The organism is Desulforapulum autotrophicum HRM2 (assembly GCF_000020365.1).
GTDB classification, from domain to species: Bacteria; Desulfobacterota; Desulfobacteria; order Desulfobacterales; family Desulfobacteraceae; genus Desulforapulum; species Desulforapulum autotrophicum.
The window spans coordinates 2,652,040-2,709,710 of sequence record NC_012108.1 but is presented as its reverse complement, the minus strand read 5'-3'; the positions used below and the strand labels follow the sequence as shown (position 1 = coordinate 2,709,710).

The 57,671-nt window shown below is 51.2% G+C and carries 40 protein-coding genes (2 of these 40 only partly in view); 16 read left to right on the top strand and 24 right to left on the bottom strand.

Annotated features, from left to right (window positions below; all coding sequences use genetic code 11):
* A protein-coding gene (locus tag HRM2_RS11770; protein ID WP_015904232.1) for a CDP-archaeol synthase crosses the window boundary here: on the top strand, window positions 1–754 show its 3' portion. Its footprint begins 644 nt before the window's first position; only the last 754 of its 1,398 coding nucleotides appear in the window; its start codon lies beyond the left edge, outside the window; it ends in the stop codon at window positions 752–754.
* A gap of 81 nt (window positions 755–835) precedes the next feature.
* The gene (locus HRM2_RS25205; protein ID WP_015904231.1) at window positions 836–1,366 is read left to right on the top strand and encodes a hypothetical protein; all 531 of its coding nucleotides are present in this window, start codon (window positions 836–838) and stop codon (window positions 1,364–1,366) included.
* A 4-nt stretch (window positions 1,367–1,370) separates the two neighbouring features.
* Here the strand turns inward: HRM2_RS25205 and HRM2_RS11760 are convergent, their stop codons facing one another.
* The 13 genes from HRM2_RS11760 to HRM2_RS11700 all read right to left on the bottom strand — a co-directional run bounded on the left by HRM2_RS11760 (window position 1,371) and on the right by HRM2_RS11700 (window position 20,386).
* The gene (locus HRM2_RS11760) at window positions 1,371–3,944 is read right to left on the bottom strand and encodes an ABC transporter permease (RefSeq protein WP_015904230.1); all 2,574 of its coding nucleotides are present in this window, start codon (window positions 3,942–3,944) and stop codon (window positions 1,371–1,373) included.
* Entirely contained in the window at window positions 3,944–4,603 is a 660-nt protein-coding gene (locus HRM2_RS11755; RefSeq protein ID WP_015904229.1) for an ABC transporter ATP-binding protein, read from the bottom strand. Before HRM2_RS11755 ends, HRM2_RS11760 begins: the two co-directional genes overlap by 1 nt.
* The gene (locus HRM2_RS11750; protein WP_015904228.1) at window positions 4,603–5,226 is read right to left on the bottom strand and encodes an arylesterase; all 624 of its coding nucleotides are present in this window, start codon (window positions 5,224–5,226) and stop codon (window positions 4,603–4,605) included. Before HRM2_RS11750 ends, HRM2_RS11755 begins: the two co-directional genes overlap by 1 nt.
* A gap of 16 nt (window positions 5,227–5,242) precedes the next feature.
* Window positions 5,243–6,298 (bottom strand): AAA family ATPase, encoded by a 1,056-nt coding sequence (locus tag HRM2_RS11745; RefSeq protein ID WP_015904227.1) that lies wholly within the window; start codon window positions 6,296–6,298, stop codon window positions 5,243–5,245.
* A gap of 13 nt (window positions 6,299–6,311) precedes the next feature.
* Entirely contained in the window at window positions 6,312–6,755 is a 444-nt protein-coding gene (locus HRM2_RS11740) for a PilZ domain-containing protein (protein ID WP_015904226.1), read from the bottom strand.
* A gap of 111 nt (window positions 6,756–6,866) precedes the next feature.
* Window positions 6,867–8,900 carry an alpha-amylase family glycosyl hydrolase gene (locus HRM2_RS11735; RefSeq protein WP_015904225.1) on the bottom strand — a complete coding sequence of 678 codons (2,034 nt, stop codon included), beginning with the start codon at window positions 8,898–8,900 and terminating at the stop codon, window positions 6,867–6,869.
* Window positions 8,866–10,374, bottom strand: coding sequence for a glycogen synthase (locus HRM2_RS11730; RefSeq protein WP_015904224.1), 1,509 nt, complete (start codon window positions 10,372–10,374; stop codon window positions 8,866–8,868). The genes HRM2_RS11735 and HRM2_RS11730 overlap by 35 nt, the downstream gene beginning before the upstream one ends.
* Before the next feature lie 90 nt (window positions 10,375–10,464).
* Window positions 10,465–13,020, bottom strand: coding sequence for an alpha-glucan family phosphorylase (gene glgP / locus HRM2_RS11725; RefSeq protein ID WP_015904223.1), 2,556 nt, complete (start codon window positions 13,018–13,020; stop codon window positions 10,465–10,467).
* A gap of 2 nt (window positions 13,021–13,022) precedes the next feature.
* A complete protein-coding gene (locus tag HRM2_RS11720) occupies window positions 13,023–17,327 on the bottom strand; it encodes an amylo-alpha-1,6-glucosidase (protein ID WP_015904222.1) in 4,305 nt (1,434 codons plus the stop codon).
* Between the two features lie 24 nt (window positions 17,328–17,351).
* Window positions 17,352–18,539, bottom strand: a complete 1,188-nt coding sequence (rocD, locus tag HRM2_RS11715) for an ornithine--oxo-acid transaminase (protein WP_015904221.1) — start codon at window positions 18,537–18,539, stop codon at window positions 17,352–17,354.
* Between the two features lie 170 nt (window positions 18,540–18,709).
* Window positions 18,710–19,444: an SIR2 family NAD-dependent protein deacylase gene (locus HRM2_RS11710; protein WP_015904220.1), complete on the bottom strand. Its 735-nt coding sequence runs from the start codon at window positions 19,442–19,444 to the stop codon at window positions 18,710–18,712.
* An 18-nt stretch (window positions 19,445–19,462) separates the two neighbouring features.
* Window positions 19,463–20,152 carry a HesA/MoeB/ThiF family protein gene (locus tag HRM2_RS11705; protein WP_015904219.1) on the bottom strand — a complete coding sequence of 230 codons (690 nt, stop codon included), beginning with the start codon at window positions 20,150–20,152 and terminating at the stop codon, window positions 19,463–19,465.
* A gap of 3 nt (window positions 20,153–20,155) precedes the next feature.
* The gene (locus HRM2_RS11700) at window positions 20,156–20,386 is read right to left on the bottom strand and encodes a MoaD/ThiS family protein (protein WP_015904218.1); all 231 of its coding nucleotides are present in this window, start codon (window positions 20,384–20,386) and stop codon (window positions 20,156–20,158) included.
* Window positions 20,387–20,489: 103 nt separating this feature from the next.
* On the opposite strand from HRM2_RS11700, the gene HRM2_RS11695 reads away from it, so the two are divergent.
* The 7 genes from HRM2_RS11695 (at window position 20,490) to efpL (ending at window position 31,210) form a co-directional block, all read left to right on the top strand.
* The gene (locus tag HRM2_RS11695) at window positions 20,490–21,023 is read left to right on the top strand and encodes a hypothetical protein (RefSeq protein WP_015904217.1); all 534 of its coding nucleotides are present in this window, start codon (window positions 20,490–20,492) and stop codon (window positions 21,021–21,023) included.
* Window positions 21,020–21,739, top strand: a complete 720-nt coding sequence (locus tag HRM2_RS11690; RefSeq protein ID WP_015904216.1) for a rhomboid family intramembrane serine protease — start codon at window positions 21,020–21,022, stop codon at window positions 21,737–21,739. Before HRM2_RS11695 ends, HRM2_RS11690 begins: the two co-directional genes overlap by 4 nt.
* Window positions 21,740–21,815: 76 nt before the next feature.
* Window positions 21,816–22,763 carry a DMT family transporter gene (locus HRM2_RS11685; RefSeq protein ID WP_015904215.1) on the top strand — a complete coding sequence of 316 codons (948 nt, stop codon included), beginning with the start codon at window positions 21,816–21,818 and terminating at the stop codon, window positions 22,761–22,763.
* A 259-nt stretch (window positions 22,764–23,022) separates the two neighbouring features.
* A complete protein-coding gene (locus tag HRM2_RS11675) occupies window positions 23,023–28,617 on the top strand; it encodes a beta-ketoacyl synthase N-terminal-like domain-containing protein (RefSeq protein ID WP_015904214.1) in 5,595 nt (1,864 codons plus the stop codon).
* Between the two features lie 7 nt (window positions 28,618–28,624).
* Window positions 28,625–29,677, top strand: a complete 1,053-nt coding sequence (locus tag HRM2_RS11670) for a 3-oxoacyl-ACP synthase III (RefSeq protein WP_015904213.1) — start codon at window positions 28,625–28,627, stop codon at window positions 29,675–29,677.
* Window positions 29,671–30,636, top strand: a complete 966-nt coding sequence (locus tag HRM2_RS11665; protein WP_015904212.1) for an alpha/beta fold hydrolase — start codon at window positions 29,671–29,673, stop codon at window positions 30,634–30,636. Before HRM2_RS11670 ends, HRM2_RS11665 begins: the two co-directional genes overlap by 7 nt.
* Window positions 30,637–30,643: 7 nt before the next feature.
* Complete coding sequence (efpL, locus tag HRM2_RS11660) at window positions 30,644–31,210, top strand: elongation factor P-like protein EfpL (RefSeq protein ID WP_015904211.1); 567 nt, start codon at window positions 30,644–30,646, stop codon at window positions 31,208–31,210.
* A 169-nt stretch (window positions 31,211–31,379) separates the two neighbouring features.
* Here efpL and HRM2_RS27640 read toward each other — a convergent pair whose 3' ends face one another.
* Window positions 31,380–31,580 carry a hypothetical protein gene (locus HRM2_RS27640; protein WP_015904210.1) on the bottom strand — a complete coding sequence of 67 codons (201 nt, stop codon included), beginning with the start codon at window positions 31,578–31,580 and terminating at the stop codon, window positions 31,380–31,382.
* A 284-nt stretch (window positions 31,581–31,864) separates the two neighbouring features.
* Window positions 31,865–32,065 carry a cold-shock protein gene (locus HRM2_RS11650; protein ID WP_015904209.1) on the bottom strand — a complete coding sequence of 67 codons (201 nt, stop codon included), beginning with the start codon at window positions 32,063–32,065 and terminating at the stop codon, window positions 31,865–31,867.
* A gap of 233 nt (window positions 32,066–32,298) precedes the next feature.
* On the opposite strand from HRM2_RS11650, the gene recD2 reads away from it, so the two are divergent.
* Window positions 32,299–34,779 carry an SF1B family DNA helicase RecD2 gene (gene recD2, locus HRM2_RS11645; protein WP_015904208.1) on the top strand — a complete coding sequence of 827 codons (2,481 nt, stop codon included), beginning with the start codon at window positions 32,299–32,301 and terminating at the stop codon, window positions 34,777–34,779.
* 168 nt (window positions 34,780–34,947) lie between these two features.
* Here recD2 and HRM2_RS11640 read toward each other — a convergent pair whose 3' ends face one another.
* From HRM2_RS11640 to HRM2_RS11630, 3 genes are read right to left on the bottom strand one after another with little or no spacing between them, the layout of a single operon-like run.
* Window positions 34,948–37,335, bottom strand: coding sequence for a Lon protease family protein (locus tag HRM2_RS11640; protein WP_015904207.1), 2,388 nt, complete (start codon window positions 37,333–37,335; stop codon window positions 34,948–34,950).
* A gap of 12 nt (window positions 37,336–37,347) precedes the next feature.
* Complete coding sequence (locus tag HRM2_RS11635; protein ID WP_015904206.1) at window positions 37,348–38,157, bottom strand: hypothetical protein; 810 nt, start codon at window positions 38,155–38,157, stop codon at window positions 37,348–37,350.
* Window positions 38,158–38,189: 32 nt separating this feature from the next.
* Window positions 38,190–38,675: an RNA methyltransferase gene (locus HRM2_RS11630; RefSeq protein WP_015904205.1), complete on the bottom strand. Its 486-nt coding sequence runs from the start codon at window positions 38,673–38,675 to the stop codon at window positions 38,190–38,192.
* A gap of 357 nt (window positions 38,676–39,032) precedes the next feature.
* Here HRM2_RS11630 and HRM2_RS11625 point away from each other — a divergent pair, with 357 nt between their 5' ends.
* Entirely contained in the window at window positions 39,033–39,710 is a 678-nt protein-coding gene (locus HRM2_RS11625) for an LOG family protein (RefSeq protein ID WP_041273908.1), read from the top strand.
* A complete protein-coding gene (locus HRM2_RS11620; RefSeq protein ID WP_015904203.1) occupies window positions 39,707–40,789 on the top strand; it encodes a DNA-methyltransferase in 1,083 nt (360 codons plus the stop codon). Before HRM2_RS11625 ends, HRM2_RS11620 begins: the two co-directional genes overlap by 4 nt.
* 32 nt (window positions 40,790–40,821) lie before the next feature.
* Here the strand turns inward: HRM2_RS11620 and HRM2_RS11615 are convergent, their stop codons facing one another.
* Both HRM2_RS11615 and HRM2_RS11610 read right to left on the bottom strand, forming a co-directional pair.
* Window positions 40,822–44,730, bottom strand: a complete 3,909-nt coding sequence (locus HRM2_RS11615; protein ID WP_015904202.1) for a class I adenylate cyclase — start codon at window positions 44,728–44,730, stop codon at window positions 40,822–40,824.
* Entirely contained in the window at window positions 44,727–45,020 is a 294-nt protein-coding gene (locus HRM2_RS11610; RefSeq protein ID WP_041273225.1) for a hypothetical protein, read from the bottom strand. Before HRM2_RS11610 ends, HRM2_RS11615 begins: the two co-directional genes overlap by 4 nt.
* Before the next feature lie 154 nt (window positions 45,021–45,174).
* Between HRM2_RS11610 and parE the strand changes: the two genes are divergently transcribed.
* Genes parE through mltF form a run of 3 tightly spaced genes read left to right on the top strand, consistent with a single transcriptional unit; the run spans window position 45,175 to window position 50,783 of the window.
* Window positions 45,175–47,130: a DNA topoisomerase IV subunit B gene (parE, locus tag HRM2_RS11605; protein ID WP_015904200.1), complete on the top strand. Its 1,956-nt coding sequence runs from the start codon at window positions 45,175–45,177 to the stop codon at window positions 47,128–47,130.
* On the top strand, window positions 47,131–49,392 hold the full coding sequence (gene parC, locus HRM2_RS11600) for a DNA topoisomerase IV subunit A (RefSeq protein ID WP_015904199.1): 2,262 nt from the start codon (window positions 47,131–47,133) through the stop codon (window positions 49,390–49,392).
* Between the two features lie 56 nt (window positions 49,393–49,448).
* Window positions 49,449–50,783, top strand: a complete 1,335-nt coding sequence (gene mltF, locus HRM2_RS11595) for a membrane-bound lytic murein transglycosylase MltF (RefSeq protein ID WP_015904198.1) — start codon at window positions 49,449–49,451, stop codon at window positions 50,781–50,783.
* Here mltF and HRM2_RS11590 read toward each other — a convergent pair.
* The 3 genes from HRM2_RS11590 to uvrB are packed head-to-tail and all read right to left on the bottom strand — an operon-like array spanning window position 50,749 to window position 55,441.
* Window positions 50,749–51,621, bottom strand: coding sequence for an HAD family hydrolase (locus tag HRM2_RS11590; RefSeq protein ID WP_015904197.1), 873 nt, complete (start codon window positions 51,619–51,621; stop codon window positions 50,749–50,751). The two genes, mltF and HRM2_RS11590, sit on opposite strands and share 35 nt — an antisense overlap.
* Before the next feature lie 3 nt (window positions 51,622–51,624).
* The gene (gene uvrC, locus HRM2_RS11585; protein WP_015904196.1) at window positions 51,625–53,445 is read right to left on the bottom strand and encodes an excinuclease ABC subunit UvrC; all 1,821 of its coding nucleotides are present in this window, start codon (window positions 53,443–53,445) and stop codon (window positions 51,625–51,627) included.
* Between the two features lie 4 nt (window positions 53,446–53,449).
* Window positions 53,450–55,441 carry an excinuclease ABC subunit UvrB gene (gene uvrB / locus HRM2_RS11580; RefSeq protein WP_015904195.1) on the bottom strand — a complete coding sequence of 664 codons (1,992 nt, stop codon included), beginning with the start codon at window positions 55,439–55,441 and terminating at the stop codon, window positions 53,450–53,452.
* A gap of 122 nt (window positions 55,442–55,563) precedes the next feature.
* Between uvrB and HRM2_RS11575 the strand changes: the two genes are divergently transcribed.
* Window positions 55,564–57,234 carry a glutamine--tRNA ligase/YqeY domain fusion protein gene (locus tag HRM2_RS11575; RefSeq protein WP_015904194.1) on the top strand — a complete coding sequence of 557 codons (1,671 nt, stop codon included), beginning with the start codon at window positions 55,564–55,566 and terminating at the stop codon, window positions 57,232–57,234.
* 93 nt (window positions 57,235–57,327) lie between these two features.
* On the opposite strand, the gene cysS is transcribed toward HRM2_RS11575, so the two are convergent.
* On the bottom strand, window positions 57,328–57,671 hold the 3' end of the coding sequence (gene cysS / locus HRM2_RS11570) for a cysteine--tRNA ligase (RefSeq protein ID WP_015904193.1). The gene runs 1,090 nt beyond the window's last position; the window shows 344 of its 1,434 coding nt (coding positions 1,091–1,434); its start codon lies off the right edge, out of view; it ends in the stop codon at window positions 57,328–57,330.

Below are 57,671 nucleotides of genomic sequence, written 5' to 3'. Positions count from 1 at the left end.
AGTGAAAAATGCCTTGAACATCCGGGTCACAAGCCTGGGCTTTTCATTTAAAAACCTTCCTGAAGCCTTTGAGTGTTACAAGATTTTATTCATCAGTGATCTTCACATTGACGGCCTTGACGGCCTTGACCGGCAGCTCATTAAAATTGTAAGCAGGCAAAAGGTGGATCTTTGCCTCCTTGGCGGGGATTACCGCATGGAAATGTACGGTCCCTATGGAGCGGTTAAAAAGAAACTGGTGGCGCTGGTTCAAGAGATCAATGCAACGGACGGCATATTTGGGATTCTTGGCAATCATGACTGCATCGAGATCGCTCCAGATCTTGAAGACGCCAGGATCTGCATGCTCATCAATGAATCCATGGTGATCGAAAAAAACGGCCAGAACATTTTTTTGTGCGGCGTGGACGATCCCCATTACTACCAGTGCCACGACCTTGACACGACCATGAAGGATGTCCCTGGGGATGCCTTTTCCATCCTGCTTGCCCATTCCCCTGAAATCATTAACGGCCTTGGGGATCACCCTGTTGATCTTTGCCTGTGTGGCCATACCCATGGCGGCCAGGTGTGTCTTCCTGTTTTTGGTCCGGTGTTCAGCCACTGCCCGGTTCCAAGGCAGTTTATTTCCGGGAGATGGCGGTATGGCAACACCCATGGATATACCTCCTGCGGAGCCGGTTCGTCAGGGGTTCCTGTTCGGTACAACTGCCCGCCTGAGGTGGTGATACTAACCCTTACCCGAAAATTATAAGTTGCTTCCGGGCTTCAGTATTTATCCACTTTATCCGAAATATGATGTAGCGGCAAATAAACCATGGGATGGGGATTGATCATGAAACTCTACAACACCACCAGCGTTTTTCAGAAACAATTATTTACCATAAATCAGGGCATCACCTCCAAAACTATTTCCACGGACTATGCCGGCCGAACTTCTGCAAAAAAACAGGGAATGATTTCATTTGAAATAATTGAAACAACACGCCTGACCACAATGAACCAGGCTACCCTTGCCCGGTTTGAGAATTTCAGCCCCAAAGATATGCCGTATGCCGCCAATGATGCGCCTTCTTTTTCCAATATTACCCCCGGGGATGCCCAAGCCCTTATCAGCGATAACGGTTACTATGGGGTTGCAAAAACATCCAGGCGAATCGCTGATTTTGTCCTTGCCGGGTCCGGGGATGATCTTGATCGCCTCCAACAGGGTAGACAGGGCGTTCTTCAGGGCCTTGAGGCTGCTGAAAAAGCCTGGGGCGGAAAGCTTCCCGACATCAGCTATGCAACCATGGAACAAGCAATAAAGACCATAGATGAAAAAATCAGCGAACTTGGAGGATCAATTGTCAGTGTTCTCACCTAAAGCCCTAACTTGAAAGAAGGGTCATAGGTTTTACCTTCATCACCTTAAAGGTAGCAATCGAGGCCGTTGCCATGCAGATGGCCGTTGTCATGAAAAGGATCACAAAAGAGCCCCAAAGGTCAAAGGCCCAGAGACTGTCAAAAAAATACCAGGCCACAGCCCTTGAAAATCCAAAACTCAAACCAACGGCAAGCAGGGATGCTGTAAATCCCATGAACCCGAATTCCAGCAGGGTGATTCCCTGGATCAATTTAAAATCTGCGCCCAACACCTTCAAGAGATTGATCTGCCTCTGGTTCATCCAGGCCTCGTGGCGGGCAATGGAAAAAATCGAAACAAGCCCCGTTGCAATGGCAAGCCAGGCCATGAAGCCAATGGATACGGAAAGCTTGTCGGTTATGTTCATAAGGGTGGCAGCCATCTGGCTTACATCTATGACCGAGACGTTTGGAAAGGCAGTAACGATCGTCTGTTTTAACCCCTGGCGATGTTCAGGCGCCACCTGGGCGATGGCTGCCAGAAAGGTCTTGGGGGCCTGGTTTAACACCCCATCCTGGAACAGGAGGAAGAAATTGGGCTGAAAACTGTTCCATCTGACCTTTCGAATGTTTACCACCCTTCCCGTAAGGGGGATACCCTGGATATCAAACCCCATGGTATCGCCAAGGTGTATCCCGTACTCCTGGGCAAAGGCGTTTTCAACGGAGACCTCAAAGGGTGATCCTGAGCCAAAATTCCAGATTGTTCTGGAAAGGGGCCTTCCCTTGATAATGGTTTCTGAAACATCCAGCTCTGTTCGATGGGAAAAATTAAACTCAAGCCTGCGGCCCCGGCCCGAGGGCCTGGTCCGTGAACTGTTGTTCCCGGACGGATCCGGGTCCTGGGGTTTTCCATAAAAGGGAAGCTGGTTTTTCGTCAATATCCGCCCCCTGACCATGGGAGAAAGGTTGGTCAATCGACCTTCCTGACGGTCCATGAATTCAACAAGGGCGGATCGTTGCTCCTCCTGGATATCCACCAGGAAAAAAACCGGGACTTTCAACCCTTCCGGCCGCATGATCTCGGTTTGAAGCCCATTTTGAATCTGGGGCACCATTGAGATCAAAAAGCTGCCCATGGCGATGGTGACAAAGCAGGAAAGGGAAGACCACTTGTTCCGGTAGAGGTTCCTGAATGCAATTTTTCTGATAAAAGATCGGGTGGCGGACAAAAAACCGCACCCGGAAAAAACAAGCCGGCCAAGGACAGCCATGGAAAAAAGGGCAAGGCCAAACCCTGCCACAAATACAGTGGCCCTGGCAACAGAATCTGCCGCCAGGATTGATGCAGCCCAGAACGCTATAATCCCGGGAACAAAACCCAGGCCCCGCCACAGGGCAAGCCTTGTAGCGTTCTGTTCCCCGGCCTGGCTTTTCCTGAAAAGCACAATGGGTTTCACCCCAAAGATCTGAACAAAAACAGGCAGGCAGAACACAAGACTTCCTGCAACGCCCATGACCATGGCTAACACCAGGGTGGAGGGATCAAGAGTCAGCCGGATATGGGCCGGAATCAATCCCTGAAAGATCAGGGGAAACAGGGGGACAAGCAGGAGAGAGATTAGAACTGCGACCACCGAGGCAACAAGCCCCAGGAGGATGAGCTGAAACAGGATATAGAGGCAGATCTCCCCTTGTCTTGCCCCAATAGCCAGTAAAACGGCAATCTCACCCTGCTTGAGGTTCAGGTAACCCCGGAAAAGGTAAGCTGCTGCAATGCCTGCAAGGAAAAGGGCAACCACGCTGACAAGCCCCATGTAACCGGTAAAATAGCCGATGAGTTTGCCAATGCGCCGGTTCACATCCCTTGTGTCATACACGCTGATTCTGGGTTGACCCTGGCTCTTTTCATAGAAGGCCTGGTCAAGCTTTGCCGATAGTGCAGGGACATCAACCTTTGCTGTAAACCGGTAGTAGTAGTAATGGCGAATCCGGCTTCCAAATCCCATGAGACCGGTTCCGGCAAGCTGATGGATGCCCATGTAGATACTCGGGGCAAATTCAAGGGCAGTCAGGGAACGGTCTGGATCCTGGGAAAAAAAATCCTGGATAACAAAGGATTTATTCCCAAGCTCCAAAGGGGTGTGTGGTTGGTTTTCAACGCCCAGGGCCTGGGCTGTATCCCGGGTCATGAGCAGTCCCGGGCTGTTCTGGAGATCGAGACCTTTTTTTTTATCCTCAAGGGAAAATGCCCCATAAAGGGGGTAGCTGTCATCAACGGCCATCACCTGCACGAGGCGTGCATCCTTTGGGGTTTTAACCATGGTGTAAAAGCTGATGCGCCTGGCCTGAAGCTTGTCATTTCCAAGTACCCGGTCTGCCAGTTCAAGCTCATCCGGGGTCAGCTCGGTAGCGGCTGAAAGCACAAGGTCTGCCGTTAGGATGTCCTTGAGATTCCCATCAAAGTGGCGACTCAAAGAGCGGCCAAATGATCCCAGGGCAATAAATCCGGCAAGGCCGATGGAGAGGTTCAGGATAAAGAAAACAGAGAAACCCCTGTTCTTGAGGATCTCCCTTAGACCCAGTCGAATCCAGAGCATCACACAAGCCTGCCCCGTTCAAGTGTTTTGATACGCTGGCATTGGCGGGCAAGGTCGGGATTGTGGGTCACAAGGATGAGGGTTTTATTTTCCTGGGATACCAGATCAAACAGAAGTCGCACCACGGTTTCTCCGGTTTCCAGGTCAAGGTTTCCCGTGGGTTCGTCCGCCAGCAGCAGGGCAGGCCTAATGACAAGGGCCCGGGCAATGGCCACCCGCTGGCACTCCCCGCCGCTAAGCTGGCCTGGAAGATGGTTCCGGCGGTCGTTGAGCCCCACCTTTTCGAGCATGGCATCGGTTTTCCAGGCGATTTGGTCCTGCTTGAGAATTTCCAGGGGCAGACTGATATTTTCCCTGGCCGTCAAATGGGGCATCAGGTGAAAGGATTGAAAAATGATGCCGATCTTGCTCGCGCGATACCGGGCCAGCTGGTTTTCCTTCATGGCGCACAGGTCTTCACCGTCCAGCATCACCCGGCCCGAATCCGGGGTATCAAGCCCTGCGATCAGTGAAAGAAGGGTGGTCTTTCCACTGCCCGACTGACCAACAATGGCGCAGGTCTCACCGGGTGCAAGGTCAAAGCTGACTGCCTTGAGTACCTCAATGGGCCTGGATCTTGGCTGGACATAGGATTTACACAATGCGTCGATTTTGAGCATCACAGTTGATCCAGCAGATAGGGAAGCACTGTGGTGGCAATAATTTCCTGCCCAGCCTGGTTGGGATGGATCCCGTCTGCCTGGTTGAGGCTGGCAATACCCGCCACATCCTTTAGTAAAAAAGGAATCAAGGCAATGTTGTGGTGGCTTGCAAGGGACGGAAAAACCTTTCTGAATGCGGCTGAATACCGGGGGCCGTAATTGGGCGGCACCTCCATGCCCGCAAGAATGACCTGGATACCGTTTTCCAGGGCAAGGAGGATGGTCCGGTCCAGGTTTTGTTCCATTTCAACGGTGGAGAGTCCCCGCAATCCGTCATTGGCCCCCAGGGCCAGCACCAGGATATGGGGTTTAATTCTTAAAAACCATTTGAGCCGGGAAAGGGCACTGGCCGTTGTGGAACCGCTGATGCTCCCGTTGGTGATCTCGATATTGTTAAATCCCTTTTGGCGGAGCAGTTGATCCACAAGGACTGGGTAGCTCTGTTCAGGGTCGACGCCGAAACCTGCGGTAATCGAATCGCCGACAAAAAGAATTCGGGTCACACTTTCCCGGGCCGACAGGGGATCACGGATGCCGGCAAGGACGATAATTGCGGCAAGCAAAAAAGGCAAAGGTTTCATGGGCTGTGTCCCTTTTTTACTGAAGCAGGGAGTCGTTCATGGTGACCCTTCTGACAAGTTCCCGGTAGTCAACTGCACCTGAGCATCCCGGGGCAAACTCAAAAATAGTTTTGCCGAACGAAGGCGCTTCACTGAAATTTTCATTGTACCTGATAGGTTTGCAGATTTCTTTGGGATAAAGTTTCTTAAGTCTATCGTATATAATCTGGGGATTTTTAACCCTTGTATCCATGAAGGTCGGCACCACATACTTCAACGACACTTCCTTGCGATATTTCTGGATGGAACGAAGGCTTTTCATGAATTCCGACAGTCCATGCAGGGGCATCACTTCAAGGGCCACGGGAATCAGTATTTCAGTGGCGTAAAACAGCACGTTCACCGTCAGTTGATCCCATCCAGGTGAGGTGTCGATGAGGATAAAATCAAATTTTGACTCAAGGGGCTTAAGCGCCTCGGAGAGGGTCCACTCGGCGCCGAAACTCTTTCGGTCAATGATTCGTTTGACCCCGGCAAGGGATTTCCCCCCCCCCAGAAGCCAGAAATTTTTTCGTACCTGGACAATGGCCTCGTCCGGGGTAAGCTCCCCTGTCAAAAGTTCAGTCAGCCCTACGCCTGTTCGCTTGCCCAGGACATAGCCGGACTGCCCCTGGGTATCGGTGTCCACAAGCAGCACCCTGTATCCGGCAAGGGCAAGCCCTGCCCCGAGGTTTACGGAAGTTGTTGTTTTTCCAACGCCGCCTTTGCTGAGGGAGACACATATTTTTCTTGCGGCTTTGATCAGTTCTGGCGGTTCTGGTTTTGATAGCTCTGGTTTTGTTATTTCTGGTTCTAATGTTTCCGGTTTTGAAATTTCAGGTTTTATTTTTTCAGGGGTTGATATTTCAGGGGTTGGTGTATGGGGTGTCGGCCTGGTTCCATGGGTCTGGGCCTGCAGCCTGAGCTTATCTACTTCTACTGGAAATTTATGGCCACATGCCTTGCATCTGGCAACAATGGTCTTTCCTTCCGGAATAGTGTCAATGTTTACACGGTGCCTTCTGGAACAATGGGGACAGACAATAAGGGTCACGACTCCTCCTTTTTCAACGCTTCAACTCCAGATCCTGGTCCAGTGAAGTACGGCTGTCTGTAAACAGCTCTTTTCGAAAATTCTGGACAATGGCGGTCATTTCTCTGACGACATTGTCCGCCAGGTCTACCCAGTGAATACCACATTTCCAGGTTGTATCACTTAGAGGAGAGAGGTGGACTACCTCGGCCCTGAGACCCTCAAAAACCTGACCCCCAAGATCCAACAGGCATGTCTCAAGGATGTCACCTGGTGTGAATCCGGGCTCATATGAGACCTCAAAACCAACCCCGCCATTGGCTATATCCAAAAGGGGATATGGAAAATTTTTGATAACGACTACATATTTTCCAGGGTTATTAAGAGGCACGCGAAAAAAATTGCGAACCTGACTGGTCGATTGTGAATCATCGTTCAGTGCTTGAAATTCTATGGACTCTCCAAGTTCATCTTCCATGGTCCCACCCCATGATAGTTAATGTTGCATGACCCTGTCCGTTTATCCAGTACCCATGCTGTATTGAAGTTGAACTATATAACAGCATTAAATAACAGGCAAGAGAAATCCTCACTGTCCCTTCCCAGGGGCCAGGACAATAGCGGTTCGGGCCGGAAGGTAGAGACTCAGCTGTGAATTGTCGTTTTGGATCGCCCCCCCTTTGAGGGTAAGATGAACCTGGTCAGCCCTAAGCCGCCCATGGCCTCCAAACCCTGTGGCATCCGTGTCAAGGACCATTTTAAATCTACCGGTAGGTGCATTGACGGGGTAATCAACAAACGATTTATCTGGGTGAAAATTAAAGACAAAAATCATTCCTGCCCTCATGAATCCAATGGTCTTGTCTGCCTCATGGACAAAAATCAGCCTAGCCCGGGAAGCGTTCAAAATCCCGTGGTCCTTTGCCGTTTTGACCATGGCTCTGTCAAACCGGGCAAGGCAGGAGAACATCAGATCTTCATTGTCCACCAGGGACCACTGGCGTCTGGCATGCTGATATGACCAGTTATTGGCAGCGCTTGGAAAATCAATCCATTCCGGATGGCCAAACTCATTGCCCATGAAGTTGAGATAACCGTTGCCTGCCGTTGCAAGGGTGATGAGCCGGATCATTTTGTGGAGAGCCACGGCACGAAAGGTTGTGATGGAGGTGTTGGTTCGTTCCATGCACGAATAGATAGCCCTTCCCATGAGGTGCATCATCAGAGTCTTGTCCCCCACCATGGCCTGGTCATGGGATTCGGCGTAGGAGATGGTTCGTTCGTCTTCACGCCTGGAGTTGAGCTCTTGCCATAGAAGGCTAAGGGGCCATTGTTCGTCCCGGTACTCCTTTAACAGGCGAATCCAAAAATCAGGGATACCCATGGCGTAACGATAATCAAACCCGGTTCCCCCGTCGCTCTGGGAGGTTGCGATGCCAGGGTAGCCGCTCACCTCTTCGGCAATGGTCACGCAATTTGGGATCATGGCGTGAACAAAACGGTTGGCAAGATAGAGATAGGCAAGGGCATCCAGATCAACCGAGTTGCCATAGTAGTCATCATAGCAGGTAAAGGCCCGGCCAAGGCCATGGTCGTAAAACAGCATGCTTGTCACCCCGTCAAACCGGAAACCGTCCAGGTGAAATTCTTCGATCCAGTAGCGCAGATTGGAAAGAAGAAAGTTAAGGACCATGGGTTTGCCATAATCAAAGCAGCGGGAATCCCACAATCGGTGAATTCCCCGGTCCCCGGAATGGAAAAATTGATCCAGGCTCCCGTCAAAGCGGCTCAAACCCTCGATCTCGTTTGAGGATGAATGGGAGTGGACAACGTCCATGAACACCTTAAGATCCAAGCCATGGGCTGCATCCACAAGACTTTTAAACTCTTCAGGGGTTCCGAATCGAGAGGAGACGGCAAAAAAATTGGTAACATGGTATCCGAACGATCCATAATAGGGATGTTCTTGAACAGCCATGATCTGGATGGCAGTGTAGCCTGCAGTCTTGATCCTTGGCAGCACCCGGGTCTCGAACTCCTTGAAGGTTCCCACTCCCCACGTTTCCTGGGCCATGCCCACATGGGTCTCATAGATAAAAAGATCGGCAGGATCAGGAGAGGAGTGACGCCACATATAGGGGCTTTCTGGTTCCCACACCTGGGCATTGAATATCAGGGAATCCGGATCCTGGACAACCCTTGTGACAGCTGTCGGCAACCTGTCCCCCCTGCCCCCTTTCCAGGTGACAACCAGCCTGTAAAGAGCCTTGTGAAAAAATGCTCCCAAAGGGAAACTTGCCTCCCACACGCCATCGGCCGTCTTACGTTCAAGGCAGAATTCTGGATCAATCTGCCATTGGGTCATCTCCCCGATGATATGGATGGCCGTGGCATTGGGCGCCCACTCCCGGAAGATCCAGCCGCTGTTGAGACGATGGAGCCCGAATTCCTTGTGGTACATGGCAAATTTTTCAAGGGATCTGTGGCCTTTTTGGGTGATCCTTTCGTATTTTTGTTGACAATGTCCGATCCGCCTGAGAATTTCCTCCCTGTGGGGCAGGAGGAAACTGTCCCGAAAAATGCCAGGATCAGGGGAACATGGGTCTTTGCAGCATTCTTTCATAGAGTCCTATATATTTTTCAGCACAGGTTGTATGGTTGAACTCAAGTACGCCTTCAGTCATGATACGTCGAATCTGAACCTCCTTGGCATCCCCGTCAAGCCGATAAAACGCCATGGCCTGGTCAATTGCCCAGGCGAGACCGTTTGCATCGTGGACATTGAAAACAAAGCCATTACCCCGGTTGTTGTCGAGATCCAGGTGTTTCACGGTATCATGGAGTCCGCCCGTGTCATAGACAATGGGAAGCGTACCGTAGATGCATCCTGTCATCTGGGGCAGCCCGCAGGGTTCGAACCGTGATGGCATAAACAGAAAATCAGAACCGGCAAAGGCTTCGTGGGAGAGACTTTCGCTGAACTGATTGACACTCATTCGGCGTTTAATCCCGTGAAAGTTGGCAATATCCCTGAAATGTCTTTGATACTCCCCGCTTGCCACAAACACCATCTGAAGGTTTTCTTTCCAGTACCGCTGGATTACGGCAAAGGCAATATCAGCCAGAAGCTGACATCCTTTTTGAACAGGATCCAGGCGGGAGGGCCAGAAAAACAGCGGGGCTGTCTCGTCGGGTTCAAGGCCCAGGAGCTCCTGGAGGTAACGTTTGTTGAGCCGTTTTTTTTCCCGGTGATTTTTGGGACCATAGTTGTGGGTAATCATTTCGTCAATGGCCGGGTTGAACTCTGGATCAGGGGCATTCAACACCCCGTCTGCACACCCGGCGTGAAACTTGTTGGCAAGTTCCTGGCGCAGGCAGGGCTCCACAAACGAGTGGCGCTGGTCAATGATCTCTTTTAAAAAGGTCGGACTCACCGTGTTGACATAGTGGGCCGCAAAAACCCCGGAGGTTAGAAAATCCACAGCATTTTGATTCCTTGCATTCTCATAATTTCCCGGCGGGTTTCTGAAATAGAGGTGGTTCCAGAACGAGGCTGCATCTATGCCGCGATCCTCGATCTCGGCCAGGGTCGCTGTGACCGTGTGAATGTTGTGGACAGTAAACAGGCAGGGAATACCCATCTGCCTTGCCATGGCCGGTACAAGACCTGTCATCCAGTCGTTACAGTGGATGATGTCAGGATTTACACGTGGGATGATGTTGTTCATCACCTCCCTCTGAAAGGCCAGGGCAACCTTAAGGTTGATGTCGGAATAACCCGAGTACACATGGGTCAGATAGTAAAAGATTCTGTCTTCGGCAAGATGAATTCGTTTATCCTCAAGCCGGGCCTTGATCCTGTCCATTTCCCTGCTGAAAAAATCGGGCAGGTACCCGTTGATAATGGATCGATAATCGGGAAGGGCCACATGAACGTCTCCGCCAAGATCGAACAGAGCCGAAATCAGGGCCGCGGAAACATCGGCCAGACCACCAGCCTTAGCCGAATAGTTGGACATATTTCCCATGTCATCGGGAAGATAGGTCACTTCGGGTGTCACAATGAGAACACGTGGACGTTTCCTTTTCACCGTCATGTGATTTCCCTGTACTCCTTTATAATATCATGTGAAATATTGGAACACATGGTCATTTCTTCTTTACAGTCACGGTCTTTTTCTTTGCACTCACTTGGCCCAGGTCATGAGACCGGGGGTTGTCTTGAGGATTTCGTCACCCTGGGGAATCACCCGGGCCGTATAACCGAACCTGCCAGCATCCGAACAGTTCAGTTCACAGGTGTAGAGATAGATATTTTTCCCTGATTCCGCCTTTAAGGTCATGGTTTTGGTCCTGCCACCATCCAGGCGGTCCAGGGATTTGAGCCTGCCGAAATAAATCTGGACTTCCACATCTTCAGGTGTAAGGTCACCAAGGAAAACGGTTGTGGAAAGGGTAAAGGTATCACCGACCTTAAACCCAGTATCCGGGGGCATGGAGGGTTTCATCACCCGTAGGTTTTTCCACAGGGTCTTAAGCCGTTGTCGGCCCCTTGCAAGTTCAATTGCGCCACCGGCATTGTCAGCCGTGAGTCTGGCCATGTTGCAGGCAGCTGGGATGTAGAACCGGTTGGTATACTCCCGGACCATTCTGTTGCTTGAAAATTCCCCCAGGGCCATTTTTATGGATTCCTTCATCATCTGTACCCATCTCTGCGGCGGATTACCCCGCTTTCGGTCATAGAAACAGGGAATAACTTCGTTTTCCAGAAGATTGTAAAGGGCCTGACTCTCAACGGAGTCCTGATAGGCCGTATCCTTGTAATCGCAATTATCGCCAATGGCCCAACCTCTCTGGGCAGTATAACCTTCACACCACCATCCGTCAAGGATGCTCAGGTTGAGGCTGCCGTTAACGGCTGCCTTTATGCCCGAGGTTCCGCAGGCTTCATTGGGCCTTCTCGGGGTGTTCAGCCACACATCGGCCCCCTGGACCATGTAGCGTGCGATGTTGATATCATAGTCTTCAAGAAAAACCACCCTGTGCCTCACCTTATCCCTTTTGGCAAAGTTCATGATTCTCTGGATGATCTGCTTGCCCTCATTATCGTTGGGGTGGGCCTTGCCGGCAAATACAATCTGGATGGGGCGGGTCGTTGAATTAATCATGGCCTCAAGGCGTTCCGGATCCATGAGCAGAAGATCAGCACGTTTGTATGTTGCAAATCGCCGGGCAAAGCAGATGGTCAGTACATTATGGTCAAGAACCGACGAAACCGCATCCAGGACATCCCTTGGTGCATTCCGTCGTGAATATTTTTCAAACATCACTTTTCGGCACAAACGGATGAGTCGGGAACGGTCAATGCCATGCACATGCCAGAGATCTTCATCGTCGATGTTGTCTATCCGCTGGACCATTTCAGGGGTGCAGTTGATGCCTGCCCAGTCAGATGTCAGATATCGTTCAAACAAGGCCGCCTTTTGCTGGGAAATATACGAGAGGATATGAACCCCGTTGGTGATATGGGTGATGGGCACCTCGTCCACGGGCCGTCCAGGCCAGATACCCGTCCACATCTTCCTTGCCACGGTTCCATGGAGACGGCTTACCCCATTGAGATAACCCGAAAGGTTAATACCCAGGACACACATGTAGAAAAAACCGTTGTTTTGATCCCCATGGTTCATCTGCCCCCAGCCGAGCAGGTCAACCTCGGTGATGTTGAATTTTCGGGCAAAGGATCGAACATAGGGAAGTACAAGGGACGGCGGAAATTCATCATGACCTGCCGCAACAGGGGTATGGGTGGTGAACACACTGGTTCGTTTACATGTTTCAAAGGCAGCGTCCATGTTCACATGGAATTTTTTCATGATCTGGACGATTCTTTCAAGTCCGGCAAATGCACAGTGGCCCTCGTTCATGTGGATCACCGAAGGAAAGATATCCAGACGTTCAAGGGCACGCATACCTCCAATACCGAGCAGGACCTCCTGGGCCACCCTGGTTTCAAGGTTGCTCGTATAAAGGCGGGCCGTTATATCCCTGATAAACGGGCTGTTTTCCACAAGGTTGGTGTCAAGGAGAAGCAGGCGCAACCTGCCTACCTTTAGTTGCCACACCTGGGCCTTGATCGTTCCATGGGGACTTTCAACGGTCACACAGACCTCGTTGCCCTGGCTGTCAAGGGCCCGCTGGACCGGCAGATCAAAAATATCAATTTCAGGGTAGCGTTCCTGCTGCCACCCCTCAAGGTCAAACACCTGGCTGAAATACCCCCCCCGGAACAACAGCCCCACACCTGTGAGGGGAAGGCCCAGGGAAGAAGATGCCTTGAGATGGTCTCCGGCAAGAACACCAAGTCCGCCGGCAAACAGGGGCAAAGATTCGTGGATTCCGAACTCCATGGAAAAATAGGCAATGGTCTGGGTGGACCCGACTTCAAGCTTTTCAAAGCCCGGTGCAAAGGAAAACATGGCTTCAAACCTTGCCTTTACCTGTTCCATGTGGCCGATAAAACCGTCGTCCCGGGCAAAAGCCTCAAACCGCCGCTGGGAGATGGATGCCAGAAAGGCAACAGGGTTTCGCTGGTTTGCTTCCCATTGAACCGGGTTGATCCGTCTGAAAAGCTCAATCGCATCATGATTCCAGCACCACCAGAGATTTTTAGACAGGTAATCAAGAAACCGCACCGGTTCAGGTATGGATGGACATACCTGAAAAACCTGTAAATTCTCCATCGTCAACTCCTCAATGAAAGTTTATGCCAAACCCGATACAGTTCGCTTGCCCCCCAGGCCTGGGCATCACAACCCCTTGGTGCATGGGGCGCATCCCCGTCAACAATTTCAGGAACAAAGCCTGCGACCCCCTGTTCCATGAGTTTTACACTGCTGGTCAACCATGAAATTCCAGTCATGGCCCCTTTGCTGCCAAAGGTTTCTGCCCAGGCCTCACAGAACACGGGAAACACCCATGTCCAGGCCGTTCCATTATGGTAGGCAGGTTTTCTTCTTGTGTCCTCATCTCCCATGTAATGTCCCCAATAGGGACGATGGGGGTCATTCAAGGGGCCTGTCGGGCCCTCAATGACCAGGGGAAGATCCACCGGGCTGTCGTCAAGGGTCCGGATAGCACCGGGTACCAGAAGTTCCATGCAATGTTCAAGGGCCGGGATGCACAAATCTTTATCCCGGATCACCCCGAGGGAGATCAAAAAAAGCTGATTGGGTCTCAGGGCATCATCGACCACGGCACTGCCCGCAGGGGCCTTGCCCCGGGTGTGGAGACAGTCTGAGAAATAGCCCCTGGATTCCATGAAAAAAAGCGTTTTAATTGAATCTTTGACCTGGTCGGCAAGCCTGGCCCAGGCCTGGGTTCCGTTGGGATCGATCTTTGCCAGGAACTCAAGGCTGTAGGCCCACAGGGCCTGGATTTCAATGGGGTAACCCTCCCTGGGTGTTCCAGCGGGAAAGTTGGTGTCCATCCAGGTAAAATGGGACGGGCTGAAAACCAGGGCGGTTTCAGGGTCCATGGCGATACCGGTTTGCGTGCCGCGGACATAGGCGTCCCCGATGGAAACAAGGATCTCTTTAAAGGTTCGGCCGCCAAGGGTCTGGTCAAGCAGGGCCCCACCCTCCTTTTCCACCACCTCCCTTGCTGCTGCAATAAACCACAGGGGAGCATCCGATGTTTCCCTGTTCCTGGCATCATTACCGCTGATCATATTGGGAAGTGAGCCGTTCGCCTCAAACCGGCCAAACAGCCTGAGGATTTTTTTGGCATCGACCAGTCGTTCCCCCTGAATCAAGGCCCGACTGAAAATGAGGCTGTCCCTGCCCCAGTCAAGGAACCAGGGATATCCGGCAATGACGCTCCTGTCCTTTGCCCTGTCCACGAGAAAGGCATCAAGGCTTTTAGTAAGGGCTTCAGGCAGCGGCCACCCCCTGACAAATTCAGTGTCAGGCCCATCCGACCCGGTAAGGATGTCGTCCCGTTCCGGACCCTTACCGCAGGTCACACGGGCAGAAATACGGATGGTATCCCTGCCTCCAAGATTCGCAATAAAATATCCGGGGCTGAACAGATCTGAATCCGGGTCAAGGCCTCTTTCAGCATCAAGGGAACGGTGCACCATATACTGCCATTCAGGTTCCCATACAAAGGTGCCGTCCGAAGCTTTTACCCCAAGGGTACAGTGATTGGGATCAGGGGCAAATAAAAACCCGCCCGACACCATGGAAATTGACGATTTCCACTGATTTTCAGGCCCCTTCCACGCCTTGACGGTTTCATGGAAGCTGCGGTGTTCAAGGTCCGGGCGGATGATGATGGTAACCTGTTTATCATCCCCAAGGGGATTCCTACGCGGGGAACCTGCCGGTCGTGTGATATCCATCTCAATGGCGTTGGTCTGATCTACCATTTTAAGGGCTATTTCAATTGGACAATGGCTGCCTTCACTTGTGGGCAATCGAAAGCGCCAGAGTCCCCTGTTCCCATAGGAAAAGGTAAATGATTCCAGGCAGTCAAGGGTAAGTTCCCTTGAATATCCCTGGAACGTGGCCCAGATTCTAAACCGGGTAAGGGCCATCCATCTTTCCTCTGGAAAATCAGGCTGGATATTTGCTGCAAGCAAGGCATCGTAACGGCTTTCAAGCCTGCCCCACCAGGCAAAGGCCCGCATCATTGCCCCCCGATGATTTACGCCAAGAAGTTTTAGGGAAGGATTCTTTGCAATGGCCTTGCGGGTGTGCGTTGACGAAACAAAGGCAGTTCCCGAGCCTGGCAGAAAAACAAGGGGTGCCTTGGCCTTCTGGGTACCCTTGGCACCCAAGACCCTTATTTTCAAAGTGTGTTCCATGACTCTGCCCTGGGTGTCAAAGGGAAGGAAAACGGCAAAGAACCGGCCATCCCGGGTGGCCAGGGCCTCATTTTGCTCCAGGGTACGAACGGTACCCTGGGTCCGGGTTCTAATCTCAGCCCTGAAATTAGCGGGTGCAACCACCATGAGGAAAAAACCATGGGGCACCATGACCTGTCTTCGAACATCCCTGTTCCACTCCCAGACCACCACCCGGCTTTCGTTTCCGTCCGGGTTAAAGGATCTAATAAACGCCACAGGGTCGGCAACCAGGGCATCTGCCTCATAGTCAAGATCCAGACCAGACACATCCCCGTACCCAGCAAGGGTCGTGACGATCTTCAGGGCACAGGCGACCTGCTTTTGACGAACCACCCGCCAGGGGATGGGATCATTTTTCAGGTCAGCCGCTTGAAGCCGTTTTATATCCTGCCTGTCCCGGGTCAGGGCCATCACTCGGCCCGGTTCAACTTCAACACTGAGGATCTCTCCTTCAAGTTTGGCAACCACCTGTTGCTCAGTCACAAGGTCGAATAGAACTCCCTCTGGTTGATGCCTTGCCTGCCATAGGACCGTCTGGCTCATTTTACAGTCAAGGTTTGCAACTACGATGATCTCCCTGTCTGTTGCTGCAATCCTCCGGCAAAGGACCAGATAGTTTCCCTGACCCGTTTGCACTAGGTCCAGGCTGACATTATCTGCAAAGGCTGGGTGGGTCTTGAGAATAAGGTTTAACCGCCGAATATGATCGGTCTGGTTGATCTTTGCCCCCCAGTTCAGGCAGGTGGATTCATGGACGTTTATCTTTTCGGTGGCAAACCATTCCACCCCGTTGGCAAAGCCGAAACCGCCGCAAACTGAAAAAAGGGCACAAAGGGAGGTGCGCATTTTAGCATAGCGAGTGGAGGTGGCAGCCAACCGCTGATTATCATGGGTCTCGGCAAAATGGATCATATGGCCGAATTTCTCAGATATTGAAATGGCCGTTGGCAGATAGGCTTCCACAGCCTTTCGGTCATAGTTCTGGAACAGTTCGGAATAGGCCCAGTTGAAATTGGCCTGGCTGAGAATATCACAGGTGGCATCCAGGGGGCCGCCGAGCCCCTCAAGGAAGAACAGGGTGTCTGGATATTCTTTTTTTACCTTTGCAACAATATATTCCCAGGCAGGAACCGGAATCATATACCCGGCATCGCACCTGAATCCGTCAACACCTCTGGTGCACCATAGAAGAAAGATGTCTGCCATGTATTGCCACAGGGCTTTTTTGGAATAATCCAGCCGGGTCAGATCCGCCCACAGAACTCCCCAGGCACCTGGAACCGCAATTTCCCCCTCTTTATTTCTAACCAGCCACTCAGGATGTTTTTCATGGATGGAGGCTGCCCAGCCTGTGTGGTTGATGGCGATGTCAAGGATAAGGTAACCGGCACAGGAATGAATTTTATCCACAAGGGCTGAGAATTGTTCCATGGGGGTGGCACTTGAATCAAACTCGGCAAGTCCCGGATCCACATCGGTGAAATTCAAGGCTGCATAGGGGCTGCCGAACCGACCCATACGGCCGTAGGTCGTGGGGGTTGGATGGATGGGCAGCAGGTGAATGGCCCGGCAGCCCAGATGTGTGAGAATAAAATCTATCTCACCGGACAGGTCCCGAAATTTTCCCGAGCTGGGAATCACCGCATACCCTCTTTTGTCAAGGCACTGGATGCAGTCGGCCTCCTCTTGTGCAAGGGGTTGCCCCTGGGATCGAGTAGGACCGAACTGCCTCACAAAGGCGTTATAGACAATATTGGCGCAGCAGGTACCGGCAGGTTCCACGTTAATGATGGTATCTTCGCCCGGCGGCCACACCGGCGCATGGCTGTCTTCGGCCCAGAAAAAACACTTTGCCCTGAAGTGACCGGTTTCCGAAAGGGGCAGTGTAATGGCGAACACGGCCGGACCCTGACGGGTCATTTGAATGTCATGCCAGGCCTCGTCAAGTTTAATTTCGTTACGATCGACTTCATCAATAATTTCGTTCCTGGCGATGGAAGCCCGGCCAAGGTTTGTCCTGATCCACGCCATTCCACTGACATTGGAGGGAATGGAAAGGGTAAAGGTCAGGACATCCCCGCAGAACATCACCCGGGATGTGCCGGGTCTGGGAAGCTGTGAAATCATTTCCGAAACGTTCATGGCTGGACCCCCGTATGTTTAAATCTAACCGATAACTTCCTGAATAATCGCGAGGGCATAGTCAATGTCCTCTTTATTTATCACCAGGGGCGGAGCAAATCGAATGATATTCTCATGGGTCTCTTTGCACAATAACCCTTTTTCCTTGAGGGCTTCACAATAGGTTCTGGCCTTTATTTTTCCAGGCTCAAATTCAAGACCAATCATCAGGCCCCTGCCTCGGATTTCACGGATAAAAGGGTTCTTGAGGGATTTTAAACCATTTAGAAAATAGTCTCCCATTACAGCTGAATTCTCAATCATATTCTCTTCGACCAGAACCTTGAGAGCCACCCTTGCAACGGCACATGCCAGGGGGTTTCCTCCAAAGGTACTCCCGTGCTCGCCCGGATTAAGAACATCCATGATCTCAGTGTTGGACAGTACCGCTGACACCGGATAAAGTCCCCCGGACAACGCCTTGCCGATCAGCGTCATATCTGCCTCTATCCCCTCGTGGGCTTCGGCCAGAAGTTTGCCCGTCCGACCCAGACCCGTCTGAATCTCATCAAGGATGAGAACAACATTGTTATCCGTACAGATTTGCCGGACCTCCCTGAGATATCCTTCAGGCGGAATAATGACACCTGCCTCTCCCTGGATGGGCTCAACCATAAAGGCTATGGTGTTTTCGTTGATGGCTGCCTTTAACGCCCCAGCATCGCCAAAGGGGATACTCTTAAACCCAGGGGTAAAGGGGCCAAACCCGTCCCTTGCTCCTTTGTCCGAACTAAAGCTTATGATGGTGATGGTTCTGCCGTGGAAATTGTTATCACATACAATGATCTCAGCCTTGTTCTCCGCGACCTTTTTGGTTTTATATCCCCACTTTCGAACGGTTTTAATGGCCGTTTCAACGGCTTCGGCCCCGCTGTTCATGGGCAGCACCTTGTGGGAGTGGGTCAGTTCACACAACTCCTTGTAAAATAGTCCAAGCTGGTCATTTCTAAAGGCCCGTGAGGTCAAAGACAGCTTTGCGGCCTGCTCGGTCAGGGCCTTGACGATTTTAGGATGGCAGTGGCCCTGATTCACGGCAGAGTATGCAGACAGACAATCCATGTAACGGTTACCATCTACATCCCAGACCCAGATGCCCTGCCCCCTGCTTAAAACAACGTCCAGGGGTTTGTAGTTATTTGCGCCAAGCCTTTGTTCAATTTCCAGATAATCCATTGTAAGTGTCCTGTTGCTAAAATTTCAATTCTATTCAAGTAAAAAAGGAAGGTTGAAACGACCCGTTTAAACGGCATGGCCGGAACAGCGTCTCTGCCCTCGGTCACAACGAAATTTAAAACCCCTCCAGTGGTAGTACTTCTACACATATTTCATTTAAAACGTTGTTACTACAGTTTGTCAATCTCTTCCATGAGCTTCTCCATGGCAAGGGTTGCACGGTTTTTTAAAAAAACGTCGGTAATGGACCGGGTATACAAAGAGCTTGTTGTGTTGATCTCGATGATGACGGCCCCGCGTTCTTTGGCCATCCTGGGAATCAGGTTGGCCGGGGCCACTTCGCCTGTGGTGCCGATGAGAACGAAGCAGTCCGCCTGTTCACACTCTTTGAACGACCGTGAATGTGCAGGCTCGGGGATTGATTCTCCAAAGAAAACCGCATCGGGTTTCATTATTCCCCTGCAATGGTCGCACCGGGGAGGAAGAGCGGCAAGATCCGTCTGGTCGACCTTGACGGATTTGTGGCAGTTGAGACAAACCAGCCGCTTCAGGGAACCGTGAAACTCATGAACCACACTGCTTCCCGCTTCCGTGTGGAGGTTGTCAACATTCTGGGTGATGATGGCCTTGACAAGGCCCCTTTGCTCAAGCTCTGCCAGCGAATAGTGGGCCGTGTTGGGTTTGATGCCGGAAAAAAGGTTGTAAAAAACATCCCTCATCACCTCCCAGGATTGGGTGGAATGGCTTAAAAAATATTCTATATCAAAAGTGGCCGGATCGTATCTGTTCCAGAGGCCGTTTTCTCCCCTGAAAGGTGGAATTCCGCTCTCAACAGATATACCGGCTCCGGTAAATGCCACACAGCGACGTGCCGATTTTATCATCATTGCTGCCTTTGCATACATAGTAAAACGCTCCTTTTATCAGGTCAGTTCAACCGTGTCAAAGGAAAGGGCCATGAGATCAATGATGAGCAGCCGGTTTCTCAGCAACTCCCCCCGGTTGAGCAACACCTTGATGGCTTCGGATGCCTCGATTGCCGCAATGAACATGGCTGTATAAGCCAGGGTACCCATCTCTTGTTCAACGCCGTCTGACCGTGGGGAAGTTTGATCCCCATAGACAAGCGTCAGCCCCGGGTCCTGGGGAAAGATGGTGGTGACCTGGCCCAGGGTGCCTGCGATGGCGCCGGATACCAAAGGAACTTTTGCCCGTTTGCAGGCAGATTCCAGCAGAAACCTGGCTTCGATGCTGTCAAGGCAGTCGATCACAAGATCACATCCTTTAACCGTTGCATCTGCATTCTCGCTGTCCAAAAAATCATGGCAGGCTGCCACTTGAACAGTCGCATTTACAGCACCCACCCGAGCGCTTGCCGCACTGGCCTTTGAATGACCGACCAGGGCTTCAGTGGCAAGGATCTGCCGGTTGAGGTTGCTCGTCTCAAAGGAGTCACCGTCCATGAGAACCAGGGCACCCACCCCGATCCTTGCAAGCACCTCCACCACGGCGCCGCCAAGGCCGCCAAGGCCAATGACAGCCACCCTGGACTCGGACAGAACAGTTTGTTCATCCTGGGAAAGGGTGTTGAAATTGCGCCTGTAGCGCTCCATGGTTCAACCGCCTCCCACAGGGGGGAAGATGCCTACCCGGTCCCCGTGCTGCACCTCATGGGTCATGGGTTGTTTTTTACCGTTGACAAAAATGAGCTTGGTTTCCTCTTCAGGAATATTGAGCTTGGAAAGAAGCCCTGCGATGGTTGTCTTGTCGGGGAGTTTAAATGCATCTGATTCTTTGGGACGATATTTAACCAGGGTTGCAAACAGTTTGACTTCAATTTCAATCATTTTAGATTACCACTTTCCCACCGTGCCGTTATTTGATATTAGAAGTAATAACTATGACACAACCATATAAATCTGTGCAACAATAAACTTTAGGTGAAACAAGATGGGTCAAACCCAAAAAAAAACGATAGCCATAGAAGCGTTGGCCACCAATTTGTCAACCTACGCCATTGACCGTGATGATTTAAAAGCCCTTGTCCAGACCATCCCCAAAGAAAACGATCTTAACATGGCAACGGTGGAGTATGAACTTCAAATCCTTAGAATTTTGAGTGTTGGCTGGGCAATCGCCTTTTATCTGCCCCAGCACCCGGACAAAGAGCGGTTGAGTCTTCTTTTCTGGGAGCAGATCAGGGAGGTGGCAACCAAAATTTCTACCCTTCTTGCCACCACATCCGGCCAGTCCATTGATTATTTCAGTATCCTGAAAGAGCGCCTTGACGGCTATGTCCGGGCCATGCAGTCAAACCCGGATCAAGCGTCCGAACCCACCGTTGTTATGGGACCTGCCTTTGCCACAGCCTGCAATTGCCCCCAGGACCCCATCGCCATTCTTGTGGGCACAAAGATGTTCACCCTCTGCCTCGGCGGGGTTAAATCCTATATTGACTCCCTTGAAATCGAAACTGTCCAATGATGCAAAAAGAACGAATCACACCGGACCTTGTTGTCAAATACATCATCTATGTTAATGTGGCCCTTTTTGTGGCAAGCCTTGCCCTGAGCGGCAGGGAGATACAAATTTCCCTCAACCCCTTTACGGCCTTTTCACCGTCCATGAATGCCCTGATCTTTCTGGGTGCCACAGGAACCATTCCCATTGACCACTACCATGAGTGGTGGTCCCTTATTTCAGCCAACTGGCTCCATGGAAGCCTTGTGCACATCCTCTTTAACATGACGGCCCTTGTCCAGATAGCCCCCCTCATCATCCATGCCTATGGCATCAGCCGAATGCTTGCCATCTACGCCATTGGAGGAACATTGGGTTTCTATCTTTCATACCTTGCAGGGGTGGGCGTCACCATTGGGGCCTCGGCCGCCATCTGCGCATTGATCGGAGCGGCCCTTTATTTCGGAAAATCCCGGGGTGGGGACTTTGGCAAGGCCGTTTACAAGCAGACCACCGGATGGGTTGTCAGCCTTGCCGTCATCGGGCTTTTAATCCCCAGCATCAACAACTGGGGCCACGGTGGCGGTGTGGTTGCAGGTATTTTCCTGGGATGGCTGCTGGGATACAACGAACGTAAGCAAGAAAATGCCGGCCATCGTATTGCTGCAGGTGTTTGTATCTTCCTGACCCTGGGGGTCCTGACATGGGCCCTTGTGTCTGCCGTATATTTGAGCATTTGATGTTTTAGACATCTAAACCAGGGTTCCTAAAAATCAAACAAAAGTTTTTCAGAAAAATCAATATAGATAACAAGGTATGAAAATAAAAAATAGATTAGAAAACTCACAAATCCTGACCGGCTACCTTTTTGCCATTGCTGCAACGGCCATCTGGTCAGGCAATTTCATCGTTGCTCGGGGCCTTAACGAAACGATTCCCCCCATCACCCTTGCCTTTTGCAGGTGGCTGGTTGCCGTGATTGTATTTTTGCCCTTTGCATTAAAACCACTTATTGCCCAATGGGGTATCCTTAAAAAAAATATGGGATATCTATCTGTCACCTCATTGCTGGGAATTACCATATTCAACACCCTGATCTATTTTGCCGGTCACACAACCACCGCTGTCAATTTATCATTGATATCCATCACTTTTCCCATCTTTATTGTCATTTTTTCCAGAATTTTTTTCCGGGAACGACTCACCCTGAACAAGGGCATCGGCATCGTACTTGTTGTAACAGGGGTTGTCCTACTGATCACCCGTGGGGCCCTTTCAAGCCTGCTCAATATCTCTTTTGCCATAGGTGATCTCTGGATGCTTCTGGCCGCCATCATTTTTGCCGTATACAGTCTTTTATTGAGATCCAAACCCCAGCAGTTAAGCATCTGGGCCTTCCAGGCAGCCACCTTTATTCTGGGACTCATCTTTCTATTTCCCTTTTTTGTCTGGGAATATACCATCACACCTTCCATCCCATTTGATACAAAGGCCGTTGTATCCATTTTATATGTGGGCATCTTTGCCTCCTTTTTTGCTTTTGTTTTATGGAACAAGGCAGTCGTGGCGGTGGGTCCTTCAAAAGCGGGAATGGTATACTATACCTTACCCCTTTTTAGCGGTTTTTTGGCCCACTTCTTTTTAAAAGAAAATGTCACCATTATCCATTTTTACAGTGTCTTGCTCATTGCCTCGGGCATCTTTACCGCTAATTATGAATTCAAGGGTCTCAAGCGGATCAGCACCGCTCAAGCTCGACCATGAACGCCTGAACCTCCAAGGTGGGATGGCCTTTACCACGATGGGATCCCAAACCAAGGAAATGATTAAAAAACAACAAATGGAAACCCCTTTGGGCTTTTACATAAATTTTACATACCTGGCACTGCATTTAAAGGAGAGTATAACAATCTGTTTTTTTATCGTTTATGCCTTCCAGGCTTTTCCCCCCTTTCCATGGGCAACTGGTTTGAAATTGAGTTTCCCTTGTATTTAATCCCTTTCTCAATTATATGACCCAGTTATGAAAAACGCTGCCGATAACATCGCCGTAACGGGAATCTCCGGTATCTTTCCCGGTGCCCATACCATTGACCAATTTGCCGATAACATCATGGCCTGCCACGAGGCGATCGTGGATGTTCCAGACCATCGATGGGTTATCCCGCCCGACCGGGTTGTTTCAACCGTGTACAAGCCTGATGCTGCCTGCTCGAGAAGGGCCGGTCTTGTGGAGGGCTTCTCCTTTGACCCAGATGGCTTTTTGATCGACCGGGACCTTGTAGCTGCCCTTGATCCCGTGCACCAGATGGTGCTCCACACAGGAAGACTGGCCCTTGAATCCACCTCGCACTCCCAGAAGATAAGGGAAAAAACCGGGGTTATCCTCGCTGCAATCAGTCTTCCAACCCAGGCTGCATCTGATATTTCCCGAAGAATCATCATGGGTGACACCAGGACGATCTCCCGGGCCGACATCTTTTCCGCAGGCGTTGTCTCTGTGCCTGCCACGATATTGTCCCGGGCTCTGGGACTTTTTGGAGGAAGCTTTACCCTGGATGCGGCCTGCGCCTCGTCCCTTTACGCGGTCAAGCTTGCCTGCCGGGAGCTCACCCTTGGCAGGGCAGACATGATGATCGCAGGTGGGGTGTCACGACCCGATTCACTCTACACCCAGGTGGGTTTCACCCAGCTCAAGGCCCTTTCACCAACCGGGCGGTGCGCTCCCTTTGATAAAAGTGCAGACGGACTTGTTGTGGGTGAAGGCGCAGGTATTATTGTACTCAAGCGCCTTGAGGACGCCGTTGCAGCAGGCGACAGGATATGGGGGGTGATACAGGGGGCCGGGTGGTCCAACGACATCGAAGGCAACCTTGTGGCACCGGCTTCGGACGGCCAGATCCGGGCCATGGCAACGGCATTTAAAAATGCCGGGTGGTTACCTGGGGATATCCAGCACCTTGAGTGCCACGGCTCTGCCACCCCTGTGGGGGACAATATCGAACTCAATTCCATGAAGACCCTGTGGAACAATGCTGGTTGCGCCAATATCCCCTGTGCCATTGGATCCATAAAATCCATGACCGGCCATCTTCTAACGGCAGCAGGGGCTGCGGGGTTGATCAAAACCCTGGTTGCCATGGACAGGCAACAGCTTCCCCCTTCCCTCCATTTTAAGGAACCCACTGCCCATAGTCCCCTGTACGAAACGGGCTTCAGGGTGCAGACACGACCTGAGCCCTGGAAGGCAAAGGTTCCCAGGGCCGGTATTTCTGGGTTTGGTTTTGGCGGAATCAACGCCCATGTGCTTGTCGAAGGATACCAACCCAATGCATCCAGACAATTTTTTCAGCCCAGGAATGTTAAGGAAACAGCGCCGGAACCCATTGCCGTTGTGGGCATGGCAACCCTGACTGCAACGGCCGACACCCTTGAAAAATTTAAAGAACAAGTCTTTAACGGCAGGACCCGATTACCTGAACCGGCTGGACAAAGATGGCGGGTGATGCCCTCAGACACAAATAATATTCCAGAGATCAAAGGGTTCTGGATCAATCAGGTCACAACCTTTCCAGGGGAATTTCACCTTCCACCAAACCAGATCCCAGACCTTCTACCCCAGCATTTGATCATGCTCAAGGCGGCAAGGGATGCCATGAAAGATGCAGGTCTTTCCCTGCGACCGGGAAAGGAGCAAGGTCCAAGGGACAGATTTGGAGCGGCAATCGGCATTGAATTTGACTTTGGTGCAGCTGATTTCCACCTTCGCTGGTCCGTCGACAACAAGGCCCATGAAATACGAGACCTTTTCTCTCCTCCTTTGACGGCCAACCGGACCCTGGGCGCCCTGGGGGGAATCGTTGCAAGCCGGATTGCAAGGGAGTTCAAGCTCGGCGGCCCCTGCTTTACCGTTTCGGCCCAGTCGGCATCGGGTTTAAAGGCCATTGAGATCGGGGTTAACTGTCTTCAATCGGGTGAAACCGATCTTTTCCTGTGCGGGGCCGTGGATATGGCAGGCGACCTTCGACAGACCCTTTTGACCCATGGACTGACCCCCTTTTCCGGGCAGGATGAGACCCTGCCCTTTGACAGAAAAGCCAGGGGAACCCTGCCGTCTGAAGGTGCCTGCGCCCTTATTTTAAAACCCCTTGACCAGGCCATAAAGGACAAAGACCGAATTTATTCGATAATCCGGGGAACAGCCAATGCCGGTCCGGGAAGTTCAGAACAGGAAACGGCTGATGGTTCCAATCAATTTTCAGAAGAACCGTTGGTCCGGGATGGTGTCAGCAATTCAGGCAGAACAATGGTTGACGCCTATAGACGCTCCCTTGAGCGCTGCCTTACCCATGGAAACGTGGCTGCTTCGTCCGTGGGTCTCTACGAGGCCCATGGGAGTGCAGACCCATGGAATGATACCATGGAATTAGAAGCCCTTGAACACCTTCAGTTTGACTGCGCCGTTGGCAGTACCCGGGCGACCAGTGGAGACACCGGGGCCGCTGCAGGATTACTGTCGGCCATCAAGGCAAGTCTTGCCCTGTTTCACCATATCATTCCACCGGTTCCCGGTTTTAACACTCCGATCAAACCGTTTGACCGGAACAGCCCCATCCATATCCCGAAACACCCGGCATATTGGACAAAAACAGACAAGAATCTGCCCAGACGAGCCCTTGTAACGGCCATCACCCGGGACCGGGAGGTGGCACATCTTCTCCTTGAAGGGGTGGATTGCCCTCAACAAAGACTCAACCCCCTGGGTGAACCGGAAACCACCCTTTTCATCGTAAGGGCAGGATCAACTGCCGGTCTCAGAACCCGGCTCCTTGAGCTGGAGGATCTTGTGGTCCGGTTGATGTTGGAAGCTCCCTGCCCCTCCTGCCATGCCATTGGAGCCGCCTGGTTCAGACAGACCCGGCCATCAACAGGTCCTGTGCTTTCCATCCTTGCAAACAATACAAACACCCTCAGACACCTCATTCAAACGGCCATCCAGGCAGTCCAGGACAATCAGGCGTGTCAAATCGACGGATCTGAAGGAATCGTGTACACCCTCAACCCCATGGGGCAAAAGGGAAGGATGGCCTTTTTATACCCTGGATCGGGCAATCACTTTCCCGCCATGGGCAGGCAGATCGGCGTTCTGTTTCCTGAAATCCTTGACCAGATGGAACAAAGAACGACCACCCCTGCCTGCAATCTGATTTACAGCCAGGTCTTGTTTGGCGATCTCATGACCCGGGTGAGCCGAACCTTTGGCCTGACACCCCAGGCAGGCATCGGCCACAGCCTTGGGGAAACCGCCTCACTCTTCTCCCTTGGGGTGTGGAATGACCCTGACCAGATGCTGACCCGCATGGAGCAATCCGACCTTTTTACTGAAAAACTTGCCGGAAAGTTTCTTGCAGTCAAGCAGAGCTGGGGCCTTGGCGACGACGAAACACCAGACTGGACCGTTGCCGCAGTCAATCGCAGCGCCCGTGAAATTGAAACCCAGCTTTGCAACCATGAAAGGGTTTATCTGCTCATCAGAAATACGCCCGACGAGACGGTCATTGGTGGCAGCAGAGATTCGGTCAACGCCGTGATCAAGGCTTTGGGCTGCGGTGCCATGTTCCTTGAAGGGGTGATTGCCGTCCACTGTCCCATTGCAAAAGCCTGTGCCGAGGCCTATCGGGAACTGCACAAATTTACCTGTACCCCTGTCCCTGGCATTGATTTTTACAGTTGCAGCAGGGGCACAAGATACCTTCCCACCACAGAAACTGCGGCCCAGTCCATTGTTGACCAAACCATCAGGGGATTTGACTATGTCCGGCTCATCAACCAGGCATGGGAGGACGGGATAAGGGTCTTTGTGGAAATGGGACCGGGCAACTCATGCACCCGGGCCGTGGGGCGGATTTTAGAGGATCGGCCCCACCTTGTCCTGTCCTTGTCTTCAACTTCAGCTGGGGACAATGACCTTTGCGTCCTGCTCAAAGGCCTTGCAACCCTTGCGGCCCACAATATTGAACTTGATCTGGCACGGCTATTTATCCAGCCTGAAACGACCGCCCCAAAGCCACCGGTCCAGACATTATCCATTCCAACGGCAAGATCAATGGTTGAATGTGATACAATGGCTGCCGTTTGGGATAAACCGCAGCAACAAACCCAAATCGAGGCTTCCCAGTCTATTGAGAAACAAAAAACACCCGGGATGGAGCACCCTGCCCTTTTCGATTCCCCCCGATTGACTGCCCGGGCCCATGAATTGTTTTTAACCCTGACCCAGACAAACATGCAGGCCTATGAAATCCAGTTTGCCGCCCTTGCCGGGGCCGCGGCAGACACCATGGATGGTGATGTCACCTTTGTCAAAGGCCCTTCACCCACGCCTGGAACCGGTATCGCCTCTCCCAGGCTGCCAGAACCGATTTTTGACCGGGACAGCTGTCTTGAATTTGCAAGGGGACGGGCGGGGAACGTTCTGGGCAAAGCCTTTGAGATCATAGATACTTATCCTGTGCGGGTAAGGCTACCCGAGGAACCCCTCATGCTGGTGGACAGAATCATGTCCATTGACGGTGAAATGCTTTCAATGGGTCCGGGGCGCATCGTCACCCAGCACGATGTCGTTGACAAGGCCTGGTACCTGGACGGTGGAAAAACGCCGGTCAGCATCACAATCGAGGCGGGCCAGGCAGATCTTTTTCTCTGCTCCTGGCTCGGCATTGACCACCAGGTCCAGGGTAAACGGCGCTACAGGCTTCTAGATGCAAAGGTGACCTTTCACCGGGACCTGCCCTGTCCGGGTGAAACCATTGAGTATCACATTGAAATCGACCGCTTCCTCAAGCAGGGTGAAATCCACCTGTTCTTCTTCCACTACAGGGGATACGTCAACAACGATCTGCTGATTTCCATGCGGGAGGGCTGTGCGGGATTTTTCACACCCGAAGAGGTTGAAAACTCCGGGGGGATCATTCTCACAGCCCGGGACAGGGAAACCCATCAGCCCCCGAGTCCCTGGATTCCCCCGGTACAGATGGTCAACGAACACTATGACGATTCCCAGATCAACGCCCTTAGGAACGGGGATCTGAACAAGTGCTTTGGCCCTGTTTTTAAAGGCATTGTTCTTGGTAAAAATATGCGCCTTCCAGGACAGAGAATGCACCTTCTGGACCGGGTCACCGCCGTTGAACCCAGGGGCGGCAGATTCGGCCTTGGACGGATAACCGCCGAAGCAGACATTCAGCCTGATGACTGGTTTCTGACCTGCCATTTCATCGACGACATGGTCATGCCCGGAACCCTGATGTACGAATGCTGCGCCCATACCCTGAGAATTTTTACCCAGCGCATGGGATGGATTTCAACAAACGACGATGTTCATTACGATGTTGTCCCAGGCATTGAAAGTGATCTCAAATGCCGGGGTCCGGTGACCGTTCATACTAAAAAGGCCCGCTACGAAATTGAGGTCAAGGAGATGGGTTATAATCCTGAACCCTATGTGATTGCCGATGCCCACATGTTTTCCGACAATCACAGGATCGTTCTTTACAAAAATATGGGATTGAAAATCGCGGGACTTACCCGTCTGGAGATAGAACGAACATGGAGTTAAACAATCTATGAAATATACAAAGGTATTCATTGATGCCATCGGGTACGAACTTGCCCCCCATGCAGTCACAACCGATGAGATCGAGGCAAGGCTTGCCCCTTTTTATGAATCGGTCGGTTTTGGCAAAGGTCAGCTCCTGGCCCTGACTGGTATTCGGGAACGGCGGTTCTGGGATGTTGAGCACACCCTGGCCCAGGGGTCTGCAAAGGCTGGACAAAAGGCCATTGAGGCCGCTGGAATCGATCCTTTGAGTATCGAAAGCCTTGTGTTCTGCGGGGTTGGCCGGGACGGTTTTGAACCGGCAACGGCCTGTGCCGTTGCCAACGAACTCAAAATAAGCCCCTCGGCCCATGTGTATGACGTTTCCAACGCCTGCCTCGGGGTCATTACCGGCATGGTTCAGGTGGCCAACGAGATTGAGCTAGGCCACATCAGCGCAGGCCTGGTGGTGTCGTGTGAGACGGCCCGGCAGATTGTAGACGCCACGATTGATGAGATCAACGAACGAAAGAGCGTGGACTTTTACAAGCGAACCATAGCCACCATGACCGGCGGTTCCGGGGCCTGCGCAGTACTTCTCACCAACGGCACCCTTGGCAACGATGCCGTCCACCGCCATGCCCTCATGGGCGGTGTGGTTCAGCAGGCCAACGAGTTCCATGACATGTGCCGCTGGACCTTTGAGGAATCGGGCATGCCGACCCATTCACGGGTGTGCATGCGAACCAATGGCCACGGCGTGCTGGAAAACGGTCTCACCCTTGCAAAGATCACCTTTGACCGGTTTAAAAAGGAACTCAACCTCGGGGACAACAAGCCGGACAAGTTCATCTGCCACCAGGTGGGCTCAACCCACCAGCAGATGTTTCATAAGGCCATTAATATCGACAAAGCAAAGGATTATGCCACCTTTCCCTATCTTGGCAACATGGGAACGGTATCGTTGCCCATGACGGCTGCCATTGCAGATGAAAGGGGATTTCTCCTTCCCGGCGACGTTGTGGGTTTACTTGGTATCGGGTCTGGTCTCAACTGCCTGATGATGGGGGTAAAATGGTAACCAGGGATCCAGCGGAGCAAAGCAGAAACATCAAAAGTCCGGGCATCAGAAGAAAGATCAACGGCACCATGGTCGGCACCAAGGATTTTTATGAAATATATCCCTTTGTTCCCCATTTCATGACCCTGGACCGGCACAAACTCCACTACCTTGACCTGGGTAAGGGAAGTCCAGTTGTCATGGTCCACGGTAATCCCACCTGGTCGTTTTATTTTCGCAGGCTTGCCCGGGATCTTTCGGTGAACCACCGGGTCATTGTTCCCGACCACATGGGGTGCGGCCTGTCTGACAAGCCGTCCACCAGGGATTACGACTATACCCTTGCATCAAGGGTCCGGGACCTGGACCGTCTGATCCAGAGCCTTGACCTTGGAAAAAAGATCACCCTGGTCGTCCACGACTGGGGCGGTATGATCGGCTGCGCCTGGGCCCTTCGTCACCTGGACAGGATAGACAGGATCATCATCACCAACACCTCGGGGTTTCATCTTCCCGGGGCAAAACGATTTCCCCTGCGGCTTTGGCTGATCAAATACCTTCCCTGGTTTGCCATTCCAGGGATTCAGGGCCTGAATCTCTTTGCCAGGGCAGCCCTTTACATGGCTCCGAAACAATCACTTTCAACAACGGTCAGGCAGGGGCTCACGGCACCCTACAACTCGTGGAAAAACAGGATCGCCACCCTCAAATTTGTCCAGGACATTCCCCTTTCACCCAGGGACAAAAGCTACGAACTTGTCAACTGGGTGGACACCCACCTTGAAGGTCTTAAAACCGTTCCCATGATGATCCTATGGGGCAGACACGATTTTGTGTTTGATCTGTCGTTCCTTGACGAGTGGAACAAACGGTTTCCCCATGCCCAAACACATATTTTCGAGGATGCAGGCCATTATCTGTTTGAGGACAAACCCGATGAAACATCAAATCTTATCAAAAAATTCATAGAGGAGTACTAAACTTATTATGCCAAAGGCGTGCGATTTAAAAAGAGGCAGTGTTGTTGAGATTGACAACCAGGTGTACACGGTAAAGCAGGTGGATGTGAAATCTCCTTCTGCAAGGGGTGCTGCAACCCTTTACAAGATCCGGTTCAACAATGTTAAAACCCGGCAGAAACATGAACAGACCTTTAAGGGCAACGACATGGTCACAGGGGTTGACCTTGCCCGACGCTCGGTCCAGTACCTCTACCCGGATGGACCCATCCATGTGTTCATGGACAACGACACCTATGTGCAATACATGATCTCCCAGGATGGTATTGAAGATGAGCTTGTGTGGCTCACCGACGGCATGGAGGGGCTTGTGGCTCTGATCATTGAAGAAGAAATGGTCTCCCTTGAAGTGCCCAACGCCCTTGTGTTTGAAATCAGCGAAACAGCACCGGGAATTAAAGGTGCCAGCGCATCGGCACGGACCAAACCGGCAGTTCTGGCCAACGGAGTTGAGATTCAAGTGCCTGAATACCTTGAACCCGGCGAACTGATAAAGGTTAACACGGAAACAAGAAAATTCATGTCAAAGGCCTAATCACGTTAAAATCAACCACCTGGGACGCCACAGGGTCGGTTAGGGGATGTTGATCATACCGGTTTTTAGATTGATCCTGTCCGATCTTCTCAACATCCCCCCAGGTGCACCCTTTTTTTTCTGGTAAGGATAACAAGTTCCCTCACGTGGGCCTTGATGAGTTCGTCAATTATTTCTTCATGGGAGATATTTTCACCCTGGGAAATCCTTTTTCAAGTAAAATCCTTGGGATATAGACAGCTTCATTATGGGTTAATTTATTGAGATTGCAGGCTTTAATGGCTTTTTTAAATTGTCTTTCTGTTATAAAAATTAGATCGTAATTTGATATCGCAGAAAATCTTCGTCCTGGATCTTTTTCAGTAACCATCTGTTTAATCGGGTGATATGGAACCTAAACAGGACTGCACCCATCTTTTTCCAGTCGGTGAAAGGTCAAAAAGAATTTTTCCAGAACTAAAATCATGGTTGTACCATCCAGCTTTGAAAATATTCAATTACCCGGTGTTGTAGAACATGGAAAGGCAAGGGTCAAGAAAGAATGATTTCCCATAAAAAAAAGAGAGTTCCCAGGCAATTTTCCCAGGAACTCTCTTTCTTTAAATTATCTCAAGCTGCCAAAATGGCTTTTCAAGAAAACGATAAAACGGTCGACTATATAACAGTTACATTTGTTGCAGAGGGGCCCTTAGGACCTTCTTCAATATCAAATGAAACACGGTCTCCTTCGTTCAGGGATTTAAATCCTGTTGCATTAATGCCGCTGTGATGCACAAATACATCTTTTCCGTTTTCCTGTTCAATAAATCCAAAACCTTTTGAGTCGTTAAACCATTTTACGATACCATTAGCCATTTGGCACTCTCCTGTTGTAAAAACCTGTTTTCAAATTAAGGGCAATGTTGCTTCTTTTCTCGGGGAAATTCACCTTGATAGGAAAAACCCTTATACGCAACCTATAGCGTATAACTAAAAAAAGGATTATACGCAAATGAACAAAAAATCAAGGAATAAATGAAGCAAAATTGATTTTTTTATTTAAAATGCAATTTTGACGAAATTCATGTAAAAAACAAGGAATGAAACCCATGCAGTTATCCCATACCGGCGTCATTGAAGAAAGCCTCCAGGGAATTGTGGAACGGGTTACCTTTCACAATGCCGACAACGGATGGTCCATTCTCAGGGTCACTCCCTTTGGCAATCCCCAGGGCCATGAGACGGTCATTGTTCACCAGACCAAGGTGTTTGCCGGTGCCACCATGGCATTTACCGGCACCTGGACTGTCCATCCCAAATTCGGACGCCAGTTCCAGGCAACAACGGCCCAGGAAAAAAAACCGGCAACAACGGCAGCCCTTGAAAAATATATTGGCTCGGGATTAATCAAGGGGGTTGGTCCAAAGACGGCAAAAAAGATAGTCCGCCATTTCAACGACCAGACCCTGGATGTGTTTGAACAGTCCATTGAACGGTTGACTGAGGTGCCCGGAATCGCACGAAAAAGACTCAAAACCATTGAAAAAGCCTGGATCGAACATCGGGCCATCCGAAACGTCATGATGTTTCTCCAGTCCCACGGCATCAGCACCCTTTTTGCCGTAAAAATCTACAAGTTATATGGTGACTCGGCCATTGACACGGTCAGCCGGGACCCCTATCAGCTGGCAAACGATTTTTACGGCATTGGTTTCTTTTCGGCGGACAAGGTGGCCCTGAGCATCGGTCTCAGCCTTGACAGCCCCCAGCGGATCATGGCCGGAATAGAGCATGTGCTGGCTGCGGGCAGAAATTTCGGACACTGTTTTCTAACCTTTTCCCAGATCAATCAGCAGGCCTCAGAACTTCTGCAGCTTGACCTTACCCATGGTCTGACCCGGCTTCTCGATCAGATGGAACAGGACAGGCTTGTCATGGTACGTCACCTGGTGATTGACAACAAGGTGGCAGAGCCCTGCTATTATTCCAGGTCCCTCTACTTTGACGAACGCTATGTTGCAAAAAGGGTTAAGGCATCCATTGGGCCGTGCCCGGTTGACCGACAAAGAGTTACCGCTTGGATCCACCGCTATTGCAGGGTAAACGCCATGGAACTAAGCCTTGAGCAGGCCGCATCGGTGGAGGGAATCGTGGGTGAACCCTTCTCTGTCCTCACCGGGGGACCCGGATGCGGCAAGACCACCACCACAAGGGTTCTGGTGGAATTGATCCGGGCCATGGGACGCAGCGTCCTTCTTGCTGCGCCCACGGGTCGGGCGGCCCAGCGCATGGAGGAACTCATCGGCCAGGAGGCAAAGACCATCCACCGGCTGCTGGGATGGCAAAACGGCAGTTTCAGGAAAAACGAAAAAAGCCCCCTTGATTGCGATTTTCTCATTGTGGACGAATGCTCCATGCTTGACATCACCCTCACTGCCTCCCTTTTAAAGGCCGTGCCGGCAGCGTGCCAGGTGGTCTTTATCGGAGATTCAGACCAGCTGCCCTCAGTGGGGGCGGGAAATGTCCTCAAAGACATCATTGCCTCCAACAGCGTGGCCTGCTTTCGACTGACAGAAATTTTCAGGCAGGCCCGGGAATCGCTGATCATCAAGTATGCCCACAAGATCAACCAGGGTGAAATACCCTGGATTGAATCGCCGTTTAAACGACCTGACGCATGGCAACAACGGGTGGACTGCCTTTTTGTGGATGCAGACGAGGCCACCCGCGAGCAGCTCACCTTTATCAACCGGGTTAAACGGCTGGTTGACGACCCCCGGGAGAATCAAACCAGCAGGGTGTCCAACCCCTTTGAATTCGGCGTCAACGACCCTGGGCTCCATGGAAACCCAATCACCATCCCGAAAAAATTCCAGCATGTGGATCTGCAGCAGGTCTGTGGTGCAAAAACAGAAATTGAAGAACTTAAAGCTGTGTTGAAAAAGGTTCATCCCTGGTCCTCCCTGCGCTATGGATATACAGCCCTTGATACGGTGAAAATGCTCTTTCAGCACTGGATACCCAAGTACTATGGCAGCAGCAGCGAAATCCAGATTCTCACCCCCATGACCAGGGGAACCCTTGGAACAATCAACCTCAACCGGGTCATCCAGGCGGCTGTCAATCCGTTGACACATGGAACGGCCCAGCTGAAAGTCGGAGAGAGAATTTTCAGGGTCGGTGATCGGGTTATCCATCGAAAAAACAATTATGATCTGGGGGTGTTCAACGGAGACATCGGCAGGATTGTCTCCATTGATAATGTCGAACTTACATGCGTTGTTTCATTCTTTCCTGACGGCCGGGAGGTCATCTACCAGAAGGAGGAGGTCATTGAGCTTGACCTTGCCTATGCCGTTACCATCCACAAATCCCAGGGCAGCGAGTTTGAAATAGTCATCATCCCGGTCATGACCCAGCACTATAAGATGCTGTTTCGCAACCTCATTTATACGGGACTGACAAGGGCCAGAACCCTGGCCCTGTTTGTGGGAACAAGAAAGGCCCTGGCCATGGCCGTGATGAACCAGGATACCGGTCAGAGACAGACAGCCCTGGAGCAACTTCTGGCGCAACCGCTGTTGAACTGAGCATTTAGGCCCATGATCAAAATAAAACCTCCCACATGGCGTGTCTTTTAATCCGTCTTCTTCGTTGCCTTAATGGGCACATATTTCAATATGCTCCCATTAACGCGCCTTGAATACGACTTAAAATCCTCCGCCATGTTTTGGAAGATTTTATTCCGATCATGGGCCTTATCTATTGAACATGGTGGAAAGTTCATGGTATCTCTTTAACTTTTCATGGACTTTTCCAAACAGCGTTTCGGGAGGGTAGACTCCGCTTTCGTCGGGTTCACCGGCCCTGACACCGGTCAGGACCTCAATGCCCTGTTCAATCCGGGTGACCTGATAGAGATGAAACATCCCTTGTTCAATGGCATCGACCACATCCTTTCTCAATACAAGATTTCTCATGTTTGAGGCGGGAATCATGACGCCCTGATTTTTGGTGAGGCCCTTTTTAACGCAGATGTCGTAAAACCCCTCGATTTTTTCGTTCACACCCCCAATGGCCTGGATTTCTCCTTTCTGGTTCACAGAACCGGTAACAGCTACTTCCTGGCGAATGGGGACCCCGGACAGGCTTGAAAGCACGGCGTAAAGCTCGGTTGAAGAGGCGCTGTCGCCGTCAATACCGTAATAGCTCTGCTCAAAGGTGATGCTGATGCTCACGCTCAATGGGTAATTGCGGGCAAACATCCTGCCAAGGTAGCCTGCAACAATCATCACGCCCTTGTCATGGGTCTCCCCTGACAGATCCGATTCACGTTCAATACTGATGATTCCGGGCGTTCCCATATAGGATTCCGCTGTAATCCGTGTAGGCCGTCCAAACGCGATTTCACCCATGTCATACACGGCAAGGGCATTGACCTGGCCGACAACACTGCCATGGACATCCATGAGGACTGACTGATCCTCAAATTGCTCGAGCATCTTTTCCTCGTAAAGGTTGTGGCGAAACCGGAACTGGTTCAAAGCCTTTGCCACATGTTCACCGTCGACCACTGGGGCTCCTGTTTTCTTTGCCCAGTAATCAGCCTCCTTGAGAACACCGAGGATCTGTCCAAACCTGAGGGAAAGTTTGTGCTGGTCCGCCACCATGCGGCTGCCATATTCAATGACTGCCTCAACCCCCTGGGCCGTAAAACCCAGCAGGGCCTCATTCCCGCAAACCCGGGCAATAAACCGTGCATAATTGTATAGGTTCTCGTCTGTCTTTTCAGCTTCGTAGTCAAAATCAGCCCTGACCTTGAATATCTTGTTGAACCGGGAATCCTCGCTCTGTAAAAGCCTGAACGGTTCGTAGCCCCCCACCAGAATAACCTTGACATTAAGGGGGATGGGGGCAGGCTTCAACGAGGGCATACCGTAGTCTGCCTGACCGGGCATGTCTTCAATCCTGAGTCTGGATTCCTGGAGTGTACTTTTCAAGGCTTCCCATACAGCAGGATTGACCAGAAGGGGTTCAATGTTGATGATCAGGTATCCCCCATTGGCTTTGAGCAGAGACCCTGCCAGAACCATGGTAAAATCAGTCTCAAACGAACCCATGGCCGGTTTTTTTTCAATTTTGCCAAACAGATTATGAAAGTTTGGATTGGGCTCAAACACCACAGGCGCCCCTCGTTCCTGTCTGCGATCCACAAGGACATTGACCTGATATTTTTTCACAAGGGCCCGGGTCATCTCAAGGAATTTTTCCTGTTCAAGATCCTCCCGGGTCTGCCTGCCCAGAAACAGGGAAATATTTTCAATAATATCCGCTGTGACCTTTTTCAGGTAGGTTTGGATATCACTGCAATCCTTGAAATAGTAACGAATCGGATCGATCTGTTCTGAAATCAACTCTTCGACTCTTGCGGCAACCAGGGTCTTCAGCTGAGCCTTGGTCTCTTCACCAAGGGTATTGATTTCCATGAGGCAGGTCTGGAGTTTATCTTGGACCTCAGCCATGCCATCGTCAATGGTTTTGCGCAGGCTTTCATCCAGTGCCTGGTAGGCCTCATTTGACATGGGTTGCCCATCATGGAGGGGTACAACCTGATACTCTGGATCAGCCCTGACGATGGAAACACCTTTTTCCCGGGCAAAGCGTTCAATTCCGTCAAACAGCTCTTTTTGACGGTCCAGGGTTTCTTTCTCAATGGCGTTCTGCTGTTCGTTGAACTGGGGAGTTTTAAACAGATCCAGGATCTTGGTCTTGAGTACTTCGATGAACTGGGTCATGCTTCTGCTGAAATAAACGGCCGATCCTGCCGGCATTTCAATGACAACCGGACGGTAAGCATCGTCAAAGTTATTGACCAGGCAAAGGTCTTGAGGGATCTCATGGTCCAGGGCATGTTCATGGACAAGTTTTTTGACAATGGTTGATTTTCCAGTTCCTTCAAGGCCTGTTACAAAAATATTATACTCTGGGCCCTTCATGTTCAAACCAAAGTCAATGGCTTCAACAGCTCTTTTTTGGCCAATTATCGTGTCCAGGGGGGGTAACTGGGACGTATCCTGAAAATCAAACAATCCCGAGGGTAATGCTTTGACAATATCCCGGGCCTGAATCTTGAACTTTTGCTGCATATTGTTTTCCTTCTAGTTTAGGGCCATGGGAGCCACAAATCCCTGGGCACGGGCCTTGTCCCGGAGAAATTCGAATACGGCAGGACCCTGGATCCATTGGGAGGGTTGCTCATTTTTTTCCATAAACAAGCTTTCAACCGCTCCGGGATCAAGTTTTTCAACAGATTCAACCCAGAGTACTAAGCGGTTTGTATCAGGATTGTAGATGACCATGGGGCCGAAGACAGTCTTTCCAGGAATGTCGGATCCAGATTTTCCCCAGACCCGGTGTTGCCTGATCTCAAAGGCAGGGATTGCCGGAACATATCCCAGAATTTCAGAAAAAAGCACGATTGCCTCAACTATCCCGTCCCGGTCACGGTCTGCAAGGGCTTTTACGGCCTGATTGAAAATGGACTCAAGATCTTCATCTGAAAAGGTCAGGTCAAGATCCTTGAGAAGGTCCTTGTGGAGAAAATCCAGACTTGTCTTTCTCCTGAACTTTACCACATCCTTATCGTTCAGAATTTTAAGGGCGTTGCGTATGCTGATCATCTCCTTGAGAGTGGGGTCCCTTCTGAGCAGAACATCATCAAGGGAGGTCTCAAACAGCGGAAGTTCATTGTCCAGTACAAGGATCTGATGAATTTTATCGTTCAGCGGCCTTATGTAAAGATCCATGTCCCGCTCCCTGTGAACAACAAAGGTGGACATTCCAAGGAGTTCCTTCATGGATTTCTTGTCCACCTTGGTGCCGCTTTCAGCCGTGCCAATGGTCCTATCTATGGTCCGCACAAGATTGTTTATGGTGATCCGTTTTAACAGATTGTCCCGAAATCCCATGGTGCTTCCTCCTCCAATTTTATCGATACCTGTTACAACCTCCCGGGAAAAGCATGGGAGATTTTTGAGACCCGGTCATACATGACAAGACTTCCTGCAACGGCAACATTCAGGCTGAACGCTCCGGGCAGTTTTACCAAACGATGGCATTTTTCCATCACCCCGGGTGACAACCCCAGCTGTTCATTACCCAGGAGATAGACGGCCCGTGAAGGGTGGTCAAAACGGTCCAGGGCAACCGCGGTATCCCCCATTTCAACCCCTATAAGCCGTGTGTCATGGGGCAGATGGCTGTAAAAGTCTTCAAAGGTGTCATGGTGAAACAGGGGAATCCTGGTCCAGGTCCGGGTGACATCCCCGGGTTGGCGGCTGTAGCGGTTTCCTATGGTAAAGATAAACGACGCCCCGAGAATATAGGCCGACCGCCACAGGGTGCCGATGTTGAGCCCCTTGACCGAGTGGATCAAACCAATTCCGTAGAAACCGTCCTGCTTGTATTTCTGCTTCACCCTTGACATTTTTATATCTTATCTCTGTAAACCAATACAGTCAACGCCATTGAATCCCGGGTATCAATTATAGTTGTGGCTGCATCGGTAAGTGATAGACGGTGTCCGTTGCTGAACATGGAGGCCGGAGGATTTTTGACTATGCCAATCTGCCTGTTTATGATAATAATTAAGCTGAATAACCCCATAATAAGCCGGTTCGTTTACCATCAGATCATAGAACAGGGGAGGTAGAGATGGAGCCGTCAATTATCATTTTCGGTAAAGATAGGTGCCCCTTTACCAGGGCAATGGCTGAATAGTATAGTCTTCGGCTGTGGGCCGGAAAAAATTTTTCATACAATCAGGAGAAATTATTTGAACCAGATGAGACAGAAAAAATCTTCCAATGGGAAATATCCCATTGACGACTTTAAAAGCGGTGAATCTTGGCGGCTTTTCAAAATCATGGGCGAGTTTGTCGAAGGAATTGACACCCTGCACAATATCGGCCCTGCGGTCACCATTTTCGGGTCAGCCCGAACCGCTCCAGACTCCCCCTACTTTAAAAAGGCAGAAGCCATTGCTGCCCTTTTTGTCAAGGCAGGATTCGGCGTCATCACCGGCGGCGGCGGCGGCATTATGGAGGCTGCAAACAAGGGTGCCAATTCAGCCGGCGGAACCTCGGTCGGCCTAAACATCAATCTGCCCCACGAACAGGCACCCAACCCCTATACCACCATTGAAATGGAGTTCAACTACTTCTTTATCCGCAAGGTGATGTTCATCAAATATGCCCAGGCCTACGTTATCATTCCCGGTGGGTTCGGCACCCTTGACGAACTATTTGAGGCAGTTACACTGATCCAGACCCATCGAATTAAACCCCTGCCTGTCATCCTGGTTGGCAGCGACTACTGGTCAGGCCTTGTGGACTGGATCAGGGCAAGTTTGCTCGACAATGGGATGATATCACCGGAGAACCTCGATATATTCAAAGTGCTGGACGATCCCCAGGAAATTGTAAATGCGGTTTTGGAATACAGGAAAAAGGAAAGTAATTGACAACAACCCGTCATCGCGTTCATTTTACCGACAGCGCCGACATGGGAGCGGTTGAATCCAACTCTGTCAACCTGGTCGTCACCTCCCCGCCCTATCCCATGGTGGAAATGTGGGACGACCTTTTTTGCTCCCAGAATGCAGACATCAAGGCCGCCCTTTCCCAGGGCAAAGGCATGCAAGCCTTTGAGATGATGCACCGCAAACTTGACCAGGTATGGCAGGAAACCTATCGGATCCTGGCCCCGGGATCCTTTGCCTGCATTAATATTGGAGATGCAACCAGGACTGTGGATGGCGTTTTTCAACTTTATCCAAATCATGCCAGGATTTTAACCGCCATGGTGAACCTGGGATTTTCCCCCATGCCGTTGATCCTCTGGAGAAAACAGACCAATGCCCCCAATAAGTTCATGGGATCGGGTATGCTCCCGGCCGGGGCCTATGTTACCCTGGAACATGAGTATGTTCTCATCCTGAGAAAGGGAGACAAACGTCAATTCAAAAGCGCGGGGGAAAAAGAGAACCGCAGACAAAGCGCGCTGTTCTGGGAAGAGCGGAACCAATGGTTCTCCGATGTCTGGTTCGACCTCAAAGGCACGGTTCAAAAGCTTGAAGACAAAGCCGTCAGAAAGCGAAGCGGATCCTTTCCCTTTAGCCTGCCCTATCGGCTCATCAACATGTTTTCGGTCAAGCAAGACATTGTGGTGGACCCTTTTCTGGGCCTTGGAACGACGACCCTTGCCGCCATGGCCGCAGGGCGAAACAGCCTGGGGTTCGAGGTTGACCCTGGATTCTGGGAACCCATTTCCCAGCGTATCGAGCGCTCAAAACCTCTTCTCAACCAGGAAATTCTCCAGAGACTCGAACGGCACCAGGCCTTTGTAAAGACCAGACGACAAGAGAAAAAAACGTTCAAGCACTTTAACGACACCCATGGTTTCGAGGTTGTCACAAACCAGGAGCGGTTTCTCCACCTGGACGGGGTCCAGTCCATAACCCGTGACCTGGAACAAAGGGCATTCCAGGTCGAATACACCCCATTCCCGGAACCTGAACCCGACCTGTTCACCCAGGTATAGGACGGTTACCCCTGAACATGGCCCCCCCGGCCTCAGCGATGAAAGGTTCCTGGATAATGAAAAAAAATCCTGTCCGGGAGAGTTTTCAGTTCAAGCATCGTCTTCAGCCGTTCCAGGATCTCGTCTCTTAAGACAAATCCCTGCTGGCTTGAAATCCGGATGCAGAACATCTCGCCCCAGGAGTTGAGATAGATGGCCGAGGAATCGTGGATCCGCCGTTTTTTTCTTGGAACGCACAGGTTGATGGAGATAAAAATTGCCGTTATCCTTGCCTTGGATAACAGGTTTTTGGAACCTGGTGATTTGCCGTTGTCATGGTTGAAGAATCGGTAAAGGGCCTGGAACAGCCCCTGGATGTCATTGGAACTCACAGGTGTGGGATTGGGAAGAAGGTTGATGATGGTCGAGGGTGAAAAAAGCTGGTTCTGGATAAACCATGCGGCTATTTCCTCAATGGTTTCGGCCTGTCTGATCACCTCCCTGGATTCTGGTGCTGACCGGGAAAAGCGGTTGACAAGGGCCCATTGGCTGGGTTTTCCCGTTTGAGAGAGATAGGTTAAAACCAGACTGGTAAAATGGCGATCGCTCCGTGATACCATCAGTGTTTTGGGAATTTTTCCCGGCTGACTGGAAAATTCCACAAACATTTTTCGGCCGAGAACCGTCCGGTCCTCCGGAGTGATCATGGCGCATTGCTCCCTGTCTATGGCCTGATTGATCCGGATGTAGGTTTTGACCATGTATTGTTGAATCTGACGGCTGAGCCGTGTAATGCTCAGGTATTGCCACTGCCTGAAGTTTCCGTTTTCAAATACCATTTTCCGGGTCCAGGCCCATTCGTCCATGGCCCGGGTAATAAAAAAAGAGCGCATGCTGAACAGGGTTTCATCCAGGTCAGAATCCTTTGTAATTCCGGTTTTAAGAAAAAAGCACTGCTGGACAAGCCTTTCCGCTGCAGGATTGTTGACCTGCCCATAATAGTCCACAAGGCTCTTTAAAAGAATGTAGTAGGGATCAATTTTTCCAAGGGGCAGGTAAAGCCCCGGGTCCATCCACTGGGCCTTGAACCGGTTGCAAAGCAGCTGTTTCTTTCCCCTTGCGTATAAAAACTCCTCCAGAAGCGCCATTTTAATCACTGATTTGAAAGGACTTTCCAGCAGTTTGAATAACTGCCAGATGGAAGCACCAAAATAGGCTGCCGAGGGAATCTCGTGTATATCACCAAAATCAATAAATCGGCATTGAAACCGGTTGGCACAGATCCTGGACAGAAGCAGGCCATAGTATTCCCGGCTGACTGAAACCGGCAGTGTACACCAAAAGGGGAGTTTTCCCGCCACATGGATCATGGTCCGGTAGAACTCCTCCTTGAGGATCATCCCCTGGGCCGAACCTGAACTCTCCCTTGTGGAGTCTCCGAAATCATCAATCCTTGCCCGGTCGATGTCCACAATAAAAAAATGAATCTCGGTTTTAAATTTCCCAAGTGCCCATTGTTCGAGCAGGGTAAGTTTCTGCTGAAACCTTTTTTCCTCCATACATTCAGGATCATACCCGCGGACACATACCCAGTAGTCAATGTCTGAATCCGGAGCCTGGGCAATGGTGCCTGTGCTGCCCATTGTAAAAAGTCCCTCCACATGGGGCAATTCAGAAAATCGGCATTCAAGTTTTCCAGTGTTCACATAACGTGATGCCGTCTTTACTGTCTGCTTACAGGGTCGATATTCTGCAATCCCCCGGGGGCTTTGTTCAAGGTCGGCCTGATAACCTGGAAAATCAATATTTTCGTGGATGAGCAGGGGAATGATTTCAAAAAGGTCGGCCTGTTTGGGTTTAAAGACATCCATTGCCGTCAAAATGGAGAGCCTGTTCTGGTTTAAAAATAGTTTTTCGCCGGAATGAATCAGGTCCGTGAGGATCAGAGAATCCAACTCAAACACGAGATCCTTTACAATACCGACACTGTTGGCTTTGGGATCAAACAAAAAATCAGGCAGGTCTTCTGGGTCGAACAGAAACATCCGGAAATTGAAGTTAGGCCTGTCCGCCTCAAGAGTTGATACGGTATGGGAGGGGAAACGGGTGAAACTTGCCTGGACCCCCGAAAAATCAGAATCCGCCAGAATGGATTCAACAAAGGAAACATCGGCTGTCCGGGTGCCGGCAAATGTAGACCCGGAAAGGTCGGCACGGACAAACAGGGAGGTAGAAATCTGGGCACCGGTAAAAACACAATCCGTCATCCGGGCCGATTCAAGGCTCACTCCGAAAAACGATGCATTTTCAAAGCTGCATTTGGTAAAAACCGCTCCATTGGCTGAAACATTCATGAAAACAGCACAATCAAAGCTGATGGCATCAAACCGGGAACCATTAAGATTGACCGTATCAAAAATGGCAGACCGGAACGAGGTGTTGGCAAACGATGAAAATGAAAAATTTGAATTTTTGATCATACACCCGTCAAATACCGTGGGTGAAAAAAAAGTCCCCGAGGAGAGGTCCAACTGATCAAGGGTTTTATCGCTGCAATCCAGGCGTTCAGTGGTTCGTCCCTGCTTGATATTTGACAGTTGTTTTTTTACTGAGCTAAAACGCATTTTATCAAGAAAACTCAGTTTTTTATCAGGGGCAGCCATGGACTTGAACCTGAGTCTTAATTTTGAACCGTCTGCGGTGATCTGCCGCCGCTCCTTTGAAAGGGTCGCATCCACCCCTGTGGCAATATTGGTTATGGCAAGGTGGATGGCCGTATCACCCCTGCGGCCAAAACGTTCTAAAAGCTTGACCACACGTTCCGGCCTTTTTTTAATCATTCCAAACACAAGGGCTTTGCAGATCTCCGGGTGGGACCCAAGCCAGGGCAGTTTGTCCATGGTGATTTCCTGGATAAACACAAATGAAATCTTTGACAGGGTCGCAAGTTCCTCACACAAGGGCCCAATTAGCTGGGGTGCCCGGGCTTTGACAGTGTTGATCAGCATTAAAAGGGGTAACGGCGTGGATACAATAAGGGCACGCAACCCGGCCAGGCCCTCTGCTTTGCAGGTGCAGCCCCATTCAAGCAAGGGTTCAAATATGTCGGCATAGGTCTTTTGGGGTGAAGCCTCAATAACTGCCAGAACGGCAGAGTGGACTACCCTGTCTTCATTTGAGGAGAGCAGGGCAAGAACAAGATCAGGATCAATCCGTGGAACCATCATGGCCAGGGCCTTTACGGCTGTGGCCCGCTGCTGGGGATCTGACAGGGGTAAATTTGTGCCAAGGTCTTCGGCAACCAGGGTTTCCGGGTCCCTGAGTTCGGGTGAAATATTCACAAGAAAAGGATCAAAGGCAAGGTGGCTGTCAAAAAGCCTTGCAAAAAAAACGGTCACCGCCTGCCGGCAAGTGATTCCCTTAAGAATAGCCTTGAACCTGGGTGCAAGGCGTCGCCTGAGGCTAGGGGCTGACTTCAGGTATTGTACCACAAGGGCGAGTCTGCCCGGTTCTGAGATGGTTAGAATCACGGCTTTCAAGGTGTGCTTCGGGATGCCACCATCCTGGTAAAACCGCCAGGCATAAAAAGGGCCCCGGCCTCCGGCTTCCAGGAGGATCTCCATGTACAGGCGAATCTCCTGCACGGGCAAGTTCGGGTTCAACAGTGCAAATATCCTTGCACTGAACACCGATGACTCCTGAATATAACCAAGGGGATCAGCCGTGGGGTGGGTCGCCTGGATGCGCTCAAGTTCAATCATCTTTGATTTGAACAGGCCAAGGGCCTCCCTTGCCCGATTTCGAACGGACAGATGGAGGGAATCGATGCCGGCAAGCACCGGAACAATGCCCTGGGCCGGAGAAAGTTGGGACGCCCGGTCGATAAAATCAAGTTTTACGGTCTCATCCCCGTTATCCCAGGCCCAGTCAAATCCCCTCAAGTCAAACCCGTTACTGTTCATCCCTGTTTATCACCCATTTCGATTCGTTGATTCTTGATCTCAATCCAAGGTTTGTTCGTTCTGTCAACCACCAGCACAGCAGGGTATGTCTTTTCTCCTGAAACAGCCTTCAGGGCCGAACGAAGGCCGGGAAAGTCCACCGTTTCCAGCAGGGCTTTCAGCAGTTCGATCACATCGGCGTCATGATCTGTAATTGTTTGACCCCTAAGGCAGGATTTCACCTTTGCGTTATAAAGTTTTCGGATTTCCGTTTCCACACAGTGGTTGTCAAGATTAAGTTTTATACGCATGATTCCCCATTCCCCAAGGTGTTTCACCAAATACCATGTCATATATTTTGTACACAATAAAATTGCAACCAAATAAAAACAATTGAATTTATACCCAAATCGTTTATTATATCAAATTTTACCATAACCCGAATATGCTAGTTTACTGGGCAAAATGAAACTATTTGATCAAGACACAAAGGGGATAAAGCACGGAACCCCCTACAACGCCGACTCCATTGAGGTGCTCAAGGGACTTGATCCGGTCAGGCGAAGGCCGGGCATGTACACGGACACCACAAGCCCGGACCACCTGGCCCACGAGGTAATTGACAACAGCGTTGACGAAGCCATTGCCGGATTTGCCAACAGAATCGATGTTGTCCTCCACGCGGACAATTGCCTTGAGGTGGGTGACAATGGCAGGGGTATGCCAGTTGACATTCACCCGGAAGAAGGGGTCACAGGTGTTGAACTGATCCTCACACGGCTCCATGCCGGTGCAAAATTTTCCAACAAGGATTACAACTTTTCCGGCGGTCTCCACGGGGTCGGGGTTTCAGTGGTCAACGCCCTGTCAAGCTATCTTGAAGTTAACATCCAGAGGGGCGGTGCCCTTCACAGGATCACCTTTAAAAATGGATACCGTGACCAGCCACTGACCCTGGTAAAATCCATCGGAAAAAACAATTCAGGGACCAACCTTAAGTTTTACCCGGATGCCAGCTACTTTGACCGGCCTAATTTTTCTAAAAAAGCGTTGAAACACGCGTTAAAGGCCAAGGCGGTCCTCTGCCCCGGTCTCATGATCACCCTTTTTATTGAAGAAACAGGGGAAAAACATGAATGGCAGTTTGAATTCGGGCTGCGGGACTACCTGACCGAGGCCCTGGCCGGGTGTCCCACCATATTCGGTTCACCGTTTACCGGGGATATCACTGCAGAAGAGGCAACCGTTGCCTGGGCCGTTGACTGGACCGAGGAACGACAGGCCAACACCTGCGAAAGCTATGTCAACCTCATTCCCACCCCCCTTGGCGGTACCCATGTCAACGGATTCCGATCCGGTCTTCTGGAGTCCATCAGGGAATTTTGCAAGTTCAGGGATATTCTTCCCAAAGGCGTCAACCTGGCCCCTGAAGATATCTGGGAAAACATCGCCTTTATCCTTTCGGTCAAGCTTGTGGACGCCCAATTCTCAGGCCAGACCAAGGAAAGACTGTCATCCCGCCACTGCACGGTGATCGTCAACTCGGCTGTCAAGGATGCCTTCAGCCTCTGGCTCAACCAGAATACCGATTTTGGAGAGCGACTGGCCAACCTGGCCGTTGATAATGCCCGGGAACGCCTTAAAAAAGCCAAAAAGGTGACCCGAAAACGAATCACTAACGGTCCGGCCCTTCCGGGAAAACTCAGCGACTGCACCAGCAGCGACCCAGAAAAAAGCGAGCTCTTCCTTGTGGAGGGTGATTCTGCAGGGGGATCTGCCAAGCAGGCAAGGGACAGAAGATTCCAGGCCATCATGCCCCTTAAGGGTAAAATCCTCAACACCTGGGACACGGACTCCTCACAGATTTTAAGCTCCAAGGAGATCCACGACATTTCCGTTGCCATGGGCGTGGACCCTGATTCTGAAGATATTTCAAGCCTTCGATACAACAAGATCTGCATCCTTGCCGATGCTGATTCAGACGGTCTTCACATTGCCACCCTCCTGTGCGCCCTTTTTTTCAGGCATTTCCGGGAGGTGGTCAGAAAAGGCCATATCTTTATGGCCATGCCGCCCCTGTTCCGCATTGACGTTGGCAAGGAGGTGTTTTATGCGCTGGACGACCCGGAACGAGAAAGCATTATCAAACGTATCCAGACCAAGAAAAAACACGGCAAAATCAATGTTCAGAGGTTCAAGGGTCTTGGCGAGATGAACCCGATTCAATTAAGAGAGACCACCATAGCTCCCGACACAAGACGCCTTGTCCAGCTGGTGATTGACAAGGAAGGTGCGGATGAAGATGGACAGGATGCGGAAAAAAGGGTGTTTGAAATCATGGACATGCTCCTTGGCAAAAAAAGGGCCCCGGACAGACGACGCTGGATTGAAGCAAAGGGTAATATGAGGGAGATCGAGTAGATGAAAAACAACGAATTAACAAGCCTTGAGGGATTTGAAAAACAACCCTTTGACACCTTTGCCGAAACAGCCTACCTCAACTATTCCATGTATGTCATCCTTGACAGGGCCCTGCCCTATATCGGGGACGGGCTGAAACCTGTCCAGCGCAGGATTGTTTACGCCATGAGCCAGCTGGGGCTCTCTTCCAGCTCAAAGCACAAAAAATCAGCCAGAACCGTGGGGGATGTTCTGGGAAAATACCACCCCCACGGGGACTCGGCCTGCTACGAGGCCATGGTCCTTCTGGCCCAGCCTTTTTCCTGCCGCTACCCCCTGCTTGACGGCCAGGGGAACTGGGGGGCGCCGGATGATCCGAAATCCTTTGCCGCCATGCGCTATACGGAATCCAGGCTGTCAACCTACGCAGATATTTTGCTGTCCGAGCTTGATCTGGGTGCCACCGAATGGACTCCAAATTTTGACGGAACCTTGAACGAGCCCACCCTGCTGCCGGCCCGGCTTCCCAACATCCTGCTCAACGGCACCACGGGAATTGCCGTTGGCATGGCAACCGATATTCCACCCCATAATCTCACCGAGGTGGCCCAGGCCCTTGTTCACCTGCTTGATCACCCCGATGCAACCGTTGACCAGCTCTGCGAATTTATCCAGGGACCGGACTATCCCACTGAGGCTGAAATCATCACACCCCTGTCTGAAATCCGGCAAATGTACAAAACGGGCAACGGCAGAATCAAGATGCGGGCAAAGTTCCATGTGGACGACGGTGACATCGTTGTCACGGCCCTTCCCCACCACTCGTCAGGGGAAAAAATCCTCGAGCAGATCGCGGCCCAGATGCAGGCAAAAAAGCTGCCCATGGTCGTTGATCTGAGGGATGAATCCGACCATGAAGAGCCCACCCGTCTGGTGATCATTCCAAAGGCCAGGACCAACACCACGGCCCTAATGGACCACCTTTTTGCCACCACGGACCTTGAGCGTTCCTATCGCATCAATATGAATATGATCGGAATCAACGGCCGACCCGAGGTAAAACCGCTGCAGGTCATTCTTTCCGAATGGCTGGCATTCAGAATCGATACGGTCAGAAAGCGCATAAGCCACAGGCTTGATAAGGTAAATGATCGCCTTCACCTCCTGGAGGGCCTGTTAACGGCCTTTCTTAATATTGATGAAATCATTGCCATCATCCGTAACAGTGACGAACCCAAACCGGTCCTCATGGAAAGATTCAATCTGAGTGACCGCCAGGCCACGGCCATCCTTGAAATCAAACTGCGTAACCTGGCAAAGCTTGAAGAGATCAAGATCCAGGCGGAAAAGGACAGCCTTGATTCCGAACGTCAGCAGCTGGAAAAAATTCTTGCCTCGGACAAACGCCTCAGAACCCTGATCAAACGGGAAATCCAGGCCGATGCAAAGACACACGGAGACCTGCGGCGCTCACCCATATTTGAACGAAAAGAGGCCGAAGCCTTTTCCGAGGAAGAGGTGATCCAGATTGAACCCATGACGGTAATTCTGTCAAAAAACGGGTGGGCCAGGACGGCAAAGGGCCATGACATTGATATTGAAAAACTAAAATTCAAATTTGGAGATGACCTCCTTGTCACCGCACCCACCATGAGCAACCGGCCGGCTGTTTTTTTTGATTCATCGGGCAGGAGCTATTCCATTGCCACCCACACCCTTGCGTCGGCCCGAACCATGGGAGAACCCCTTACCGGACGGCTCACCCTTAAGCCTGAAAATCACATTATAAGCCTTGTCACAGGCGAGGACGATGATCTGTTTCTCCTTTACACCAACACCGGGTTCGGGTTTATCACCCGGTTTTCAAACCTGATTGCCAAAAGCAGGACGGGCAAAGCCGTTCTGACTGTGGAGGAATTTTCCGAATTCATGGCACCCGAACCACTTAAAAACCCCGAAACCGACCTGCTGGCTGCCGTCACGACCTCTGGCAGACTGATTATTTTTCCGGTCAGGGAGATGCCCATCATGGAAAAAGGTAAGGGCAACAAGATCATCGGCATCCCCAAAAACCAGCTCAGTGTGCCTGGAACCGAACGGATCAAAACGTTAAAACTCTTGCCTGAAGGCGCTGCAATTGTTATATATGCAGGTAAACATTTTTTAAAATTGTCCGTGGGCAACCAGGACAACTACCGATCAAAGAGGGGGTACCGGGGTAAAAAGCTTCCCAGGGGGTTTCAGAACGTAAGCCATTTTGAGGTGCTATTGTCGGAAAAATAATTAAAAACAGTTTAAAACAAATCTTCTCCATAAATGCCCTGTTAGGGTATATGGTCATGGCTTGCTTTGCCCTTACCGCTGTCTGCGCCCAGGTGAACAAAAGCCATAACCTCTTTATCAAACCCACCACCCTGTTTCGTGTAAAAAAAACAGGCACCCTGCGCATGATCACCGCTGTGAACGTGAACTCCTACGATATATACCAGGAAAAACCCATTGGGTTTGAGTATGAAATGGCCAGGGCCTTTGCCGACTATCTCCACGTCCGGCTGGAGGTTGTCACCCCGGGCTGGAATCAAATCTACCGGTCCCTTTATCAGGACCGTGGAGATTTTATCGCTGCCGGTCCCGGCATGATCCAGAAAAAAACCAACCGGCTTACCATTTCCGTTCCCTACATGACTGTTCAGCAGAAGCTCATTCACCACAAATTGCTTTATGAAGTCCCAAACCTTACCGCCCTGGCAGGAAAAACCATCCATGTCCGGCGGGGAACTGCCTACCAGACGAGACTTGAGCAGATCAAACGCAGCGGAATAGATATCAGCATTGTCCTCCACGACAACACCCCCACCGAGGAACTGATCCAGATGGTTGCCGACCGGGAAATCAAATACACAGTGGCCGACATAACCATCGCCCGCCTCAATCGACGTTACCATCCAGACATCACCCTAGGGCTTGACATCTCCCCTGAGCGTTCCCTTGGCTGGGCTGTCAGATCCAATGACCCTGAGTTCCTGAGCACTGTCAATAATTTCCTGACCGATGGGAAAACCCGGGAACTTCAACAGAAAATCTTTAAAAAGTACTACAGCAATGTTGAGGCCTTTGACTATTACGATGTAAAAAAATTCCACCAGCGCATCGACACACGACTGCCCGACTATCAGGAAATCATCAAGCGAGAGTGTCGCAAATATGGATTTGACTGGCGAATGATTGCCGCTGTTGTTTACCAGGAGTCCCACTTCAACCCCTGGGCCAGAAGCCGGACCGGCGTGCGGGGGCTCATGCAGGTCACCACAGATACGGCGATGGAGATGGGTATCAGCAACCGGCTTCACCCGGAACAGAGCTTAAAGGCCGGAATCCAGTACCTGAATAAACTATATCAGCGGTTTGACGATATTCATGACCATTACCAGCGTCTGCTCTTTGCCCTTGCCTCCTACAACATCGGGTATGCCCATGTCAGGGACGCCCAGGCCCTTGCCCAAAAGCATGGATGGAACAAAAACCGTTGGAGTAACCTGGAAAAAACCCTGCCCATGCTCACCCAGGTTCGCTACTATCGAACCCTACCCCACGGCTATGCCAGGGGGTGGGAACCGGTCCACTATGTTAAACGTATCCTCACCTACTATGACATCCTGAGACAAAAGGCGTGATATTAATGGCTGCTGCGACCCCCGAGCGATTGTTGGACTGTACCATGGTAAACCGTGATTTAAGGTCAGCTGGTGCATTGGCAACCACAAACCCTTTGCCTGCCCACTGTAGAAGATCCAGATCATTGTAATCATTACCCACTGCCACCACGTTTTCCGGTCCCATGCCAAGACGCTTTACCAGCCAGGCGGCTCCATGGCTCTTGGAGACTCCCCTGGGAAAAACCTCAATCCACAGGGATTTGTGATCCAGGGGCGAGGTTGCCCGGACCACGCTTAATCCTGCAAGTTCACTGGATATCTGTTCAAAAACCCCAAAAGCCTCCTGTTCAGGCACAACTGCCAGCAACTGGGTGGCCCTGCCAAATCCGTTTATTCCCTTTGGGCCCAGGGGCGTTGCCCAGGGTTTGTAAAGATCGACCCTGGACGTGAAATCAGGATTGTCGCGGCCGTGGGAGTGAAACAGAAAATCCCGGGTATGGGGAATGGGCCGGTGGATCATATAGTCCATTTTCCGGGTATCAAAACAGCCGGCAATCCGATGGACCTCTTCCGAAGAAAGGGCATGGTCACATACAAGTTCCATGGATGGATAGGCCATGATGCCCGCACCCGTTGAAAAAATCACATAATCAATGGGAAAGGAATCACGGGGTCCTGACAGGTCCAGATTCTCCAGGGCCTGGATGAATGAGAACCAGGACCGGCCCGTGGCAACGACCCGGACAATCCCCATGTCGCCAAGGGCAGCAAGGGCAGCAAGATTTCTTGCTGAAATGCCTTTATCATCGTTGAGCAGGGTGCCGTCAAGGTCTGTTATAAACATTGCACAGGTCATGGTTCAATCCTTATCCAGGGCAAGGGCAGACTTGACCTGTTGGGCAGCGGCAAGGGTCATGCCCGGAAGAGAGGCAAGCTCTTCAACCGTTGCCTGTCCCATGCGGCTAATTCCCTTGTAGGTGGTCATCAGCACCTGTTTTCGTTTTTTTCCAATGCCCGGCACAGCATCCAGCACCGAGGTCCCTGCCCGTTTGGAGCGTCGTTTTCGCTGGAAGGTGATTGCAAATCTGTGGGCCTCGTCCCTGAGTCGCTGGACAAGGTAGAGGGCCTTGAGTGCCCCCCGGGTGTTCACGGGGTTGGCCCTGCCCGGCAGGTAAATTTTATCATAGACCTCCCCCAGTTTTGCATCTTTCTTGGCAAGGCCCGCCACCTGGAAGCGATTCTCAAGGCCAAGACTCTTGAGTACAGCCACAGCCATGGAGAGTTGTCCCTTGCCCCCGTCCACGACCAGAAGATCAGGCAGGGGGGCCTCGGTGCTGGAAAGTCGCCTGGTGAGCACTTCGGTCATGCAGGCGTAATCATCATTTTCCTTTGCATCCCGAATGATGAACTTCCGGTATTCAGACTTACAGGCAAGGCCGTCCACAAAGACCACCATGGACGAAACCGGGTCCGTACCCGCCATGTTGGAATTATCAAAACATTCGATCCTTCGTGGATACACAGACATTCCCAGGATGGTCTGGAGGGCAGTCAGGGTCTCCCAGGCCTCATTTTGGATCGATAGATTTTTTTCCAGTTCTTTTTGTGCATTTACAAGGGCCATTTCCACAAGACGTCGCTTGTCGCCCCGTTCAGGAACAACCAGACTGACCCGCTTACCCCGCTTTTCGATCAAAAGGTCCTGTACCAGACCATGATTTTCAATTTTTTCGGCAATCAGAATCTGCCCGGGAATAAACAGGCTTCGCTCGTAGTAATGTCGGACAAAGGCGTCCAGGATTTCAGGCACCCCGCTTAAGCCAGTGTCAAAGGGATAGTTCCTGGAGCCCACAAGGTTGCCGGAACGGACAAATAGAATGGTGACAACGGCCTTTTCCCCGTTAATGGCACAGGCAATGACATCCCGATCCGTCCTGTCCGTTGAAACGACCACCTGGCGCTCCAGGGTTGTTTGAATGGCAAGGATAGTGTCCCGGATCTGGGCAGCACGTTCAAAATGTTCAAGATCTGCCTCTGTCTGCATCTCGAACTTCAGCCGGTTGATCAGATCTGGAGCCCTGCCCTTTAAAAACAGAATCACATCCCCAACTACCCGGGCATACTCCTGCCTTGACACCCTGTTGCAGCAGGCGCCCAGGCATGCGTTTATCTGATAATTGAGGCAGGGTCTTGTGCGGTTGGCAAACTGAACATCCCTGCATTTTCTAAGCTTGAATATTTTGTTCACCTGTTTGATGGTACTTCTGACACTCTGGACAGATGAGTAGGGACCAAAGTAAACGGCATTGTCATCCCCGATTTTTCGTACCACCTCCAGGGCCGGAAAGGGTTTGGAAGTGTCGATCCTGAGGCAGGGATAGCTCTTTCCGTCTTTGAGGATCACGTTGTACCGGGGACTGTGCTTCTTGATCAGGGTCGATTCAAGGATCAGGGCCTCATGCTCGGTGGCTGTGACAATGAGATCAAAATCGACCACTTTTTTAAGCAGCACACCGGTCTTCATGTCATGGCCGGTCTCCCTTGCAAAGTAAGAGGCGAGCCGTTTTTTCAGGTTCAGGGCCTTGCCCACATAGATGATCGTACCCCTTTTATCCTTCATCAGGTAAACACCGGGATTCTGGGGGGCGGATTGATATCGCTCAAGCACGGATGGGGTCATTGGGTTACATCTCCAGGATCTTAGACAATTCCCGGATCCTGTCCCTGAGGGTTGCAGCTGTTTCAAACTCCATTTTTCTTGCCGCCTGTTTCATTTCAACCTTGAGGTTCGCAATGATTTCTGCCAGGTTGTCCGTGTCGGCATCATAGACGGTTGTCGACTCACCCACCCCAGGGGAAAGGTCGGCCAGATCCTTTTCCATGGTGTAGTCGAACATCTTAATCTCCTTGATGATGGTCGTTGGCACGATATTGTGATCCTGGTTGTATTGTTTCTGGATGATCCGGCGCCGATCTGTCTCGTCCATGGCTTTTTTCATTGAAGGGGTGATGCGGTCTGCGTACATGATCACCTTGCCGCATGCGTTTCTGGCTGCACGCCCAAAGGTCTGAACAAGGGATCGATAGGATCGCAGAAATCCTTCTTTGTCCGCATCCAGTACGGCCACCAGGGTCACCTCGGGGATGTCAAGTCCTTCCCTCAGAAGGTTGATGCCGATGAGAACGTCAAACACGCCCTTTCTTAAATCCTGGATAATGTCGATGCGTTCCACCGTGCCGATATCCGAATGCAGGTACTTGACCTTGATGCCGAAATCTGAAAAATAGTCGGTGAGATCTTCGGACATGCGTTTGGTCAAGGTGGTCACCAGAACCCGCTCTTCGGCCTCCACCCGCTTGACGATCTCCTCATAGAGATCGTCCACCTGGGTGGTCGCCTTTCTGACCTCAATGGCCGGATCAAGGAGGCCTGTGGGTCTGACGATCTGCTCGGCAACCCGGGTACCTGCCAATGAAAGCTCATAGTCAGCGGGTGTGGCGGAGACATAAATGGCCTGGGGAATCTTTTTTTTGAATTCGTCAAATTTCAACGGCCGGTTGTCCAGGGCTGACGGCAGACGAAACCCGTGCCCCACAAGATTTTCCTTCCTGGACCGGTCAGCTTTGTACATGGCCCCCACCTGGGAAACAGAAATGTGGCTCTCGTCAAAAAAACAGAGAAAATCTTCGGGAAAATAGTCGATCAAGGTTGGGGGTGGCTCACCTTGAGCTCTGCCTGTGAGATGGCGGGAGTAATTTTCGATACCGTTGCAGTAGCCGATCTCGTTGATCATTTCAAGGTCATACTGGGTGCGCTCTTCAATGCGCTGGGCTTCGATGAGTCTATTTTCGTTCCTGAAAAAATCAATTCTCACCTTGAGTTCCGCCTTGATTGTCTCCACGGCCCGCTGTCTGGTCTGGTTCAGGGTGACATAGTGGGAGGCCGGAAAAACAGCCGTACCCTTTATCCGGTTAAGGACATCCCCCTTGAGGGGGTCTACCTCGAAAACGCCGTCAATGGTGTCACCAAAAAAATCAATCCGAAGGGCTTTATCCGTCTCATAAGCCGGAAAGACTTCGACCCTGTCCCCCCTGACCCGGAAGGTTCCCCTGTGGAAATCCACATCGTTTCTCTGGTACTGGATGTTGACAAGTTCAGCCAGAAGTTTATCCCTGGATTTTTCCATCTCCTCGTTAATTTCCACCCGCAGTGCCAGGTAATCCTCAGGAGCGCCCAGGCCGTAGATGCATGAGACACTTGCCACCACGATCACATCTTTTCTTGCCAGCACGGACCGGGTGGCAGAATGACGCATCTTGTCAATCATTTCGTTGATGGAAGAGTCCTTCTGGATATAGGTGTCACTGGTGGGAATGTAGGCTTCGGGCTGATAATAGTCGTAATAGCTGACAAAATACTCAACGGCATTTTCTGGAAAAAGCGTCTTGAATTCGTTGTACAACTGGGCTGCCAGAGTCTTGTTCGGTGCGATCACAAGGGCGGGTCTGCCCGTTCTTGCAATGATGTTGGCCATGGTAAAGGTTTTTCCCGACCCGGTCACCCCAAGAAGGACCTGGTGTTTTTTTTTTTCGAAAATTCCCTTTGAAAGAAAGTCAATGGCCGAAGGCTGGTCCCCGGTGGGTTGAAAGGGCGATTTGATATTAAATTGAGTCATGGAACCCTATATACCAGAGATCCCCCTTTTTTTAAAGAATTATTGCTTTTGCAACCCCAGGGAATGTGGTAAGCATTAGGGTTTAAACCACCATACATTTACCTGTATTAAGAGAGGATTCAATGGAAGATCAAAATATAACCAGCCATTTTATAAAATCCATCATTGACGGTGACATGAAGACCGGCAAGTTTGACGGACGGGTGGGAACAAGGTTTCCTCCCGAGCCCAACGGGTTTCTTCATCTGGGGCATGCAAAATCCATCTGTCTCAACTTTGGCATGGCCCGGCAGTTTAACGGCACCTGCAATTTACGGTTTGACGACACCAACCCTGCCAAGGAAGAACAAAAGTACGTTGATGCCATCATTAAGGATGTCGGCTGGCTCGGTTTTGACTGGGGCGATACTGTTTATTACGCCTCAGATTACTTTGAACAATTGTACGACTTTGCCGTGGATCTCATCAAGGCAGGTAATGCCTTTGTCTGTGAGCTGACTTTTGAGCAGATGCGGGAATATCGCGGCACCCTCACGGAACCAGGCAAAGAAAGTCCTTATCGCAACCGGTCTGTGGCAGAGAACCTTGACCTGTTCGAGCGGATGAAGGCAGGGGAGTTTGACGAAGGCACCCACGCCCTCAGGGCCAAGATAGACATGACATCCCCCAACATCAACCTGAGGGACCCGGTGATTTACAGAATCAAGAAAATGCCCCATCCCAGGACCGGGGATGCCTGGTGTATCTATCCCATGTACGACTTTACCCACTGCATATCAGACGCCCTGGAAAACATTACCCACTCCCTGTGCACCCTGGAGTTTCAGGACCACCGCCCCCTCTACGACTGGATTCTGGACCGGCTTGATGTGCCCTGCCATCCCCAGCAGATCGAGTTTGCACGCATGAACCTGAACTACACCATCATGAGCAAGCGAAAACTCCAGACCCTTGTGAACAACCACCTGGTCGAAGACTGGGACGACCCAAGGCTACCCACCCTGGCTGGCATCAGACGGCGGGGCTACACTCCCCGGGCGATCCGGAATTTCTGCGCCACCATTGGCGTGAGTAAAAAAGAGAGCCGCATCGACATGGGGTTGCTGGAAAATGTACTCAGGGAGGATTTAAACGAAACTGCCAACCGGGTCATGGGCGTGATCAATCCCCTCAGGGTGGTCATTGAGAACTGGCCTGAAGATACCGTTGAGGCCCTTGATGCCGTAAACCACCCCCAGAAACCGGAAATGGGCCAGCGCCAGGTGATTTTTTCCCGGGAGATCTACATTGAGCAGGAGGATTTCATGGAAGATCCGCCGAAAAAATTCTTCCGCCTGGGACCCGGACGTGAGGTACGCCTCAGGTACGCCTACTTCATCACCTGCAAAGAGGTGGTCAAGGATGACGCCGGACAAATTTCCCATCTTATCTGCACCTATGACCCGGCAACCCGGGGCGGGGATGCCCCGGACGGACGAAAGGTCAAGGGAACCCTTCACTGGGTATCGGAACAAGGATCAATCCCGGCCAGGGTAAGGCTCTACGATCGGCTGTTTTCAACCGAAGACCCGGAGGCGGACGGTGAGGATTTCATCAATGACCTCAACCCCGATTCCCTGGTCTGCCTGGAAAATGCCCGGGTGGAAAAAAGCCTTGCCCAGGCAACTGCTGAAAACGTTGTTCAGTTTGAGCGCCTGGGCTATTTCTGCCTGGACGCCAAAGATTCCACACCGAACCTGCCGGTGTTTAACCGGACGGTAACCCTGAGGGACAACTGGGCAAAAAAAAGATAGCTCCCGGCAACAACCATGATCATGGAAGGCCAGCAAAAGCTAAATTTGATTCAACGGAGCCAGACGGTCTGCAACTCTGGCTCCGTCAACCCACTATCCGATCTTCCAGGTGGTGCCGTCGGGTCCGTCCTCCAGGACAATGTTCATTGCATCAAGTTCGGCACGAATCTCATCGGCCCGGGCAAAATTCTTTGACTGCCTTGCCGCAACCCGTTCCTGGATCAGCCTCTCAATGGCATCACCATCCAGGTCCTTGCCGGCAAGGCCACTCTCCTTCTTGGCCCTGAAGTAGTCTTGGGGCTCCTGGGCAAGGATACCAAGGATGGAACCCATGCGTTTGAGATCGGCACACAGGGTTGAAACCGCAGACAATGTCTCCGGGCTCACGGTTTCCCCCTGCTGGTCAAGGATGCGGTTGCCGGTCTTGACCGTGTCAA

What these genes read in the sequence shown, in the direction of transcription:
- HRM2_RS11755 (WP_015904229.1), bottom strand. Translation starts at nt 4,603, where the DNA reads ATGCTCAAAATCGACGCATTGTGTAAATCCTATGTCCAGCCAAGATCC.
- HRM2_RS11610 (WP_041273225.1), bottom strand. Translation starts at nt 45,020, where the DNA reads ATGCGTATAAAACTTAATCTTGACAACCACTGTGTGGAAACGGAAATC.
- HRM2_RS11625 (WP_041273908.1), top strand. Translation starts at nt 39,033, where the DNA reads ATGAGACAGAAAAAATCTTCCAATGGGAAATATCCCATTGACGACTTT.
- rocD (WP_015904221.1), bottom strand. Translation starts at nt 18,539, where the DNA reads ATGGATTATCTGGAAATTGAACAAAGGCTTGGCGCAAATAACTACAAA.
- HRM2_RS11705 (WP_015904219.1), bottom strand. Translation starts at nt 20,152, where the DNA reads ATGGAGCGCTACAGGCGCAATTTCAACACCCTTTCCCAGGATGAACAA.
- HRM2_RS11700 (WP_015904218.1), bottom strand. Translation starts at nt 20,386, where the DNA reads ATGATTGAAATTGAAGTCAAACTGTTTGCAACCCTGGTTAAATATCGT.
- HRM2_RS11615 (WP_015904202.1), bottom strand. Translation starts at nt 44,730, where the DNA reads ATGAACAGTAACGGGTTTGACTTGAGGGGATTTGACTGGGCCTGGGAT.
- HRM2_RS11665 (WP_015904212.1), top strand. Translation starts at nt 29,671, where the DNA reads ATGGTAACCAGGGATCCAGCGGAGCAAAGCAGAAACATCAAAAGTCCG.
- HRM2_RS11575 (WP_015904194.1), top strand. Translation starts at nt 55,564, where the DNA reads ATGGAAGATCAAAATATAACCAGCCATTTTATAAAATCCATCATTGAC.
- HRM2_RS11730 (WP_015904224.1), bottom strand. Translation starts at nt 10,374, where the DNA reads ATGACGGTGAAAAGGAAACGTCCACGTGTTCTCATTGTGACACCCGAA.
- HRM2_RS11635 (WP_015904206.1), bottom strand. Translation starts at nt 38,157, where the DNA reads ATGGGATTTCGGGACAATCTGTTAAAACGGATCACCATAAACAATCTT.
- HRM2_RS11720 (WP_015904222.1), bottom strand. Translation starts at nt 17,327, where the DNA reads ATGAACGTTTCGGAAATGATTTCACAGCTTCCCAGACCCGGCACATCC.
- HRM2_RS11690 (WP_015904216.1), top strand. Translation starts at nt 21,020, where the DNA reads ATGATGCAAAAAGAACGAATCACACCGGACCTTGTTGTCAAATACATC.
- HRM2_RS11740 (WP_015904226.1), bottom strand. Translation starts at nt 6,755, where the DNA reads ATGGAAGATGAACTTGGAGAGTCCATAGAATTTCAAGCACTGAACGAT.
- HRM2_RS11670 (WP_015904213.1), top strand. Translation starts at nt 28,625, where the DNA reads ATGAAATATACAAAGGTATTCATTGATGCCATCGGGTACGAACTTGCC.
- HRM2_RS27640 (WP_015904210.1), bottom strand. Translation starts at nt 31,580, where the DNA reads ATGGTTACTGAAAAAGATCCAGGACGAAGATTTTCTGCGATATCAAAT.
- HRM2_RS11710 (WP_015904220.1), bottom strand. Translation starts at nt 19,444, where the DNA reads ATGTATGCAAAGGCAGCAATGATGATAAAATCGGCACGTCGCTGTGTG.
- HRM2_RS11590 (WP_015904197.1), bottom strand. Translation starts at nt 51,621, where the DNA reads ATGACCTGTGCAATGTTTATAACAGACCTTGACGGCACCCTGCTCAAC.
- HRM2_RS11640 (WP_015904207.1), bottom strand. Translation starts at nt 37,335, where the DNA reads ATGCAGCAAAAGTTCAAGATTCAGGCCCGGGATATTGTCAAAGCATTA.
- HRM2_RS11695 (WP_015904217.1), top strand. Translation starts at nt 20,490, where the DNA reads ATGGGTCAAACCCAAAAAAAAACGATAGCCATAGAAGCGTTGGCCACC.
- efpL (WP_015904211.1), top strand. Translation starts at nt 30,644, where the DNA reads ATGCCAAAGGCGTGCGATTTAAAAAGAGGCAGTGTTGTTGAGATTGAC.
- HRM2_RS25205 (WP_015904231.1), top strand. Translation starts at nt 836, where the DNA reads ATGAAACTCTACAACACCACCAGCGTTTTTCAGAAACAATTATTTACC.
- uvrB (WP_015904195.1), bottom strand. Translation starts at nt 55,441, where the DNA reads ATGACTCAATTTAATATCAAATCGCCCTTTCAACCCACCGGGGACCAG.
- HRM2_RS11760 (WP_015904230.1), bottom strand. Translation starts at nt 3,944, where the DNA reads ATGCTCTGGATTCGACTGGGTCTAAGGGAGATCCTCAAGAACAGGGGT.
- parC (WP_015904199.1), top strand. Translation starts at nt 47,131, where the DNA reads ATGAAAAACAACGAATTAACAAGCCTTGAGGGATTTGAAAAACAACCC.
- parE (WP_015904200.1), top strand. Translation starts at nt 45,175, where the DNA reads ATGAAACTATTTGATCAAGACACAAAGGGGATAAAGCACGGAACCCCC.
- recD2 (WP_015904208.1), top strand. Translation starts at nt 32,299, where the DNA reads ATGCAGTTATCCCATACCGGCGTCATTGAAGAAAGCCTCCAGGGAATT.
- HRM2_RS11735 (WP_015904225.1), bottom strand. Translation starts at nt 8,900, where the DNA reads ATGAAAGAATGCTGCAAAGACCCATGTTCCCCTGATCCTGGCATTTTT.
- HRM2_RS11685 (WP_015904215.1), top strand. Translation starts at nt 21,816, where the DNA reads ATGAAAATAAAAAATAGATTAGAAAACTCACAAATCCTGACCGGCTAC.
- HRM2_RS11650 (WP_015904209.1), bottom strand. Translation starts at nt 32,065, where the DNA reads ATGGCTAATGGTATCGTAAAATGGTTTAACGACTCAAAAGGTTTTGGA.
- mltF (WP_015904198.1), top strand. Translation starts at nt 49,449, where the DNA reads ATGGCTTGCTTTGCCCTTACCGCTGTCTGCGCCCAGGTGAACAAAAGC.
- uvrC (WP_015904196.1), bottom strand. Translation starts at nt 53,445, where the DNA reads ATGACCCCATCCGTGCTTGAGCGATATCAATCCGCCCCCCAGAATCCC.
- HRM2_RS11675 (WP_015904214.1), top strand. Translation starts at nt 23,023, where the DNA reads ATGAAAAACGCTGCCGATAACATCGCCGTAACGGGAATCTCCGGTATC.
- glgP (WP_015904223.1), bottom strand. Translation starts at nt 13,020, where the DNA reads ATGGAGAATTTACAGGTTTTTCAGGTATGTCCATCCATACCTGAACCG.
- HRM2_RS11630 (WP_015904205.1), bottom strand. Translation starts at nt 38,675, where the DNA reads ATGTCAAGGGTGAAGCAGAAATACAAGCAGGACGGTTTCTACGGAATT.
- HRM2_RS11750 (WP_015904228.1), bottom strand. Translation starts at nt 5,226, where the DNA reads ATGAAACCTTTGCCTTTTTTGCTTGCCGCAATTATCGTCCTTGCCGGC.